The organism is Actinocorallia populi, from assembly GCF_002995495.1.
Classification (GTDB): domain Bacteria; phylum Actinomycetota; class Actinomycetes; order Streptosporangiales; family Streptosporangiaceae; genus Actinocorallia; species Actinocorallia populi.
The window spans coordinates 1-57671 of record NZ_PVZV01000008.1 but is presented as its reverse complement, the minus strand read 5'-3'; the positions used below and the strand labels follow the sequence as shown (position 1 = coordinate 57671).

General features: G+C 71.0%; 46 protein-coding genes and 2 pseudogenes (1 of these 48 running past the window's edge). 22 read left to right on the top strand and 26 right to left on the bottom strand.

What is annotated here, in order from left to right; genetic code table 11:
- Both C2865_RS29660 and C2865_RS29655 read right to left on the bottom strand, forming a co-directional pair.
- A protein-coding gene (locus tag C2865_RS29660) for a SpoIIE family protein phosphatase (RefSeq protein WP_106401923.1) crosses the window boundary here: on the bottom strand, positions 1-955 show its 5' end (the start). 1133 nt of this gene lie to the left of the window's left edge; only the first 955 of its 2088 coding nucleotides appear in the window; its start codon is at positions 953-955; its stop codon lies beyond the left edge, outside the window.
- Between the two features lie 306 nt (positions 956-1261).
- Positions 1262-1834, bottom strand: coding sequence for an HhH-GPD-type base excision DNA repair protein (locus tag C2865_RS29655; protein WP_106401922.1), 573 nt, complete (start codon positions 1832-1834; stop codon positions 1262-1264).
- Positions 1835-1908: 74 nt separating this feature from the next.
- Between C2865_RS29655 and C2865_RS29650 the strand changes: the two genes are divergently transcribed.
- From C2865_RS29650 to C2865_RS29610, 9 genes are all read left to right on the top strand, one after another.
- A complete protein-coding gene (locus tag C2865_RS29650; protein ID WP_198653709.1) occupies positions 1909-2604 on the top strand; it encodes a molybdopterin-dependent oxidoreductase in 696 nt (231 codons plus the stop codon).
- Positions 2588-3256 (top strand): cytochrome b/b6 domain-containing protein, encoded by a 669-nt coding sequence (locus C2865_RS29645; RefSeq protein WP_106401920.1) that lies wholly within the window; start codon positions 2588-2590, stop codon positions 3254-3256. Before C2865_RS29650 ends, C2865_RS29645 begins: the two co-directional genes overlap by 17 nt.
- 34 nt (positions 3257-3290) lie before the next feature.
- Positions 3291-4793: a hypothetical protein gene (locus C2865_RS29640; RefSeq protein ID WP_332873397.1), complete on the top strand. Its 1503-nt coding sequence runs from the start codon at positions 3291-3293 to the stop codon at positions 4791-4793.
- Between the two features lie 100 nt (positions 4794-4893).
- Positions 4894-5943: a TY-Chap domain-containing protein gene (locus tag C2865_RS29635; RefSeq protein WP_106401919.1), complete on the top strand. Its 1050-nt coding sequence runs from the start codon at positions 4894-4896 to the stop codon at positions 5941-5943.
- Between the two features lie 5 nt (positions 5944-5948).
- Entirely contained in the window at positions 5949-7412 is a 1464-nt protein-coding gene (locus C2865_RS29630; protein WP_157963949.1) for a TY-Chap domain-containing protein, read from the top strand.
- Positions 7413-7778, top strand: a complete 366-nt coding sequence (locus C2865_RS29625; protein ID WP_106401917.1) for a hypothetical protein — start codon at positions 7413-7415, stop codon at positions 7776-7778. It begins immediately after the preceding gene.
- A 68-nt stretch (positions 7779-7846) separates the two neighbouring features.
- Complete coding sequence (locus C2865_RS29620; RefSeq protein ID WP_408608338.1) at positions 7847-8590, top strand: LamB/YcsF family protein; 744 nt, start codon at positions 7847-7849, stop codon at positions 8588-8590.
- On the top strand, positions 8587-9330 hold the full coding sequence (gene pxpB / locus C2865_RS29615) for a 5-oxoprolinase subunit PxpB (RefSeq protein ID WP_106401916.1): 744 nt from the start codon (positions 8587-8589) through the stop codon (positions 9328-9330). Before C2865_RS29620 ends, pxpB begins: the two co-directional genes overlap by 4 nt.
- Before the next feature lie 115 nt (positions 9331-9445).
- On the top strand, positions 9446-10489 hold the full coding sequence (locus C2865_RS29610) for a DNA glycosylase AlkZ-like family protein (RefSeq protein WP_106401915.1): 1044 nt from the start codon (positions 9446-9448) through the stop codon (positions 10487-10489).
- Between the two features lie 101 nt (positions 10490-10590).
- On the opposite strand, the gene C2865_RS29605 is transcribed toward C2865_RS29610, so the two are convergent.
- From C2865_RS29605 to C2865_RS29590, 4 genes are all read right to left on the bottom strand, one after another.
- Positions 10591-11439, bottom strand: coding sequence for a 5-oxoprolinase subunit C family protein (locus C2865_RS29605; protein ID WP_106401914.1), 849 nt, complete (start codon positions 11437-11439; stop codon positions 10591-10593).
- A 7-nt stretch (positions 11440-11446) separates the two neighbouring features.
- Entirely contained in the window at positions 11447-13690 is a 2244-nt protein-coding gene (locus C2865_RS29600) for an AAA family ATPase (protein ID WP_332873395.1), read from the bottom strand.
- Positions 13691-14038: 348 nt separating this feature from the next.
- Positions 14039-14755 (bottom strand): ribonuclease HII, encoded by a 717-nt coding sequence (locus C2865_RS29595; protein ID WP_106401912.1) that lies wholly within the window; start codon positions 14753-14755, stop codon positions 14039-14041.
- 9 nt (positions 14756-14764) lie between these two features.
- Positions 14765-15949 (bottom strand): TerD family protein, encoded by a 1185-nt coding sequence (locus C2865_RS29590; protein ID WP_106401911.1) that lies wholly within the window; start codon positions 15947-15949, stop codon positions 14765-14767.
- A gap of 281 nt (positions 15950-16230) precedes the next feature.
- On the opposite strand from C2865_RS29590, the gene C2865_RS29585 reads away from it, so the two are divergent.
- The gene (locus tag C2865_RS29585; protein WP_106401910.1) at positions 16231-17097 is read left to right on the top strand and encodes an oxygenase MpaB family protein; all 867 of its coding nucleotides are present in this window, start codon (positions 16231-16233) and stop codon (positions 17095-17097) included.
- 29 nt (positions 17098-17126) lie between these two features.
- On the opposite strand, the gene C2865_RS29580 is transcribed toward C2865_RS29585, so the two are convergent.
- The 8 genes from C2865_RS29580 to nrdR form a co-directional block, all read right to left on the bottom strand.
- Positions 17127-18677, bottom strand: coding sequence for a glycoside hydrolase family 13 protein (locus tag C2865_RS29580; RefSeq protein WP_106401909.1), 1551 nt, complete (start codon positions 18675-18677; stop codon positions 17127-17129).
- A 45-nt stretch (positions 18678-18722) separates the two neighbouring features.
- Complete coding sequence (locus C2865_RS29575; RefSeq protein ID WP_106401908.1) at positions 18723-19685, bottom strand: carbohydrate ABC transporter permease; 963 nt, start codon at positions 19683-19685, stop codon at positions 18723-18725.
- 10 nt (positions 19686-19695) lie between these two features.
- On the bottom strand, positions 19696-20601 hold the full coding sequence (locus C2865_RS29570) for a carbohydrate ABC transporter permease (protein ID WP_106401907.1): 906 nt from the start codon (positions 20599-20601) through the stop codon (positions 19696-19698).
- Between the two features lie 58 nt (positions 20602-20659).
- Positions 20660-22048 carry an ABC transporter substrate-binding protein gene (locus C2865_RS29565; protein WP_106401906.1) on the bottom strand — a complete coding sequence of 463 codons (1389 nt, stop codon included), beginning with the start codon at positions 22046-22048 and terminating at the stop codon, positions 20660-20662.
- A gap of 208 nt (positions 22049-22256) precedes the next feature.
- Positions 22257-23303: a LacI family DNA-binding transcriptional regulator gene (locus tag C2865_RS29560; RefSeq protein WP_106401905.1), complete on the bottom strand. Its 1047-nt coding sequence runs from the start codon at positions 23301-23303 to the stop codon at positions 22257-22259.
- Between the two features lie 149 nt (positions 23304-23452).
- Positions 23453-24364 carry a helix-turn-helix domain-containing protein gene (locus tag C2865_RS29555; RefSeq protein ID WP_106401904.1) on the bottom strand — a complete coding sequence of 304 codons (912 nt, stop codon included), beginning with the start codon at positions 24362-24364 and terminating at the stop codon, positions 23453-23455.
- Between the two features lie 133 nt (positions 24365-24497).
- Positions 24498-27329, bottom strand: coding sequence for a vitamin B12-dependent ribonucleotide reductase (locus C2865_RS29550; RefSeq protein WP_106401903.1), 2832 nt, complete (start codon positions 27327-27329; stop codon positions 24498-24500).
- Between the two features lie 138 nt (positions 27330-27467).
- Positions 27468-27923 carry a transcriptional regulator NrdR gene (nrdR, locus tag C2865_RS29545; protein ID WP_106401902.1) on the bottom strand — a complete coding sequence of 152 codons (456 nt, stop codon included), beginning with the start codon at positions 27921-27923 and terminating at the stop codon, positions 27468-27470.
- Positions 27924-28319: 396 nt separating this feature from the next.
- On the opposite strand from nrdR, the gene lexA reads away from it, so the two are divergent.
- A complete protein-coding gene (gene lexA, locus C2865_RS29540) occupies positions 28320-29000 on the top strand; it encodes a transcriptional repressor LexA (RefSeq protein WP_106401901.1) in 681 nt (226 codons plus the stop codon).
- 64 nt (positions 29001-29064) lie between these two features.
- Here the strand turns inward: lexA and C2865_RS29535 are convergent, their stop codons facing one another.
- The 3 genes from C2865_RS29535 to C2865_RS29525 form a co-directional block, all read right to left on the bottom strand.
- Positions 29065-29772 carry a nucleotidyltransferase family protein gene (locus C2865_RS29535; protein WP_232835868.1) on the bottom strand — a complete coding sequence of 236 codons (708 nt, stop codon included), beginning with the start codon at positions 29770-29772 and terminating at the stop codon, positions 29065-29067.
- A gap of 109 nt (positions 29773-29881) precedes the next feature.
- Positions 29882-30724 (bottom strand): SRPBCC family protein, encoded by an 843-nt coding sequence (locus C2865_RS29530; RefSeq protein ID WP_106401900.1) that lies wholly within the window; start codon positions 30722-30724, stop codon positions 29882-29884.
- The gene (locus C2865_RS29525; RefSeq protein WP_106401899.1) at positions 30717-31280 is read right to left on the bottom strand and encodes a transcriptional regulator; all 564 of its coding nucleotides are present in this window, start codon (positions 31278-31280) and stop codon (positions 30717-30719) included. The genes C2865_RS29530 and C2865_RS29525 overlap by 8 nt, the downstream gene beginning before the upstream one ends.
- A 38-nt stretch (positions 31281-31318) precedes the next feature.
- Between C2865_RS29525 and C2865_RS41910 the strand changes: the two are divergent.
- Positions 31319-31549: pseudogene (locus tag C2865_RS41910) on the top strand (hypothetical protein); the annotation flags it as partial.
- Here C2865_RS41910 and leuS read toward each other — a convergent pair.
- A pseudogene (leuS, locus tag C2865_RS29520) lies at positions 31498-33834 on the bottom strand (leucine--tRNA ligase); the annotation flags it as partial. The pseudogenes C2865_RS41910 and leuS overlap by 52 nt on opposite strands.
- A 264-nt stretch (positions 33835-34098) precedes the next feature.
- Between leuS and C2865_RS29515 the strand changes: the two are divergent.
- Positions 34099-35643, top strand: a complete 1545-nt coding sequence (locus tag C2865_RS29515) for a long-chain-fatty-acid--CoA ligase (protein ID WP_106401897.1) — start codon at positions 34099-34101, stop codon at positions 35641-35643.
- 48 nt (positions 35644-35691) lie between these two features.
- Here the strand turns inward: C2865_RS29515 and C2865_RS29510 are convergent, their stop codons facing one another.
- Both C2865_RS29510 and C2865_RS29505 read right to left on the bottom strand, forming a co-directional pair.
- Positions 35692-37245: a GMC family oxidoreductase gene (locus C2865_RS29510; protein ID WP_198653707.1), complete on the bottom strand. Its 1554-nt coding sequence runs from the start codon at positions 37243-37245 to the stop codon at positions 35692-35694.
- 78 nt (positions 37246-37323) lie between these two features.
- Positions 37324-38685: an aspartate aminotransferase family protein gene (locus tag C2865_RS29505; protein ID WP_106401895.1), complete on the bottom strand. Its 1362-nt coding sequence runs from the start codon at positions 38683-38685 to the stop codon at positions 37324-37326.
- A 168-nt stretch (positions 38686-38853) separates the two neighbouring features.
- Between C2865_RS29505 and C2865_RS29500 the strand changes: the two genes are divergently transcribed.
- Both C2865_RS29500 and C2865_RS29495 read left to right on the top strand, forming a co-directional pair.
- Entirely contained in the window at positions 38854-39714 is an 861-nt protein-coding gene (locus C2865_RS29500) for an alpha/beta fold hydrolase (protein WP_106401894.1), read from the top strand.
- Positions 39715-39790: 76 nt separating this feature from the next.
- Positions 39791-41041, top strand: coding sequence for a cytochrome P450 (locus C2865_RS29495; protein WP_106401893.1), 1251 nt, complete (start codon positions 39791-39793; stop codon positions 41039-41041).
- Positions 41042-41320: 279 nt separating this feature from the next.
- On the opposite strand, the gene C2865_RS29490 is transcribed toward C2865_RS29495, so the two are convergent.
- From C2865_RS29490 to C2865_RS29475, 4 genes are all read right to left on the bottom strand, one after another.
- A complete protein-coding gene (locus tag C2865_RS29490; RefSeq protein WP_106401892.1) occupies positions 41321-42166 on the bottom strand; it encodes a hypothetical protein in 846 nt (281 codons plus the stop codon).
- A gap of 486 nt (positions 42167-42652) precedes the next feature.
- Positions 42653-43915 (bottom strand): class I SAM-dependent methyltransferase, encoded by a 1263-nt coding sequence (locus tag C2865_RS29485; RefSeq protein WP_106401891.1) that lies wholly within the window; start codon positions 43913-43915, stop codon positions 42653-42655.
- On the bottom strand, positions 43912-45243 hold the full coding sequence (locus C2865_RS29480; RefSeq protein ID WP_106401890.1) for an FAD-binding oxidoreductase: 1332 nt from the start codon (positions 45241-45243) through the stop codon (positions 43912-43914). The genes C2865_RS29485 and C2865_RS29480 overlap by 4 nt, the downstream gene beginning before the upstream one ends.
- Before the next feature lie 162 nt (positions 45244-45405).
- Entirely contained in the window at positions 45406-46203 is a 798-nt protein-coding gene (locus C2865_RS29475; RefSeq protein ID WP_232835867.1) for a polysaccharide deacetylase family protein, read from the bottom strand.
- Positions 46204-46328: 125 nt separating this feature from the next.
- Here C2865_RS29475 and C2865_RS29470 point away from each other — a divergent pair, with 125 nt between their 5' ends.
- The 3 genes from C2865_RS29470 to C2865_RS29460 all read left to right on the top strand — a co-directional run bounded on the left by C2865_RS29470 (position 46329) and on the right by C2865_RS29460 (position 50380).
- Complete coding sequence (locus tag C2865_RS29470; RefSeq protein ID WP_106401889.1) at positions 46329-46673, top strand: hypothetical protein; 345 nt, start codon at positions 46329-46331, stop codon at positions 46671-46673.
- A 112-nt stretch (positions 46674-46785) separates the two neighbouring features.
- Positions 46786-47883, top strand: a complete 1098-nt coding sequence (locus C2865_RS29465; protein ID WP_106401888.1) for a DUF4192 domain-containing protein — start codon at positions 46786-46788, stop codon at positions 47881-47883.
- A 31-nt stretch (positions 47884-47914) separates the two neighbouring features.
- Positions 47915-50380, top strand: coding sequence for a penicillin acylase family protein (locus tag C2865_RS29460; RefSeq protein WP_106401887.1), 2466 nt, complete (start codon positions 47915-47917; stop codon positions 50378-50380).
- Between the two features lie 306 nt (positions 50381-50686).
- Here the strand turns inward: C2865_RS29460 and C2865_RS29455 are convergent, their stop codons facing one another.
- Together C2865_RS29455 and C2865_RS29450 are read right to left on the bottom strand one after the other, a co-directional pair.
- On the bottom strand, positions 50687-52738 hold the full coding sequence (locus C2865_RS29455) for an ATP-dependent DNA helicase (RefSeq protein ID WP_408608337.1): 2052 nt from the start codon (positions 52736-52738) through the stop codon (positions 50687-50689).
- A 435-nt stretch (positions 52739-53173) separates the two neighbouring features.
- On the bottom strand, positions 53174-54385 hold the full coding sequence (locus tag C2865_RS29450) for a pyridoxal phosphate-dependent aminotransferase (protein ID WP_106401885.1): 1212 nt from the start codon (positions 54383-54385) through the stop codon (positions 53174-53176).
- A 115-nt stretch (positions 54386-54500) separates the two neighbouring features.
- Here C2865_RS29450 and C2865_RS29445 point away from each other — a divergent pair, with 115 nt between their 5' ends.
- From C2865_RS29445 to C2865_RS29430, 4 genes are all read left to right on the top strand, one after another.
- Positions 54501-55130, top strand: coding sequence for a TetR/AcrR family transcriptional regulator (locus C2865_RS29445; protein WP_106401884.1), 630 nt, complete (start codon positions 54501-54503; stop codon positions 55128-55130).
- A gap of 13 nt (positions 55131-55143) precedes the next feature.
- Positions 55144-56142: an AurF N-oxygenase family protein gene (locus C2865_RS29440; protein WP_106401883.1), complete on the top strand. Its 999-nt coding sequence runs from the start codon at positions 55144-55146 to the stop codon at positions 56140-56142.
- A gap of 115 nt (positions 56143-56257) precedes the next feature.
- Positions 56258-57085 (top strand): SDR family NAD(P)-dependent oxidoreductase, encoded by an 828-nt coding sequence (locus C2865_RS29435; protein ID WP_106401882.1) that lies wholly within the window; start codon positions 56258-56260, stop codon positions 57083-57085.
- A 25-nt stretch (positions 57086-57110) separates the two neighbouring features.
- Positions 57111-57563: a 2-thiouracil desulfurase family protein gene (locus tag C2865_RS29430; RefSeq protein ID WP_106401881.1), complete on the top strand. Its 453-nt coding sequence runs from the start codon at positions 57111-57113 to the stop codon at positions 57561-57563.
- Positions 57564-57671 lie beyond the last annotated feature (108 nt).

Here is a 57671-nt window from a genome sequence, read left to right as displayed (position 1 = left end):
CGATCGCCGAGCGGCCCACCTCGGTGATCACCGAGACCACCTGGCTGACGGTCAGCGCCTCGGCCAGCATCGAGGTGGCCTGCTGCAGCCGCGCGGTGCGCAGCGCCGCCGCCGACAGCTGCTCGGTCAGCCGGCCGCGCATCTCGTCGGCCTCGCGCTGGCCGGTGACGTCGGTGTTGGCGCCGACCCACTCCACCACGCGCTCGCCGCGCTTGATGGGCACCGCCCGCACCTCGTACTGCCGGTAGGCGCCGGTCCTGGTGCGCACCCGGTAGCCGCTCTGGAAGGTGCGCTCGTCCTCCAGGCACTCCCGCCAGGAGGCCTCGACGCGCTGGCGGTCCTCCTCGTGGACCACCGCCAGCCAGCCGCCCTCGCGGTACTCCTCCAGGCTCTGGCCGGTGATCGCGCGCCACTCGGGCGCGTCGTCCACGGCGTCGCCGGACGGGGTGGCCACCCACACCACCTGGGAGCTGGCCTCCACCAGGGAGCGGTAGCGCTCCTCCTTGCGGCGGATCTGCTCCTCGTCCAGGCGCCGCTCGGTGACGTCGACGGCGATCAGGGCCACGCCCATCACCTTGCCGTCGGGCCCGTGCGAGGGGAACCAGCTCGTCGCCCAGCACCGCGTCACCGCGGGCTCGGCGTCGCCCTCGCGCGCGGGGAATCTGAGGTCCTTGTCGATGACGGCCCGGTCGGTGGAGACGACCTCGCTCAGGTAGCCGGCCACCTCCACGGCGGCCTCCTCGGCCAGCAGCTCCCGGGGCGTGCGGTCGACCAGCTCGTCGACGGGTCTGCCGAGCAGTCCCGCCAGGGTGTCGTTGACCCGGCGGCAGCGCTGGCCGGTGTCGAAGAAGGCGAAGCCCATCGGGGCTTCCTTGATCAGGGTCGCGAACAGCGCGGAATCCGAGGCGGCCAGGCCCGAGACACGTGGGCCGGGCACGGAAGTATCAGTGCTCATCGCCGCCACCTCCGGCGCCCCTCAGGCCTTACTGCGAGGCTCATGGTCATCACTATGGGTGAATGGGAGCAGGCTAGTGCTCCCGCCTCCATCACAACAGCGGTCGGAGTCAGGTCTCATCATCCCGGGGTCACCACGGTTTCCACAACCGTCTGCCCCCTTCGGCTCAGCCTGTAAGGAACACCCTATGCGTCCCCTTCTTCAGGCGTCCACGGTGCGAGCCGTCCCGAGATCCTAAGGGCTCGGCCCTCGCCGTGGCCCCTAACTCGCCGGTATCCCTTCCGGTCCCGTCGTTCCCGCCGCCGCTCACCCCGCGGCGGCCGCCTTGGCCGACCTCTTGTACTCGCGCACCCTGACCAGCGAGTCGGGCCCCGTGATGTCGGCGACCGAACGGTGCGAACCCTCTTCCCCGTAGGGCCCCGCGGCCTCCCGCCAGCCCTCGGGCGCCACCCCCAGCTGCTTGCCCAGCAGCGCCAGGAAGATCTGTGCCTTCTGTTTGCCGAATCCGGGCAGCGCGTTGAGCCTCCGCAGCAGCGTCCGGCCGTCCGGCACGTCCTTCCAGACCCGCTCGGCGTCGCCCTCGTGATGCTCCACGAGGTAAAGGCACAGCTGCTGGACCCGCTTGGCCATCGATCCCGGGTAGCGGTGGACCGCGGGCTTCTCCGACAGGAGTGCGGCGAACGCCTCCGGGTCGTACGCGGCGATCTCGTGCGCGTCCAGGTCCGGCCTCCCCATCCGCCGGGCGATGGTGAGCGGCCCGGCGAACGCCCGCTCCATCGGGACCTGCTGGTCCAGCAGCATGCCCACGAGGGCGGCGAGCGGGCTGCGGGCCAGCAGCGCGTCGGCCTCGGCGTCCTGGGCGAGTCTCAGTTCCGGCATGCGAACCATTATGGATCCCTTACGTGGGAGCGGACCCCATGGCCGCAGGGGTGTCCGCCTGCTGGAATGCGGGGGTGGACGAAAGAGACGGCGGAGGCTCCCCGGTCGGGCGCCGCATCGTGCTGGGAATGCTGGGGCTCGGCGCCTTCGGGGTCGCGGCGGGCGCGCGGTTGCAGCAGGGCGTGAACGAGGCGCTCGAGCCGATCAGCGGCTTCGTGCCGGGGGGAGGCGGGTTCCGTTACTACTCGGTGGTCTCCTCCGTGCGGGCGAAGACGGCCCAGAGCTACCGGCTGGAGGTCTCCGGGCGGGTCTCGCGGCCCCGCGCGTTCACCATGGCCGATCTGGCGGCGCTGCCGCAGACCTCGCTGACCCTGGACTTCCAGTGCGTGACCGGCTGGCGGGTGCCGGACGTGCCGTGGAGCGGGGTGGCGCTGCCCGACCTGCTGGACGCCTGCGGCGCAGCCCCGGACGCCAAGGCGCTGACGTTCACGTCCTTCGACGGGGTCTACACCGAGTCGCTGACCATGGAGCAGGCGCGGCGCCGGGACGTCCTGGTCGCGACGTCCATGTACGGCAAGCCGGTCACGCACGACCACGGCGGACCCGTCCGGCTCTACGTGGCGCCCATGTACGCCTACAAGTCGCTGAAGTGGCTGGGCGGCATCGAGGTCGTGGACGAGGTGGAGCCCGGCTACTGGGAGCTGCGCGGGTACGACGTGGACGCCTGGGTGGGCCGGTCGAACGGGCGGGACGATGCGCCGACTGCCTAGGTTCGGGGCGCCGGAGCGCACCGTCCACCACGCCACCGCCCTGCTGATGATCGTCTGCCTGCTCACCGCGGTGTGCCTCTACCTCCCCGCCGTCTCCACGCTCGTCGGGCGGCGGCACCTGCTGAGGACGATCCACCTGTGGGCGGGTTTCGCGCTGCCCGTCCCCGTCCTCCTCGGCTGGTTCTCGCGCGGCTTCCGGCAGGACCTGCGGCGCCTCGACCGCTTCACCCCCGTCGACCGGCAGTGGCTGCGCCGCCGCGACCGCCGCGCCGTCCGGGACGGGACCGGCGTGCTGCCGGTCGGCAAGTTCAACGCGGGGCAGAAGATCAACGCCGCCTTCGTCGCGGGATCGATCCTGGTGATGACGGCGACCGGGGCGATGCTGGCCTTCCCCGGCCCCTGGCCGGTCCCCCTGCGCACTGGAGCGACCTTCGTCCACGACTGGCTGTTCCTGGCGGTCGCCGTGATGACCTGCGGCCACCTCTGGTACGCGCTGCGCGACCGGGAGGCGCTGATCGGCATGGCCACCGGCTCGGTGCCGCAGTGGTGGGCGCGGGCGCACCACTCCGGATGGGCCGCGGAGGAGGCCCGCCGGGCGGGCGGCGCGGAACCTCTCCCGAACGAACGGCCTTCCGGGCGGGTTCGTCCCTAAGGATCCCTGGTCCGTGCGGGTAAGGTGGCTGAACGTGAGTCCGCGCCCCGCCGAGGAGATCTCCGGGATCTTCGACGACATGCTCCTGCACGCAAGGGAACTGCTGGCCGTCCGCAGTCCCCTGGACGCCGAGATGATCGTCAGCGAGATCCTCGGCTCCTGGTACGGGCACAGAGCCGCCAGCCGCGACGTCGAGGAACTCGTCGGCGAGGCCCTGCTGGAGTACGCCGCGCGGCGGGGCACCCCCGCCTCGCTGGCGCTGCTGGCGGGCGTGGCCGGCCTGGGCACGCCGCGGCAGGCGGCGATGGCCGAACGCGACGCGCTCCGGCTCATCGACGAGGGCGTCGCGCGCCCGCCGTGGGCCGACAGGGTCGGGCAGGTGCGGCCCGAGGAGTGCTACGTCTCCCGCGACGTCTACGGCGACCAGGACTCCGTCATCTGCACCTACACCTACGCCGGCAGCGAGCGCCACGCCCTGGTGGTCGTGGTCGACAACAACCTCGGCGGGCGCTGGGACGTGCCCTGCGAGAGCGGCCTCGTGCGGGACGCCTGGGTCACCTCCAAGGTCGACCGGCTGCTCGAGCACTGCCGGAACGAGGCCGCGGGCGAGCTGACGGAGTTCACCGCCCTGGACGCCGCGGAGGCCAGGGCGGTGCTGGAGCCGGCGCTCGCGCTGACCGCCTCGCTGGCCGACGCCCCCGTCAGCGACACCTTCGCCGCCTACCACGCGTTCCTGCGCTCGCGGATACGCGCGCTGCCGCCCGGCGGGCGCAGGCCGCCCGCGCCGGTCTACAGCGCCGACCGGCGGGCCACGCTCGCCGCCCGCTTCCTGGCCTCCCGCGAGGCCGAGGAGCTGTCGGACCTGTCGGCCGCGGGCAAGTGCGTGGACCGCGTCATCGACTACGGCTGCGCCCGCGACTTCGGCCGGCCTCTGCGGGTCAGCCCGGTCAAGTGCGAGATGTTCCTCCTGGACTGGCTGCCCCGCAAGATCTTCCTCACCCCGCCCGAGCAGGAGGCCATGCCGCACGTGCTGGCCGCCTGGGTGCGCTGGGCCGGGCGCCGCACCGGCCTGCCCGAGACGGGGGTCCGCGCCACCCTGGACGCCCTGTGGGACGCCACCCACAAGTTCGGTGAGGCCTACCGCGATCCGGTCACCTTCGGTCTGGACCGCTCCCTGGTGGAGAAACTCCTGCCCGACGGCGACCTGGAGGCATTGCCGCGCCGGGCGTTCGCGCTGCCGTTCCTGACCGGGTCGCTGGCCTCGCTCGACCCGGCCGACCCCGCCGACCGGCGGGAGCTGCTGGCCTTCGAGCACCCGGGCGCCACCGAGGCGGAGCTGGACGGCTACGAGCTGCTGGCGGTGCGGTTGTGGCGCGGCGATCCCCCCGACCTGTGGGAGACCGCGCAGCACCTGCTCGACCAGGGCGCCGAACGCCACCTGCTGGTGCACCGGCTGATGCTCCTCGTCGTCGAGCACGACGAGGACCGCCGTTCTCTGTGCGGAGCTCTCCGAGACCTGCGCGTCGACGGGCTTTAGACTGTGTCCTCCGTCCACCCCGTTTGCGCCGGGACGGACGGACCGAGATCATGCGCAGCAGGACCGGGGAACTCCCCGCGACGGGAAGTGGAGTTTCGCCTTGGAGTGGTCGGAGTTCGCCCAGCGGTTCGCCCTCGAGCTCGCGAACCTCGACCGCGACACCATCCTCATCGTCCGGGAGCGCGACGAGAGCCGGCACTACGTCCAGGCCATGCGCGAGCCCGACCGGCTGTACGCCGAGGCGGTGAGCAACAACTTCCTGGAGGGTCCGCTGCTGCTCGGCCCCTCCGACGAGGAGGTCCTCACCGAGGCGGGGTGGCGCCCGCCGACCCCCGACTGGACGCCCGCCAACTGGTGGACCGAGCTGCCGCCCGACACCGGGCCCCCGGGGTTCGCGGTCCTCGCCGACATGATGGTGACCGCGCTGCGCGACGTCCAGGGCGTCCGGCGGCCGCTGGACCTGGTGTACGAGTCCTTCCACCGGCAGGGGGCCGGGCTGATCGAGCTGACCGGGTTCGGCCTCGAGCCCGCCGACCCGCAGCGGATCGCCGACCGCAGGCCCAGCCCGATCGCCGCGCCGGTGAACGGCGCGCCGCCGCCCGCCCACCCCTCGCTGGAGGACAGGCTCGCCGACGCGCGGCTGCGCGGCGACCACCTGGCCTACTTCGACCTCCTGCTCGGCGCCGAGCTGCTGCTGCCTGCGGGCGGTCCGGGCGCCGAGGCCGCGGCGTCCGCGGAGTTCCAGACCGCGCAGCGCGACGGCGTCACCCACGTGCTGGCCTTCACCTCGGTGCAGGCGCAGGGCGCCGCCGGATACGCCGGGCTGCACCGCAGGACGACGTTCGCCGCGCTGGCCAGGTCCTGGCCCGACCCGTCCTGGCACCTGACCATCAACCTCGACCTGCCCAGCGAGATCCAGCTGGACGCGGCGATGATCCTGCGGCTGGACACGATGCACCGCGCGTCGCCGGAGACCACGCTGGTGGAGCCGGTCCCCGCCCCGCCGCCCGCTCCCGCCGTCCCCGCCCCCGCCCCCGCCGGCCAGGCGATCAGGCTGCCGCACGGCGCCCAGCTGTGGTCCGATCTCGGCCTGCTCGCGGTGTTCGACGCCGTGAGCGGCGGGTGGACGCCGGCCGGCCGGACAGCCTGACCGCCATGGACTGGGCGGAATTCACCGAGCGGCTGGCCCGCGAGCTGGCCGGCCTCCACCCGCAGATGGTGCTGGTGGTGCACCGCGCCGTGCAGGGAAGCCATTACGTGCAGGCGTTCCGGACCGGCGACAGCGTGCACGCCGAGGCGGTCAGCAGCGAGGTGCTCGTGGCCGACCTGCGCTTCGAGCCCCGCGCCGAGGAGCGGCTGGCCGAGCTGGGCTGGGAGCGGCCCGAGGCGTACGGGAACTGGACGTTCGACCTGCCGTTCGCCTCGCCCCCCGCGGCGTTCCGGCGGCTGGCCTCGATCATGGTGATCGCGCTGCGGGACGTCCAGGGCGCGGAGCGGCCGTCCGACCTGGCCTACGAGGCGTTCCGGGACACCGTCTTCCTCGACCTGGTCGAGCTGGGCCTGGCGCAGTCCGACCCGCTGCGGCCCACCGAGAAGCACCTCTCCCCGTTCCTGGAGCCGGCGCCGGCGCCCTCTCCGCCGCCCGAGCCGCCGCCTCCCGCGACGCAGACGCAGCCGCCGGTGTTCTCGCCGGAGGCGCCGCCCGCGCCGCCCGCACAGCCGGAGCCCGCGGGCGGCGTGCCGCTCCCGCCGCGGCCCGAGCCTTCCGTGGTGCCCGAGTCCGTGGTCTCCCACGCCCCCGTCCCGCCCGCCCCCGCCGTCCCGGCCTCCCGGCCCGAGCCCGCGCGGCCCCGGCCGAACAAGACGGCGATCCGGCTCGCCGAGGCCAAGGCCAACAGCGACAAGGAGGGCTATCTGGCGGTCCTGCTCGACGCCGAGCTGTACGCGGCGGGCACCGTCGTCTACGAGGACGGCGTCTACGTGCGGGCGTTCACCGCGCCGCCGCCCGAACCGCACCAGGCGACGGACCTGCGGACGCTCGCGGAGCAGTGGCCGCAGCCGCACTGGCAGCTGGCCATCGACGACGGACATCCGGACGCCGGCTACCTCGACCCCTTCACCATCGCCAGGGTCGGCCGCGCCCCGGCGCGGCCCGTCATGCAGAAGGTGTTGCCGCATCCGCTGGTCGTGCACTACGTCGAGGGGGGATACGACCGCGTGGCCGGGTACGTCCACCGGGTGTGCGACGTCCTCCAGCTCGTCACGCCCAAGCAGATGTACGCCGCGCTCGGCCTCGGCCACCGCGGCTCCTCCTTCTCCCCCGACGACGACTCCGTGCACGTGCTGCGCTGGCACGCCCCGTTCACCGAGCTGCTGCGCCCGCCGTACGGCGGGACGGACGAGGCGGCGCTGGCCGCGATGCCCGGCGGCTGGGTGGTCGAGCACCCGCCGTTCGACGGCACCGGGTTCGCGCCCGGCACCGGCCTGGCGATCCCCGAGTTCAAGGTCGACAGCCAGCGGCTGCCGCACGGCGCGGAGATCTACCGCTTCGACAGGTCGGGGCGGTGCGCGCTGGTCGCGCTGTTCGACGCCGACGGCACCCGATGGGTGGCGGTGTAGATGAGAGACGGCTACTACGCCCGCTGGCAGGGCGAGGAGTTCCCGTGCGGCCCTGCCCACGAGGAGGTCCGGTTGTACTCCGCCGACCCCCGGATGGGGTTCGTCGCGGCAGCGCCGGGCAGGTTCGTGAAGGTCGTCCCGGCCGCCGAGGTCGAGGAGCTCTGCTATGTGGTGACCCGCTGCCGCTGGCGGGACGAGCCGTTCGTCATCCTCGGCGAGCACGAGGGCTGGCTGCGGGTGGAGTACACCGGCGGGCGGGCCCCGGTCGCCGAGGCGATGGGGCTCGAGCACTTCGACCGGGGCGTCTACCAGGCGTGGGCGCCGGTCACCGAGGTGGGCGACGTCCGCGAGGAGGTGTACCGGTGACCGACCGGCTGGTCGCCGGGCCCGCCATGGAGCAGGGGAGGAGACCCACCGTCATGGACCTGCGCGGCATGGACCTGAACGCCGATCTCGGTGAGGGCTTCGGCGTCTGGCGGCTCGGCGACGACACCGCGCTCATGTCGGTGGTGACCAGCGCCAACATCGCCTGCGGCTTCCACGCCGGGGACCCGCTGATCATGCGGTTGACCTGCCGCACCGCGGTGGCGCACGGGGTGTCGATCGGCGCCCAGGTCTCCTACCGCGACCTGGCCGGGTTCGGGCGCCGGGCGATGGACGTGCCGTTCGACGAACTGGCGGCGGAGGTCCTCTACCAGCTGTCCGCCCTCGACGGCATCGCGCGCAGCTGCGGCGGCCGGGTCTCCTACGTCAAGCCGCACGGCGCGCTCTACAACCGGATCGTCCACGACCGGGGGCAGGCCGCCGCGGTGGCCGAGGCGGTGTTGTCGTTCGACCCCTCGCTGCCGGTGCTGACCCTGCCGGGCTCGGTGCTCGCCGAGGTCAACGACGAGCTCCAGGTCGTCGCCGAGTGCTACGCCGACCGCGCCTACACCCCCGAGGGCACGCTGGTGCCGCGGCGCTCGCCGGTCTCGGTGGTCACCGACCCCCGCGAGGTCGCCGAGCGGGCGGTCCGGATGGCGGTGGACGGCGAGGTGGAGGCGATCGACGGCACCGTCGTGCCGGTCGCGGCGCGGTCGATCTGCGTGCACGGCGACACCCCGGGCGCGGTCGAGCTGGCCAGGTCGGTCCGCGGGGCGCTGAACGACGCGGGCGTCGAGATCATCCCGTTCGCATGAGGGAGATCCGCCGGGCCGGCGACCGCGGGCTGCTGGTGGAGACCTCCGCGCCGCACGCGCTGCGCGCGGCGATCCTGGCCGCGGACCTGCCCGGCGTGACCGACGTGGTGCCGGGCGAGGCGACGGTGCTGGTCGTCGTCTCCGGCTCCGCCAGGGAGGCGGCCCCCGGATCGCCGGGTGCAGGCCGGCCGGCCCCCGCTTCGCCGCGGTCATCTGATCTGCCGGTCCGGGGAGCAGCCCCCGGATCCCCGAGCGCAGAACGGCCGATCCCCGCTTCGCCGCGGCCGGCCGGTCCGCTGCTGGACCTCCTCGAGCGGCGGCTGCGCTCGCTGGAGGCGGGCGCGGAGTCTCGGTACGGGCGGGAGGTGGAGATCCCGGTCGTCTACGACGGGGCCGACCTCGCGGAGGTCGCCGAGCTGACGGGGCTGTCCGCGGCCGAGGTCGCCGCCCGGCACAGCGCCGCCGAGTACACCGTGGCCTACCTCGGCTTCTCCCCCGGCTTCGGCTACCTGACCGGGCTCGACCCGGTGCTGCGGGTGCCGCGCCGCGCCGTCCCCCGCACGTCCGTCCCGGCGGGATCGGTGGCGGTGGCCGGGCCGTACACCGCGGTGTACCCCTCGCCCTCGCCCGGGGGCTGGCGGCTCCTGGGCCGCACCGGCCTGGCGTTGTGGGACGTGCGCCGCGACCCGCCCTCGTTGCTGGCCCCCGGCGACAGGGTCCGGTTCGTCCCTGCCCGTTGACGGTCCCCGGCCGGGTCCGGAAGGCCTCGCGTCGTTCGTCCGGCCTGGAGAGGCCCCGCCCGTTCGCGCGATGACGCCGCCGGGAAATGTCGGTGTCCGGGCTTAGCATCACGGCATGCAGAACCTCACCTGGCCGCAGGTGTTCGCCTGGCGGATGCGCCGGCAGTTCCTGACCGTGCCCGAGGAGCACGGTGATCCGGTCGCGGTCACCCGGCGGCTGGCCGGGGTGCAGGCGCAGGTGGCCTCCGCCGCCGTGCAGGCGCTGGCGGTGCGCGGCGCGGTCCTGTCCGGGGACGTGGCGGAGAACGGTCTGATCCGGACGTGGGCTATGCGCGGCACCCTGCATCTGCTGCCCCGCGAGGACGCCCCCGCCTACCTCGCGTTGTGCGCGACCGTGCGCAACTGGGAGAAGCCGAGCTGGACGAAGGCCTTCGGCGCCACCCCCGCCGACCTGGAGGCGATCGCCGAGGCGGCCCGCGAGGCGCTCGACGGGGTGGCGCTCACCCGCGAGGAGCTCACCGAGGCGGTCGTGGCGCGCACCGGCTCAGAGCACCTGCGCCAGGCTCTCGGCTCCGGCTGGGGCCCCCTGCTCAAACCGCTCGCCTGGTGGGGCGTGCTGCGCCACGGCCCCTCCCGCGGCGGCAAGGCCACCTTCACCTCGCCCGGTTTCGGGGAGTTCCCCGCACCGGAGGAGGCCGCACGGGTGGTGCTGCGCGCCTACCTGGGCGCGCACGGGCCCGCCACCCCGCCCATGTTCGACAACTGGCTCATGCGCAGGGCGAGCCGCAAGTCCGACGTCAAGCGCTGGTTCGCCGCCCTGGACGGCGAGCTGTCGGCGGTGAGCGTGGAGGGCGAGGAGATGTACGCCCTCACCTGTGAGCTGGACGCGCTGCTGGACACGGCGCCCTCCTCCGCCGTCCGCCTCCTCGGCCCCTTCGACCAGTACGTCCTGGGCGCGGGCACCGACGCGGTCCACCTGATCCCGCCCGACCGCAGGTCCGAGGTCAGCCGCGCCGCGGGCTGGATCGCCCCGGTCGTCCTGCACCGGGGCCGCGTCGCGGGCACCTGGGATCCGCAGACCGCCGAGACCTCCCTGTGGGAGGAGGTGCCGGCCGACCTCCTCGCCCGGGAACTGGAGCGCTGGAAGCACCTCGCCTGACCCGGATCCGCGACGTGGAGGCCGCCTCCCGTGGCGGCGGGCCGTCCGCGGCGAAGCGGGGCCTCCTGATCCGTGCTCAGGGATCGCACCCGGCAAGCGGGTCAGGCGAGGCGGAAGCGGACGTGGTCGCCGGGGCGGAGCTGGGCGGCCAGGGGGAGGTCGGGCGTGGTGACGACGGCCAGGACGGGGTAGCCGCCGGTGGTGGGGTGGTCGGTGAGGAAGAGGATGGGCAGGCCGTTCGGGGGGATCTGCAGGGCACCGGTGACCATGCCCTCGCTGGGCAGCTCGCCTTCGCGGGTGCGGGGGAGGACGGGCCCGGCGAGGCGGACGCCGACGCGGTTGCTCTGGGAGGTGACCTCGTAGGGGGAGCCCGTCAGCAGGGCGAGGGCGCCGGGGGCGAACCAGTCGTCGCGCGGGCCGGGGACGACGTGCAGGACGGGGTCGGCGGGCGGGCCGGGGACGGGTGCCACGTCCACCTCGGGGAACTCCCCGGCGGCCTCGCCGACCGGGAGGCGGTCGCCGGCGGCCAGCGGGGCGGGGCCGAGACCCGAGAGGAGGTCGGTGGCGCGGCTGCCCAGGACGGGTTCGACGGCGATGCCGCCCCGGACGGCCAGGTAGGTGCGCAGGCCGCGGGCCGGGACGCCGACGTCGACGGTCGCGCCCGCCGGGACGAAGCACGGCGCATTCACCGGGCTCGGCCGCCCGTCCAGCGTCCAGGGCGCGGGCGCGCCGGTCAGCGCGACCCACGACGGGCGGGCGAAGCGCAGGCGGGCGCCGCCGAGGGTCAGCTCCAGCGCGGCCGCGCCCTCGGGGTTGCCGACCAGCCGGTTGGCCAGGGTGAGGGCGGCGGCGTCGGCGGCGCCGGACACCGGCACGCCCAGCTCCGCCAGGCCGGGGCGGCCCAGGTCCTGGACGGTCGCCAGCGGGCCGGGCCGCAGCACCTCGATCATGTTCCGGTCACCCCGTCCCGTCGATGTGGATGTCAGGTTGCGTCAGCGTGACGAGGTCGGCGGTGGTGGGGTCGGCCAGGGCGGAGACCCGCACGTCCCTGGCCGTGCAGGCGCGCTCGTACACCGTCCGGGCGAACCGGGCGTTGCCCAGCTCGTCGATGGCGCCCCGGCCGCAGGCCCGCTGGAAGAGCAGCGCCAGGTCGTCCAGCGCGGCGTCGTCCCACCGGTCGCCGTGCTCGGCGGCGATCGTGACGGCGATCCGCAGCAGTTCGTCGGGCCCGTAGGAGGGGAAGAGGATCCGGGTGTCGAAGCGGGAGGCGAGCCCCGGGTTGGCGGCCAGCAGCCGGTCCATGTCGGCGGTGTACCCGGCGAGGATGACCACCAGCCGCTCCCGGTCGTCCTCGGCCCGCTTGAGCAGGGTCTGGATCGCCTCCTGGCCGAAGGCGTCGCCGCCGGAGTAGCCGGTGCCCACCAGGCCGTACGCCTCGTCGACGAACAGCACGCCGCCGAGCGCGGAGTCGATGACCTTGTTGGTCTTGATGGCGGTGGCGCCCAGGTGCTCGCCGACCAGGTCGACCCGGGAGACCTCGACGACGTCGGGGCGGGCCAGCAGGCCCAGCGCGGCGAAGATCCGGCCGAGCACCCGGGCCACCGTGGTCTTGCCGGTGCCGGGCGGGCCGGTGAAGACGAAGTGCCGCATCGGCGGCTGGGCGGGCAGGCCCTGGGCGGCGCGCAGCCGCCGCACCTGCAGCTGCGCGGTGATCTCGCGGACCTGCTTCTTGACCGGGGCCAGGCCGATCATCGTCTCGAGGGAGGCCAGCGCCTCCTCCAGCGTGGGGGTCTCCGCGTAGCCGCGGTAGCGGGCGGTGAGCTCCTCGTAGGCGGCCCGCATGTCGGCGGCGCCGATCGTCACCAGCTCGGCCGCCGACGGGTGCGCGTTCTGCGAGACCACCCGCAGGTCGCGCGCCCGCGCGGCGCTCTCGGCCAGCGAGCGCACGAACCGCCCGTTGCCGAGCTGGTCGACGATGCCGCGCCGCTGGATCTCGGCGAAGCAGGTCTCCAGGTAGGCGCGGGCGTCGTCGGACAGGACGTCGCCGCGCGCCTCCACGTTGGCGCGGCAGATCTCCAGCAGCTCCGGCGGCCGGTAGCCCGGGAAGAGCACGCGGGTGCCGAAACGGGAGGCGAGCCCGGGGTTGGAGTCAAGGAACTCCTCCATCTCGGCCTCGTACCCGGCCAGGATGATCACCAGCCGGTCCCGGTCGTCCTCGGCCCGTTTCAGCAGCGCCTGCACCGCCTCGTTGCCGAACCGGTCGGGCTGGCCGTCGCCGGAGTTGACCAGCGAGTACGCCTCGTCGACGAACAGCACGCCGCCGAGCGCGGAGTCCACCACCTGGTTGGTCTTGATCGCGGTGGCGCCGAGGTACTCCCCCACCAGGTCGGCCCGGTGCACCTCGACGACCCGGGCGGAGGGCAGCAGCCCGAACGCGTAGAAGATCTTGGCCAGGGTGCGGGCGACCGTGGTCTTGCCGGTACCGGCCGGTCCGGCGAAGACCAGGTGCCGCAGCGGCTTCTCGATCGGCACCCCCGCCTCGGCGCGCAGGTGTGCCGCCTCGATGGAGGCGGCGATCGAGCGGACCTGCTGCTTGACCGGGGCGAGCCCGATCATGTCCTCCAGTTCGGCCAGCGCGGCGGCCGCCGTCGGCGGGGGTTCGGGTTCCGGCTCGGGCTCGGGGCCCGGTTCGGCCGCGGGCCGCGGCGCCTGCCGGGCGGCGGGTGCGGCCGGGACGGGGACGGGCTCGGCGGCCGGGGGCCCGGCGGGCTGGACCGCCTCCTCCACCCAGCCGGAGTCGTAGGAGTCGGCGGCGGTCATCCGCCGCGCCTGGTCCCACCGGTAGGCCAGGACGAGCAGCGCCGCCGCCCAGGCGGGCGCGACGTGCAGCCGCGGGGCGGGCTGGGCCAGGACCGCCGTCGCCAGCCCGGCCAGGCCCAGCGCCCACAGGGCGCTGCGCCAGGGGACGTACCCGCGCAGGCGCAGGCAGGCCAGGGCGGCGCTCGGGCCGAGCAGGGCCAGGAAGGCCGCGTGGTGGGCCGGGTCGGGGAACAGCCGGGCGAGCGGGACCACCGCGGCGAGCCAGCAGGCCACGACCGCGAGAACGGCGATCCCCGCCGGGGAGCGGAACGTCAGATCGACCACCACCAGCAGCAGGAGGGCGGCGGCCAGCGCGTGCCCCACCGGCAGCCCGGCCACCACCGCGCCGGTGAGGGTGAGCGCCAGCAGGAAGAGCCCGGTCAGCCGCCTTATTCCAGAATGAATCTGAAAATATCCCGCTCGAGTGCGCTCGAAAAGCTCCCGCGCCGCGAAGGTAGGCGGCCGGTTCCTCGGGCGTCCCGACGCTTCCATCTTGAAGGAAAAGACTGACCGGTGAAGGGCCCCGCGTCCAGAGCCCGCCCCGAATCCGCCGAAAATACGTGCGCCCGACGGCTTCCTGCCAGTGATTGAACGCACGCCGACGCGCCCCGGACGAAAATCCCGGGCCGGAAACCTCGCATCAGGCTCGGCCGGGGCCGTGCTGCAACGCCCGCCGCGCGGCCCCGAGCCTCACATCAGGCTCAGCTGGCCCTCTCCGGCACGCGGGTCGCGGTGTTTGCGCAGGTGCCGCCAGCGCGGCAGGTCGTCCAGGTAGGACCAGGAGAGGCGGTGGTGCTCGGTGGGTCCGAGCCTTTCCAGTGCCTCCTGGTGCCGGGGCGAGGGGTAACCGGCGCATTCGTCGAACCCGTAGGCGTCGCAGCCCGGCAGGCCGGCCATGCGGCGGTCCCGGTGCACCTTCGCCAGGACGGACGCCGCCGCTACCGAGACGCAGGTCCGGTCGGCCTTGATCTCGGTGCGCACCCGCCAGGGGGCGCCGAGGAAGTCGTGCTTGCCGTCCAGGATGACCGCGTCCGGCCGTTCCGGGAGGGCCTCCAGGGCGCGCACCGCCGCCAGCCGCAGCGCCCCGGTCATGCCCAGCTCGTCGATCTCCGCCGCGCTCGCCTCCCCGATCGCGTGGGAGTGCAGCCAGCCGGGCAGCAGTTCGGCGAACGCCTCCCGGTGGGCGGCGCTCAGCAGCTTGGAGTCGGTGAGGCGGACCGGCCGGCGCGGGCGCCGCAGCACGGGCGGCTCGCTGAAGTCGGCGACCGCCGCGCACACCGTGACCGGCCCGGCCCAGGCGCCCCGGCCGACCTCGTCCACCCCGGCGATCCGGACGGCGCCGGCCGCCCGCAACGTCTCCTCGATCGCATAACCCGCGCAGGCGTCGGGCTCCGGAACGGCAACCATGGATGCAGGCTACTTGCCGCGGCCGACCGTCCAGCGAAAACCCCAGCCGTAGGCCTCGTCCGCGAGCTGCTTGCCGCCCTTGCGCCCCTCGTCGGCGAAGTAGCGGCCCTCGCGGGTGACGACCAGCTCGCCGTCGACGTTGTCGATCCGCGCGATCACCGCCGTCCGGGCGCGGGGGCGGTCGCACTCGTCGAGGAACATCTCGATCGGCGCGCCCCCCTGCGGGTGGAGGGTCGCGGTGGCGTTCAGCCCGGCGAAGCTCTCGGCGCCCTCGTAGATCACGGCCAGCACCAGCAGCCGCCGGAACTCGGGGCCGTGGTCGAGGTTGATGGTGAGGTTCTCGCCCTCGGTCCGCGCCCCGGTGCGGTCGTCGGCGTCCAGCAGCACGTACGGCGGCTCGCCGAACGCGCCGAAGCTCCTGGCCAGCGGGTCGATCATGCCCTTCCGGCCGTCCCGCAGCTCCCACATGCAGCACAGGTCGAGGTCGAGCCGGCGGGTGAGGCCCAGGGAGGGGAACCTGCCCTTGCGCGGCGCGGCGGCGCTCTGGGCCGTCCAGTTGAGGTTGACCCGCATCGCCCCGGACGTCGCGCCGCGCTTGGTCAGCGACACCGAGGGCTCGCGCTTCGTCAGCGTGATCTTCTGCAGGCTCACGGGAGGCGGCGGCGGGGGCTGCGGCGCCTCCTCCACGGTGATGCCGAAGTCGGTGGCCAGCCCGGCCAGCCCGGTGTCGTAGCCCTGGCCGACGGCGCGGAACTTCCACGCGTCCTGCCGCCGGTAGAGCTCGCCGAGCACGAAGGCGGTCTCGGTGGTGGCGTCGGACGGGTCGAAGCGGGCGATCTCGGTGCCGCTCCCGGCGTCCAGCACCCGGATGTGCAGGCCCCGGTACCGGCCGAAGGGCCCGCCGTCCGCCGAGGCGACCACGGCGATCGTGTCGATCCCGGCCTCGACCCGGGCGAGGTCGACGAGCAGGGCGTCCACCCACCCTCCGCCGGGCACCTGCCGCTTGCCCTCGTGCCGGACGGCTCCGGACGGGTGCGCGGGCTGGTTGTAGAAGACCATGTCGCCGTCGCCGCGGACCCGTCCGCCGGCGAGCAGGAGGGCGGTGGCGTCGGCGTCGGGACCGGACTCCCAGCTCAGCTCCACCCGTACCGAGGACGCGGGGACGGGGGCGTTGGCTCCTTTGGGAAGCTGCATCGCGGGCTCCAGTGGCGAGGGCGGGATCACGGAGAGCGGAAAGAGAGCAGGGGGCGCGGACACCCACGCCCCCTCTGTCGAGCCCGGAACCGAAGCGCGCCATGCACGATCCCGCGCCTTCGATGTGCATCGTACGCGCTCTTCTTCCGGTACTTCCGTAACGACACCCCGCCCCGGAGCGATCTCTGTGATGCGGGACATGTTGAAAGTAACTGATTACTTATGCCACCTTGGACGAGATCCTACGGCGCACCCACCCCGCGCATGAAGTGAGGCCCCCCATGACGAGCGCAGTGGCTCCCCCGCCCCCCGAGCGGCACAAGACCTTCCAGGACGAACCCGTCCCCAGGGTGGCCCGGGACACCCTGAACTGGTTCGCGCTCTCCCTTGCCATGTCCAACGTGCTCATGCAGCTCTCCAACATCAAGGTCGGCTACGGCGTCGCCGAGAGCAAGGTGGAGACCGGCCGGCTCGACAAGCACCCGATCAAACGGGGCCGCACCACCCTCACCTTCCTGGCCGTGGCCAGCAACGGCACCGCGGCCGAGCGGGAGTACCTGCGCCAGGAGGTCAACCGCTCCCACCGCCAGGTCCACTCCGAGCCCGGCGCGGCGGTCAAGTACAACGCCTTCTCGCCCGACCTGCAGCTGTGGGTGGCCGCCTGCCTCTACCGGGGAGCCGTGGACCTCGCCAAGGCGCTGGACCTCCCGCTGGGCCGCGACGACTGGGCCGCCTTCTACCGGCACTCCGCCCGGTTCGCCACGACCCTCCAGGTCTCCCCCGACATGTGGCCGGCCGACCTCGAGGCATTCGACGCCTACTGGAACGAAGAGGTCAAGAAGCTCGAGGTCGACGACTACACCCGCGAGTTCCTGCACGACCTCGCCACCCTGGGCTTCCTGCCCTCCCCCGTGCAGCGGCTCTTCGGCCCCTTCATGCTCTTCCTGACCGCGGGCTTCCTCCCCCAGGAGTTCCGCGACCTGCTGGGCCTGAAGTGGAACCGCCGCTCCCAGTTCCTCCTCGATCGCTACGTCCGCCTCGCCGCCGCCGTCAACCGCGTCATGCCCGCCGCGGCCCGCGAGTTCCCCTTCAACCTCTACCTGTGGGACTTCCGCCGCCGCATGCGCCAGGGCCGTCCGGTCGTCTGACGGCCCGTCCGGAACGGCGGCGGCCCGCGTCAGCGCAGCCAGACCGCGGTGTCCGGAGGCAGCAGTCCGTCGCCGTCGAGGGGTCCGCTGGCCAGGAGCACCTCGCCGGCGACCGGCACCGGCGCCGCGCCGAGGTTGACGACGCAGCGCAGGCCCGAGTCGCGGGCGAAGGCGAGCACGCCCTCCTCGGACGGCAACCATGTCAGCGAGCCGTCGCCCAGTTCGGCGCGGCGGACGCGCAGCGCCTCGCGGTAGAGCTCCAGCATCGACGCCGGGTCGGCGAGCTGGGCCTCGACGGTCAGCTCCTTCCATCCGGCGGGCTGCGGCAGCCACGGCTCTGCGTCACCGAAACCGAACGGCGGCTCGACGCCCGACCACGGCAGCGGCACCCGGCAGCCGTCGCGGCCGCGGTCGGTGCGGCCGGAACGTTCCCAGATCGGGTCCTGCCGCATCTCGTCGGGCAGGTCCTCGACCTCGGGCAGGCCCAGCTCCTCGCCCTGGTAGATGTAGACGCCGCCCGGCAGCGCCAGCGACAGCAGCGCCGCCGCGCGGGCCCGCCGCACGCCCAGCACCGGGTCGGTGGGGGCCAGGTGCTTGCGGTCGGCGTGGTCGAACGAGGTGTCCCGCCTGCCGTACCGGGTGACCGGACGGGTCACGTCGTGGTTGCCCAGCACCCACGTCGCGGGCGCGCCCATCGGACCGAGCGTGGCGAAGGTGTCGTCGATGACGCCGCGCAGCACCCCGGCGTCCCAGGGCGCGCCGAGGAACGGGAAGTTGAAGACGGTGTGCATCTCGTCGGGCCGCAGGTACCGGGCGAGCCGTTCCTGGTCGGGCAGCCACACCTCGCCGACCAGCACCCGGCCGGGGTAGGTGTCGGCCAGCGCCCGCCAGCCCCGGTAGATCTCGTGGACGGCGTCGCGGTCGGTGTAGGGGTCCAGGCCGTCCGGCTCGGCGTCCGGGTCCTTGACCAGGACCGCGGCCGAGTCGACGCGGATGCCGTCCACGCCGCGGTCGAACCAGAAGCGCAGCACGTCCAGGAACTCCTGGACGACCTCGGGGTGCGTCCAGTTGAAGTCGGGCTGCTCGGGCGCGAACAGGTGCAGGTACCACTCGCCGTCCGGGACCCGGGTCCAGGCGGGACCGCCGAAGATCGACTTCCAGTCGTTGGGCGGGGCGTCGCCGCGGCCGGGCCGGAACCAGAAGCGCTCGCGCTCGGGCGAGCCCGGTCCCGCGGCCAGCGCGGCGCGGAACCACTCGCTCCGGTCGGAGGTGTGGTTGGGCACCACGTCCACGATGATCCGGATTCCGAGGCCGTGCGCCTCGCCGATGAACGCCTCGGCCTCGGCGAGGGTGCCGAACCAGGGGTGGACGCCCCGGTAGTCGGCGACGTCGTAGCCGCCGTCCGCCATCGGCGAGGGGTACCACGGGTTGAGCCAGATCGCGTCGATCCCCAGCTCGGCCAGGTAGGCGAGGCGAGCGCGCAGCCCGGCCAGGTCGCCGGTCCCGTCGCCGTTCCCGTCCGCGAAGCTGCGGAGGTAGACCTGGTAGATAGCGGCTCCCCGCCACCATGTTTCGGACATGCTGCAGCGCTCCTTGAAGTCGAGTGAGAGAAGTGGCCGGGCCGGTCAGCCCTTGAGGCCTCCGGCGGTGAGGCCGACCATGATGTGCCGCTGGAAGATGAAGAAGACGATGATCGTCGGAAGGGACGCGATCACCAGCGCGGCGACGAGGACGTTCTGCGGGGTGTTCGCCGACAGGGAGGTGATGCCGACGCTGATGGTCATCTTGTCCTGCTCCTGGAGCACCAGGAGCGGCCACACGAAGTCGCGCCACACGTTGACCACGGTGAAGATCGACACCACGCCCAGGATCGGGCGCGAGACCGGCAGGATGACCGACCACAGGATGCGCAGCGCCGAGGCTCCGTCGAGTTGCGCGGCCTCCAGCAGGTCGGCCGGCACCGAGTCGAAGAACCGTTTGAGCAGGAAGATGTTGAACCCGTTGGCCACCGCGGGGAGCCAGATGGCCCACGGGGTGTTCAGCAGGTCCAGGTTGACGATCGGCACGTCCTTGACCGTCAGGTACATCGGCAGCAGCAGGACGGTCGGCGGGATCATCAGCGTGGCCAGCATCATCAGCAGGATCACGTTGCCGAAGAACGGGCGCAGCTTCGACAGCGCGTAGGCGGCCGCGACGTCGAAGGCCAGCGCGAACGCCCAGGCCCCGAACGCGTAGAAGAGGGTGTTGCCGAGGAACCTGTCGAGGTTCATCAGGTTCCACGCCTCCACGTAGTTCTCCAGCGTGAACCGGGGAGGCGTGTAGGTGGGCGGGATCTGGGCGAACTCCTCGCCCGTCTTCATGGCCCCCGTCACCATCCAGTAGAAGGGGAACACGAAGACGGCGGTGAACAGCATCACGATGAACGTCAGGACGGCCCAGTAGGCGCGTCGGCCCCAGCGGGTGTTGAGCTGGTAGGGCGACAGGACGGTCCGGTGCGTCGAGGGGAACGGCCTGCGCGCGCGCCTGCCGGGCGCGGGGCCCTTCTGCGGCGCCTTCTCCGGCGGGCGGGTGGCGGTGGGATGCGGCATCGTGGCGTTCCTACGTGTTGTCGCGCGAGACGCGCAGGTAGACGGCGGAGAAGACCATGAGGACGATCATGAGCATCAGTCCGAGGGCGCTGCCGCCGCCGAAGTTCCCGAAGTTGAAGGCGTACTGGTACATGAGGTAGACGACGGTGACCGTCGCGTCCTCCGGGCCGCCTCCGGTGAGCAGGTACGGCTCGATGAAGACCTGCATCGTCGCGATGACCTGCAGAAGCAGCATGACCAGCAGGATCAGCCGGGTCTGCGGGATGGTGACGTGCCGGATCCGGCGGAACACGCCGGCGCCGTCCAGCTCGGCGGCCTCGTACAGCTCGCTCGGGACGGTCTGCAGCGCGGCCAGGTAGATCAGCGTGCCGCTGCCCAGGTTCATCCAGGTCGACACGATGACCAGCGAGATCAGCGCGGTGTCGGTCGAGTCCAGCCAGCTCAGCCCGGGCAGATGCACCAGGCCGAGGACCTGGTTGAACAGGCCGGGTCCCGGGTCGTAGAACCATTTGAACAGCAGCACCGAGACCGCCGGCGGCAGCATCACCGGAAGGTAGACCACGAATCTGAGGTAGCCGCGGGCGTGGCGCAGCTCGTTCAGTACCAGGGCGGTCATGAACGGGATCACATAGCCGACGAGCAGTGCCAGCAGGGTGAAGACCCCGGTGTTCACCCAGGCGGACTTGAACGCCGGATCCTGGAACACCGACTTGAAGTTCTCGAGTCCCACCCAGACGGGCGGGTCGACGAAGTTGTTCTCCTGGAAGGAGAGCACGACCTCGCGGAACATCGGGTACCAGGAGAACAACGCGAAACAGATCAGCGCACCGCTCAGGAACCCGTAGGCGGTGATGTTCCGTCGCGCGATGATCCCGAACCGCCGGCCCTTCGCCGCGCGGGTCTGGGGAACTGCCATCGAAATCCTCACGGTCGGAGGCCCGGAGGCGTCCCATGGAACGCCTCCGGGCGGGGGTTCACTTGGTGCGCAGCAGCAGGGCGTTGACCTTCTTCTCGGCGTCACCGAGAAGCTCGTCGATGTCGGCGTCCTCGCGGGTGAGCACCGCCGACATCGCGGTGTCGAGGATCGCGTAGATCTCCTGCGCGTGCGGGGGCTCGACCTTCGGCCGGATGTTCGGCGAGCCGGTCTCGTACGGCGCGAAGTTCTCGACGGGCACCGTCGCGAACTCCTTGCGCAGCTCCCGCTCCTTGCGGCCGCTGGCGTTGTCGCCCCACAGGATGTTCTCCGGGACGCCGACCGGACGGCCGCCGGCCTTCGACCGCTCGTGGTTGAACTGGCCCTCGCCGGGGGTGAGCTCGTGGAACTCCAGCCACAACATGGCGGCCTTGATCTGGTCCGGGGTGGACTTGGGGTTGATCATGTAGCCGTCGCCGCCGAGGAGCGACGCCCGCGCCTCCGGCAGCGTGGTGGCGCCGATGTCCTCGATCTCGGCGCCGAAGTTGTTGAACACCTCGACCGCGACGTCGGGGGCGGCGACCATCATGCCGAGCTTGCCCGAGCCCATCATGCGCATGAGGTCCTCCCAGCGGTGGAGCTGCTTGGTCCCCATGGAGTCGTCGGTCCAGCGCATGTCCTTGAGGGTCTGCAGGACGGCGCGGCCCTCCGCGCCGTTGAACGCGGCCTTGGTCCCGTCGGGGGTCAGGATGTCGCCGCCGCGGCCGTAGAGCTCGGAGGTGAAGTGCCAGCCGCCGGTGTTCCCGGCGCTGTACTCGCCGTATCCGACGTAGCCCTCGCCGAGCGCGGAGATCTTCTTGGCTGCCTCGCGCACCTCGGCCCAGGTCGTGGGCGGGGCGTCGGGGTCCAGGCCGGCCTGGGTGAAGAGCCTGCGGTTGTAGACCATTCCCGTGGTGTACGCCTTGCGCGGCAGGCCGTAGACCCGGTCGCCGTCCTTGAACGCCTCCAGGAACAGGGGGTTGACGTCCTTGACGCTCTTCATGCCGCTCACGTAAGGGGTGATGTCGGCGGCCTGCCGGTTCTTGATGATCTTCTGCGTGTCCGTGTAGTAGACGTAGAAGACGTTCTCCATCTGCCCGCCCGCCAGCTTGGCCTGGAACGTCTCGGGCACGATGCAGGGGAACGCGTCCTTGCTGACGATCGTGATGTTCGGGTACTTCGCCTGGAACGCCTGAACGTCGGCGTCCCAGTCCGCGCGCTGCCCCTTGGCCGTCTTGGGCGGCTGGCAGCCGACGGTGATGGACACCTTGACGTTCGGGTCCAGCGGTCCCGCGCTCTCCATCGCCGGGCCGGGCCCGGCGTCGTCCTTCTCGCTGGACTTGGCACCACACGCGGCGGCGGTCAGGGCGAGCGCCGCGGACAGCAGCACCGCCATGGGGCGGACTCTCATCGGTTCCTCCTGGGGGGCGACTGCGAGGAACATACAGAGACTTACATCTCATGGCAATAGATGAACAGATCTACGCAAATTTGCGACACTAGATCGCCAGAACGCGCCTCCTCGACAAAACCCCTGGCAGAAGCAGAAAGCCGCCGGCCCTGACGGGCCGACGGCTTTCGCAAGAATCAGACTCAACGCCGAAAAACATGTGTCACGATTACGTAACAGGCAAGGCGCGGACGGGCGCGGTGGAACCGCGCACCACCAGCTCGGGCTCGTAGAGGAGTTCCTCCCCCGCCACGGCGCGGCGTTCCATCCGGTTGACGAGCATCGTGACGGCGGCCCGCCCCATGGCCTCGATCGGCTGCCTGACCGTCGTCAGCGGCGGATGCGTGCAGTTGATGAACGCCGAGTCGTCGAACCCGACGACCGACAGGTCCTCCGGCACCGACAGCCCCGCCCGCCGGACCGCGCGGATCGCGCCCAGCGCCAGCACATCGCTCGCGCAGATCACCCCGGTGAACCCGTTCGCGATGATCCGGGACATCACCGAACGGCCGCCCTCGATCGAGAACATCGCGTACTCCACCGCGTTCTCGTGGATCTCCAGGCCCGTGCTCGCCGCGATCTCCCGGAAGGCGGCGAGCTTGCGCCGGGAGGGGACGTGGTCCCGCGGCCCCAGCAGCAGCGCGATGCGCTCGTGCCCCAGGGAGACCAGATGGTTGAAGGCCTGCTCCACCGCCACGGCGTCGTCGGTGGACACCCTGGGGAAGTCCAGGTCGGGAACCGCCGCGTTCACCAGGACGACCGGCAGCCCCAGCTCCATCAGCCGGAAATAGTGCTCGTGCGGCGAGTCGGTCTCGGCGTAGTGGCCGCCCGCGAAGACCATGCCCGACACGTGCTGGTCGACGAGCATGTCGACGTAGTCGGCCTCGGACAGCCCGCCGGCCGTCCGGGTGCACAGCACGGGCGTGAAGCCCTGCTGGGCGAGCGCGCCGCCGATCACCTCGGCCAGCGCCGGGAAGATCGGGTTGCCCAGTTCGGGCAGCACCAGGCCGACGAGCCGGGCCCGCTCCCCCCTCAGCTGGGTGGGGCGCTCGTAGCCCAGCACGTCGAGCGCGGTGAGCACCGCCGCCCTGGTGCTGTCCGAGACGCCCGGCCTGCCGTTCAGCACCCGGCTCACGGTGGCCTCGCTGACCCCGACCTTCTTGGCGACCTCGGCCAGGCGCCGTGTCCTGGCGGAGTCCCCCGTCGAATGACCCATCGTGCAAGTGTACGTCTGTTTTCTGAAAATAAACGACAGAAACCTCCGGCCGCGACGCAACCGCCGACGCGTGCGCCGGGGCCGTCCTCAGCCGGCCCCGGGCCGAAGGGGAGCCGCTCTCTCCCCGGCTCCCCTTCGGCCCTTGGGCGCTACCGGGACCGCAGCGCCGCGATCAGCCACGCGAAGGCCGGGACGGCCGCGGGAGCCGGGGTCTCGCCGTTGACGACCGCCAGCAGGTGCCAGTAGCGCTCGACCCTGGCGTCGGTGAACGTCTCCAGCTGCTCCAGCATCCGGGCGCGGTGCTCCGCCGGAGTGTCCGGGGCGACGATGCGGTCCAGGACCTCCCGTCCCGCCGCCGAGGCGGGGTCGACGCCCTCGGCCAGCGCCCGCCCGGCGTGCTCGAGGACCAGCCGGTGGTCGGGTCCGGGGACGGCCTCCCCGGCCGCGTCGCCGTCGCCCGCCACCGCCATGGAGCGGACCTTCCGCCGGAAGTCCTCGTCGGTGACGAGCTCCCCCAGCTCGATCCAGGCGTCGACCTGCTCGGGCGCCGGGTCGTCCGGCAGCTCCGCGGGCAGCCGCCGCATGCTCCGGACGATCCCCATGGCGGGCGCGTCGGGGTCGATCCCCTCGGCCACCTCGGCCAGGAAGTCGTCGATCAGCTGCTGCCGCTCCCGCGCGGACAGCCTCGCCAGCTTGTGCATCAGTACCGTCTCCTCGATCGTGCTCTCACGCGCGGCCACCGTGCTGAGCACGGCCCGGCGCAGGCGCAGCACCCGGATCTCCACGTCCAGCGCCGCGACATGCGTCCTGGCCACCTCGGCCACCGTCGTGCCGCGCGCCAGCACGGCACGGACGGCGTCGAGGCCCAGCCCCAGTTCCCGCAACGTCCTGACGAGCTCGAGCCGGGCCACCGCCTCCACGTCGTAGAGCCGGTAACCGCCCGCCGACCGCCCGGCCGGCGGCACCACCCCCAGGTCCGACCAGAACCTGATGGTGCGTGCCGCGAGCCCCGTCCTGCGGGCGAGCTGCCCGATGGTGAACAACTCCTCGCTCGTGCCCATGCACCGACCCTCCACCTTCCATCCGCTGGAAGGTCAACCGGAATATCCGCACCGGCCGCCCGTCCGCGGCCCCGACACGCCGGAAGGGGAGACGGCCCCGGGCCGTCCCCCCTTCCGGGTCGATCACATCAGGTCAGCTGCAGCCGCTGGTGGAACCGCAGCCTTCGCAGACGTAGCAGCTGCCGGCAGGGCGCATGCCGGTGCCGCAGGTCATGCACATCGGCGCGTCGGCGGTGCGGCGGCCGTGGCTCTCGGTGGCGTCGACGCGGGACGGCGCCGCGGTGACCACCGGGAGGGACTCGGCCGGGCGCTCGATCTCGGCGGACTGGGCCAGGGCCTTGACCGTCTCGGCCTCCTCGGTGTGCAGGGAGGCGGGGTCCTCGCCGGCGGCCTGAAGGGTGCGCTCCTCGGCGGAGAAGATGCCCAGGGCCGCCCGGGACTCGTACGGCAGGTGGTCCAGGGCCAGGCGGCGGAAGATGTAGTCCATGAAGGACGTCGCCATGCGGATGTCGGGGTCGTCGGTCATCCCGGCGGGCTCGAAGCGCATGTTGGTGAACTTCTCGACCCACGTCTCCAGCGGCACGCCGTACTGGAGGCTGATGGAGATGGCCATCGAGAACGCGTCCATGACACCGGCGAGGGTCGAACCCTGCTTGCCGAGCTTGAGGAAGACCTCGCCCAGGCCGTTGTCGGGGTAGGACGACGCCGTCATGTAGCCCTCGGCGCCCGCGACGGAGAAGCGGGTGACGGTGGCCGGACGCTTCTTGGGCAGGCGGCGGCGCACCGGGGGGACCGGTCCGGCGGAGGGGGCGGGCACGGCGGCCGGGGCCTCCTTGACCTCCTCCTTCTTCTTCTTGGCCACCGACAGCGGCTGGCCGACCTTGCAGTTGTCGCGGTAGATGGCCAGCGCCTTCAGGCCCATCTTCCAGCCCTCGAAGTAGACCTTCTCGATGTCCTCGATGGTCGCGCTCTCGGGCATGTTCACGGTCTTGGAGATCGCGCCGGACAGGAACGGCTGGGTCGCCGCCATCATCCGCACGTGGCCCATCGGGCTGATGGAGCGCTCGCCCATCGCGCAGTCGAACACCTCGTAGTGCTCGCGCCTGAGGCCCGGGGCGTCCACGATGTGGCCGTGCTCGGCGATGTACTCCACGATCGCCTCGACCTGCTCGGGCTGGTAGCCCAGCTTGCGCAGGGCGCGCGGCACCGTGTGGTTGACGATCTCCATGGAGCCGCCGCCGACCAGCTTCTTGAACTTCTTCAGCGCCAGGTCGGGCTCGATGCCGGTGGTGTCGCAGTCCATCATCAGGCCGATGGTGCCGGTCGGCGCGAGCAGCGACGCCTGGGCGTTGCGGTAGCCGTTCTTCTCGCCGAGCCTGAGGCACTCCGCCCACTCGCGGGTGGCCTCGATGTGGAGGGCCTTGTCCATCTCCTCCAGCGTGCGGATGGTGTCGTTGGCCGCGGCGTGCTTGCGCATGACGCGCTTGTGCGCCTCGGCGTTGCGGGCGTACCCGTCGTAGGTGCCCACGGCGGCGGCCAGCTCGGCCGAGCGGCGGTAGGCCGAGCCCGTCATCAGCGAGGTGATGGCCGCGGCGATGGCCCGGCCGCCCTCGGAGTCGTAGGCGTGGCCGGTCGCCATGAGCAGCGCGCCCAGGTTGGCGTAGCCGATGCCCAGCTGGCGGAACGCGCGGGTGGTCTCGCCGATCTTCTCGGTCGGGAAGTCGGCGAAGGTGATGGAGATGTCCATCGCGGTGATGATCAGCTCGACCAGCCTGACGAACGACGCCACGTCGAACGTGTTGTCCTCGCCCAGGAACTTCAGCAGGTTGATGCTGGCCAGGTTGCACGAGGAGTTGTCCAGGTGCAGGTACTCCGAGCAGGGGTTGGACGCGGTGATGCGGCCGGACTCCGGCGCGGTGTGCCAGTCGTTGATGGTGTCGTCGTACTGGACGCCGGGGTCGGCGCACTCCCAGGCGGCCTGCGCCATGAGGCGGAAGAGGTCCTTGGCGCGGATGGTCTCGATGACCTCGCCGTTCAGCCGGGCGCGCAGCCCGAACTCGCCGTCGGTCTCCACCGCGCGCATGAACTCGTCGGAGACCCGCACGCTGTTGTTGGCGTTCTGGTACTGGACGGAGACGATGTCCTTGCCGCCGAGGTCCATGTCGAACCCGGCGTCGCGCAGGGCCCGGATCTTGTCCTCTTCGCGGGCCTTGGTCTGGATGAACTCGGCGATGTCGGGGTGGTCGACGTCCAGGACGACCATCTTGGCGGCACGGCGGGTGGCGCCGCCGGACTTGATGGTGCCGGCCGACGCGTCGGCGCCGCGCATGAAGGAGACGGGGCCGCTGGCGGTGCCGCCGGAGGAGAGAAGCTCCTTGGACGAGCGGATGCGCGAGAGGTTGACGCCGGAGCCGGAGCCGCCCTTGAAGATGACCCCTTCCTCCTTGTACCACTCCAGGATCGACTCCATCTGGTCGTCCACGGAGAGGATGAAACAGGCGCTGACCTGCTGGGGCGACTTGGTGCCGACGTTGAACCAGACCGGCGAGTTGAAGCTGAAGACCTGGTGGGTCAGGGCGTACTTGAGCTCGTGCTCGAAGATCTCGGCGTCCTCGTCGGACGCGAAGTAGCCGTGCTCGCGGCCGGTGTCGGTGTAGACCTGCACGACCCGGTCGACGAGCTGCTTGAGGCTCCACTCGCGCTGCGGGGTGCCGACCGCGCCGCGGAAGTACTTCGTGGTGACGATGTTGGCGGCGTTGACCGACCAGAAGGCGGGGAACTCCACACCGCGCTGCTCGAAGTTGATCGAGCCGTCCCGCCAGTTCGTCATGACGACGTCCCGGCGCTCCCAGTCGATCTCGTCATAGGGGTGCACTCCGGGCTTGGTGAAGATGCGCTGCATCTTCAGGCCCTTGCGCACCGCGGCCTTGCCACGACGAGCCGGTCCGCTGACCGTCTCGGTCATGTCTCCCCCTCACTGGGCCCTCCTCGTCGGGGCCCGTTGTTCACACATGACTGATCGCACCCGGCTCCGGTAAGCCGCCCGGAGGGGTGTGTTTTCAACTGTGCGCCCGCGGTGTCTACAGCGGATTCGCCGGCTTCCTCATTCCGGCGAGTCCCGGCCACGCAGGGCGTTGATCTCTTTCTCGAAGTCGTCGATCGACTCGAAGCCCCGGTAGACCGAGGCGAAGCGCAGGTAGGCGACCTCGTCGAGCTCCCGCAGGGGCCCGAGGATCGCCAGGCCGATCCCGTGGGACTGGATCTCGGCGGCACCGGTGGCCCGGATGGCCTCCTCGACCTTCTGCCCCAGCAGGGCGAGCGCGTCCTCGTCGACCGGGCGGCCCTGGCAGGCCCTGCGCACCCCGGCGATGATCTTCTCCCGCATGAACGGCTCGGTCACCCCGCTGCGCTTGGCCACCATCTGGAGCACGGTCTCCTGGGTGGTGAACCGCTTGCCGCACTCGGGACAGGAGCGGCGGCGCCGGATGGCGGCGCCGTCCTCGGTGGACCGGCTGTCGATCACCCGGCTGTCGGGGTGACGGCAGAATGGACAGTGCACGTCCCTGCTCCTTCCCATGGACCGGGGTCAACTATTCGCCAGGAGACCACAACTTATGGAGAGTTACATCCGTGTAACTACTAGATGTTGTGGTCCAAACCTAAGCCCCCGGCACCCCCTTCGCAAGCCGGAACGCCCGTCCCCGCGGTAGAGCCTGGTCACACGGACCCCTGCGGCGTGTCGCGGCGCGGCGCGGAAACACCCATTTCTTGAAGCATTCCTCGAATCCCCTTTCGATAGAACGGATGTACGATAAACCGAGCGGTTCGCGCGGATCGGCCGCACCAATCTCGAACAATTGTTTGATCATTGTCCGGGAACGCGCTAACGTGCTGTCGCGCGAGCCGTCCCGGCGAGGGCAGACGAAGAGCACACGAGACAGGAGGCGAAGGCGCCATGGGCAAGGTCTCTCAGACGCCTGAGGAACCCCTGGACGAGACCGGCCTCACCCAGCGCCAGCGCATGGTGCTCGAAGTGATCCGGGACTCCGTCCAGCGGCGCGGCTACCCGCCGTCGATGCGCGAGATCGGCGAGGCGGTCGGGCTGACCAGCACCTCCAGCGTCTCGCACCAGCTGCGCACCCTGCAGCGCAAGGGCTTCCTGCGCCGTGACCCCAACCGCCCCCGCGCGGTGGAGGTGCGCGTGCCCGGCGGCCGCCCGGTGCGCGCCACCGACCCGGCCTCCTCCTACGAGGAGGGCCCCGTCCCGGCGTACGTGCCGCTGGTGGGCCGGATCGCGGCCGGCGGGCCGATCCTGGCCGAGGAGTCCATCGAGGACGTCTTCACGCTGCCCAAGCAGCTCATCGGCGAGGGCGAGCACTACCTCCTGCAGGTGCAGGGCGACTCGATGATCGACGCGGCCATCACCGACGGCGACTGGGTCGTGGTGCGCCAGCAGCCCGACGCCGACAACGGCGACATCGTGGCCGCGATGATCGACGGCGAGGCCACGGTCAAGACCTTCAAGCGCCAGGACGGGCACGTCTGGCTGCTGCCGCAGAACCCGTCCTACGACCCCATCCCCGGTGACTCCTCCAGCGTCCTGGGCAAGGTCGTCGCGGTCCTGCGCAAGATCTGACGGCGCCGACGCCGAAGCCGCCCCCGCGTGATGCGGGGGCGGCCTCCGTCGTGCCGCCCGCCGTTCAGGCGGCCCAGCCGAGGGCACGCAGGTCGCGGTTGGCCTCCTTGAGGTCCTTGGCGGTGTCGATGCCGCGCCAGTAACCGTCGATCTCGTAGGCGCCGAGCCTTCCCCCGGCGGCGAGGCGGGGGAAGGTCGCGGTCTCGTGGTCGCCGAGGTCGGGCAGCAGCCCGCGCATGCCCGGCTCGAAGAGGTAGATCCCGGCGTTGATCCAGTGCGGCAGCACCGGCGCCTCGTCGAAACCGGTGATGCGCCCGTCCGCGGCAATGTCGACGATGCCGTAGGGCGACTTCAGCGCGGTCACGCCCAGGGTCGCCAGCGCCCCGGAGTCGGCGTGCTGGCGCACCAGGTCCGCCAGCGGGAAACGGGTGAGGATGTCGCCGTTGAGCCCCAGCCAGGGCTCGTCGGCGAAGGGCAGCGAGCGGGCCGCGTGCTTCAGCCCGCCGCCCCGGCCCAGCGGCCGCTCCTCCACCGCCAGGCTCACGCGCAGCGGGAAGGTCCGGCCCAGCACGTGGCGCCGCATCATCTCGGCGAGGTACCCGCAGGAGACCACCACGTGCTCGACGCCCTCGGCCGCCAGCCACTCGACCTGGTGCTCGAGGATCGGCCTTCCGCCGACGTCGACGAGCGCCTTGGGGACGCGGTCGGTGTACGGCCGCAGCCGGGTGGCGTTGCCGCCGGCCAGGATCACGGCCTGCCGCACGTGGGTCACGGTGGAACCTCCTTCGTCTGGACGGTTCCACCCTGCCGGACGGACGTTACACCTGAATGACCAGGATCTGACTGTTTGTTACGTTTCGCTGAGAACTGTCGAAGAATCGTCAGGCGGTCACCCAGATGGACCGCCAGTCGGGGAACTCCAGGTACCGGCGCAGCTCCGCCAAGCCCGAGACCGAACCGCACCATCCGGCGAACACCTGGTCGCCGTCGTCGAATCCGCTCTGGACGAACGTCAGCCTGGTGCCCCCGCCGGAGTCGGCCAGCTCCCAGGTGGTGACGCCCATGTCCGCGCCCCAGTCGACGCCCATCCTCCGGCCGGGCTCCAGGTCCACGATCCGGGCGCCGCCGTGGTCGTCCTCCAGGCCGCCCATGGCGTAGCGGCCGCCCACGAACGGCTCGATGCCGATCGGGTACCCGAACCACTCGGTGGCCTTCTCCCCGTCGGTCAGCGCGTCGTAGACACGCTCCCTTGGGGCGGCGATCTCGACCTCGGCCCGCAGGTCGCCGTCGGTGAAGTCGCACCAGCCGGTGACGGGACGGCCTTCCACCAGGTCGACGAGGTTGGCCGAGGCCAGGTACCAGAACGTGAAGAGCACGTTCTTGACGCCTTCCTCCCGCTCCGCCAGGCCGGGGTCGATGCCCTCCTGCGCGATCGTGATCAGGGTGCCCCCGCCGTCCTGCTCCGCCAGGGCGAACTCCGTGGTCCGCTCCACGCCGTCGAGCGTCCAGGCGAACCGGAGCGTCAGGTCGTCGACGTGCAGGAGCCGCTGCCGCGGCACGTCGCCCCGGGGGGTGTAACGACCCCAGAACTCGTACCTCTCGGGCAGCTCGACCCGGGCGTGCTCGGCCAGCCATCCGCGCAGCGTCGCGGCGTCGGTGAGCGCGTGGTGGACCTCCTTGGGGGACGCGGTGGTCCGGGCGACGATCTTCATCGACTCAGTCATCTTCTTCCTCCGCTTTCGGGTAGCAGGCCACCGCGAGCTTGAAGGCGTCGCCTTCGGCCCCGCCGTAGCGCGCGAACAGGCCTTGCAGGGTGTCCCGCAACTCGTCCAGGAACTCCTGCCGCCGCTCCGGCGCGATCCGGATCTGACCGGAGACGCCGAAGGAGGGGAGCTCGGACACGGCGGGGTCGAGCTTGGCGACGTCCTCCTGCACCTCTTCCATGAGGTCGAGCAGGTAGCCGAGGCTCATCGCGTCCCTCGCCTCGCGCAGCCCGCCGATCCGGCCCACCAGCCGGGGGGACAGCCAGTACGACCGGGCGGTCGCCTGGTAGACGCCCTCGTGGACGGCGCGGACCCTGCGTTCGGCCACCCGGGCGACCAGCCCCGCCTCCTCCAGCAGCTTCACGTGGTAGTACACGCGCTGCTTGGACTGGCCGAGGTGCTGCGCGACCTCCCCGCAGGTGCGGGGCTCGGCCAGCAGCCGCAGCACCTCGATGCGCTGCGGCTTGAACAGGGTCTCGGCCTGCTCGATCTGCTCCAGGTACAGGATGTCTCTCATCGCAAAGCCAAGTTTTTATGTAAAAATAGATTTTGTCAATGGGGCCGGAAGAAGGGCCGCCCCGTGCGGGACGGCCCTTCGGCGAGCGTCAGACGACGATGTTGACGATCTTCGGGGCGCGGACGATGACCCGGCGGACGGTGCCGTCGCCGATCGCGGCCTGCACCTTCTCCGAGGCCAGGGCCAGCTTCTCCAGCTCGGCCTCGGAGATCTCCGGCGGGACCTCCAGCCGGTCGCGGACCTTGCCGGTGACCTGCACGACGCACGTCACCGTCTCCTGGACCAGCAGCGCCGGGTCGGCGACCGGCCACGGCACGCGGGCGATGGAGCCGCTGTGGCCCAGCTTCTCCCAGCCTTCCTCGGTGATGAACGGAGCGATGATCGACAGCAGCAGCGCCAGGGTCTCGGCCGCCTCGCGGACGGCCGGGTCGGCGGCGCCGGGACCGGAGTCGATGGCCTTGCGTGCCGCCGACGTCAGCTCCATCATGCGGGCGACCGCCACATTGAACCGGTACGCCTCGACCAGCCGGGTGACCTCGTCGATCGTGCGGTGGGTGACGCGGCGCAGCTCCACGTCGCCGCCGGAGAAGTCGACGCCGGGCTCGCTGGCGACCTCCGACATCACCCGGTAGGCGCGGGCCAGGAACTTCTGGGAGGCCGCGGGCGAGACGTCCGCCCAGTCGATGTCCTCCTCCGGCGGGCCGCCGAACAGCATGGTCAGCCGGACCGCGTCCACGCCGAAGTCGTCGATCTGCTGTCCCAGGTCCACCCCGTTGCCCAGGGACTTGGACATCGCCTTGCCCTGGTTGATGACCTGGCCCTGGTTCAGCAGCCGGGTGAAGGGCTCGGTGAAGTCCACCATGCCCATGTCATAGAGCACCTTGGTGAAGAACCGGCAGTACAGCAGGTGCATGACCGCGTGCTCGATGCCGCCGATGTACTGGTCGGCCGGCATCCACTGCTTCACCTTCGCCGGGTCGAACGGGCCCTCGGCGTAGCCCGGCGAGGTGTAGCGCAGGAAGTACCAGGACGAGTCGACGAAGGTGTCCATGGTGTCGGTGTCGCGCTTGGCCGCGCCGCCGCACTTCGGACAGGGAACGTTGACCCAGCTCTCGGCGGCGGCCAGCGGCGAGACCCCCTTGGGCGCCAGATCGGCGCCGCGCAGGTCGTCCGGCAGCCTGACGGGCAGGTCCGCGTCCGGGACGGGCACCTCGCCGCAGTCCGGGCAGTGGATGATCGGAATCGGCGTGCCCCAGAAGCGCTGGCGGGACAGCAGCCAGTCGCGCAGCCGGAAGTTGACCGTGCCGCGGCCCAGCCCCTTCTCCTCCAGAACGCCGATGATCCTGGAGATGGCCTCGGCCTTGCCCAGCCCGTCCAGCGGACCGGAGCCGACCAGTCTGCCCTCACCCGGGGTGGCGACGCCGGTGACAGCCGGGTCCTCGGCCCCGGTCTCCAGGACGACCTTGACCGGCAGGTCGAAGGCCTTGGCGAAGTCCAGGTCGCGCTGGTCGTGCGCGGGCACCGCCATGATCGCGCCGTGCCCGTAGTCGGCCAGCACGTAGTCGGCGGCCCAGACCGGCAGGCGCTCGCCGTTGACCGGATTGACCGCGTGCACGCCCAGGAAGACGCCGGTCTTCTCCTTCTCCGTGGACAGCCGGTCGATGTCGCTCAGCTTGGCGACCTCGGCCTGGTACGCCTTCAGCGCCGGGCGCTGCTCATCGCTGACGATCTCCTCGGCCAGCGGGGCGTCCGCGGCCACGACGAAGAACGTCGCGCCGTACAGCGTGTCGGGCCGGGTGGTGTAGACGGTGACGGGCCTATGGCCCTCGATCTCGAAGGTGACGTCGGCGCCCTCGGAGCGGCCGATCCAGTTGCGCTGCATCGTCAGCACCCGGTCGGACCAGCCGCCCTCGATCTGCTTCATGTCGTCCAGCAGCCGCTGCGCGTAGTCAGTGATCTTGAAGTACCACTGGGTCAGCTCGCGCCGCACGACGTCGGCGCCGCAGCGCTCGCATTTGCCGTTGACGACCTGCTCGTTGGCCAGCACCGTCTGGTCGTTGGGGCACCAGTTGACCAGACCGCCTTTGCGGTAGGCCAGACCGCGCTCGAAGAACCGGGTGAACAGCCACTGGTTCCACTTGTAGTACTCGGGGTCGCTGGTGTGCAGCCGCCGGGACCAGTCGAAGGAGATGCCGTAACGCCGGAAGGAGTTGGCCTGCGTCTCGATGTTGGCGTACGTCCACTCCGCGGGGTGGGCGTTGCGCTTGATCGCGGCGTTCTCCGCGGGCAGGCCGAAGGAGTCCCAGCCGATCGGGTGCAGCACGTTGTAGCCCCGGTGGAACCAGTACCGCGCGATCACATCGCCGATGGCGAAGACCTCGCCGTGGCCCATGTGCAGGTCGCCCGACGGATAGGGGAACATGTCGACCACGTAGCGCCGCTCGCGCGGATCCGCCGGGTCGTCGCTGGCGGCGAAGGTGCCGAGCTCCGCCCAGCGGGCCTGCCACTTCTCCTGGACGGCACGGGGGTCGTACTGCTGCTCTTCGTCGCTCACTGGGGTTCCCTTTTCCGGTTCCTGCTTCAAGTCAAATGAAGAAGCCCCTCACGCAGGGAGGGGCGGCCACGCTGGTTCTTCGTCGTCAGCGCGGCGGGCTGAGAAGCAGCCTCGATCGCATACCTTAAGAATAGCGCAACGGCAACCCGGCCAAGGTGGGTTGAGACATACGCCTCATTTGCCTCTGGACGCCACCCCCCGGTTCCCGGTTGGATGGGTTACCCGCACGTAAAGTATGCGACCGAGTCCCGGGAGAGAGACACCATGCTCAACCTGTCCGTGCTGATCGAAGACGCCGCGCGAGAGACCCCTGACCGGGACGCCCTGGTCTTCGGCGAGATGCGGCTGTCGTACTCCTTCGTCAACACGGTCGCCAACCAGGTCGCCAACCTGCTGGTCTCCTGGGGCATCCAGCCGGGCGACAAGGTCGCGATCTCCTGCCCGAACCTGCCCTACTTCCCGATGGTCTACTTCGGGATCCTCAAGGCCGGCGCGGTCGTCGTCCCGCTGAACGTCCTCCTCAAGCCCCGCGAGGTCGCCTACCACCTCGGCGACTCCGACGCCAGGGCGCTCTTCTGCTTCGAGGGCACCCCCGAGCTGCCGATCGGCGAGGCCGGGTACGCCGGCTACCAGCAGGCCGACGGCTGCGAGCGCTTCGTGGTCCTGCCGGCGAACCCGGCCGCCACCGAGACCCCCTTCGACGGCGCGGAGCTGTTCTGGGCGGCGCTGAACGGGCAGCCCGGCACCTTCGAGTCGGTCGCCACCGAGCCGACCGACACCGCCGTGGTGCTCTACACCTCCGGCACCACCGGGCAGCCCAAGGGCGCCGAGCTCTCGCACGGCAACATGATGATGAACGCGATGGTCTCCGACGGCCTGTTCTCCCGGACCCTGCACGACACCTTCATGGTGACGCTGCCGCTGTTCCACATCTTCGGCCAGACCTGCGTGATGAACACCGGCATCTACCGCCGCGCCACGCTCGCGCTGGTGCCGCGGTTCGAGGTCAAGGCGGCCGTCGAGCTGATGGTCAAGGAGAAGGTCAACATGTTCGCCGGCGTGCCGACCATGTGGTGGGCGCTGCTGATGGACGACACCTCCGAGGACGACGTCAAGGAGATCACCGCCAACCTGCGGGTGGCCGTCTCCGGTGGCGCCGCGCTGCCGCTGGAGATCCTCAAGGGCGTCAAGAACAAGTTCGGGGTGGACGTCCTGGAGGGCTACGGCCTGTCGGAGACCTCCCCGGTGGCGTCGTTCAACCGCCCTGACCGGCCCACCAAGCCCGGCTCGATCGGCCTGCCGATCTGGGGCGTCGAGATGAAGCTGATCGACGACGAGTGGAACACCGTCGAGGGCGAGGGCCCCGGTGAGATCGCCATCCGCGGCCACAACATCATGAAGGGCTACTACAAGCGGCCCGAGGCCACCGCCGAGGCGATCAAGGACGGCTGGTTCCGCACCGGCGACCTGGCCCGCCGCGACGACGAGGGCTACTACTTCATCGTCGACCGCTCCAAGGACATGATCATCCGCGGCGGCTACAACGTCTACCCGCGCGAGGTCGAAGAGGTCCTCATGACCCACCCGGCCGTCTCGCTGGCCGCGGTCGTGGGCGTCCCGCACGACAGCCACGGCGAGGAGATCAAGGCGTACGTCATCCGCAAGCCCGGCGCCGAGGTCACCGAGGCGGAGCTGGTCGCCTGGGGCAAGGAGCAGTTCGCCAACTACAAGTACCCGCGGATCGTGGAGTTCCGCGACGAGCTGCCGATGACCGCCAGCGGCAAGATCCTCAAGCGCGAGCTGCGCTAGGACCCGTGAGGAAGGGCCCCTCCCGGCGGGAGGGGCCCTTTCCCCTGTTCAGCCCCTGATGAGGTCGGCGGCCTTCTCGGCGATCATGACGGCGGGGGCGTGGGTGTGGCCGCGGATGATCCGCGGCATGACCGAGGCGTCGGCGACGCGCAGGCCGCGCACGCCGCGCACGCGCAGCTCGGGATCGACGACCGAGGTCTCCTCGATGCCCATGCGGCAGGTACCGACCGGGTGGTAGAGGGTCTCGCAGTTCTCCCTGACGTGCTTCTCCAGCAGTTCGTCGTCGGCGGCGCCGGGGTAGGGCGGGTAGTTCTCCGCGGCGTACGGGCGGAGCGCCTCGGTGTCCAGCAGCCTCTCGGCCTCGCGGATGCCGTGGACCAGGCGCTTGAGGTCGCTCTCCCCGGTCAGGTAGGCGGCGTCGATCAGGGGAGGGTCGGCCGGGTCGGCCGAGGCCAGGCGCAGGGAGCCGACGCTGTCGGGCTGCAGCAGGATGACGCCGATGGTGATGCCCTCGTCCTTGGCGGCGTCCCTGTCCAGGCCGTGCCGGATGAACGGGACGGGCGCGAAGATCAGCTCCAGGTCCGCCGCGGGCAGCGCCGGATCGCTGCGCAGGAACGCCACGGCCTCGCCCACGTTCGTGGTGAACGGGCCTTTGCGCAGGGTGAGGTACTTCACCAGGTTCGCCGCGGTCTCGGCGCCGGACAGCGTGACCTTCTTCGGGCACCTGCGGAAGACACCGATGGACAGGTGGTCCTGGAGCCCCTGCCCGACGGCCGGGAGCGGATGGGCCACGCCGATGCCGTGCTCGGCCAGGTGCTCGGGATCCCCGATGCCCGAGAGCATCAGCAGGTGCGGGGAACCGACGGTCCCGGCGCAGAGGACGACCTCCCTGACCGCGCGGAGCTCCTGGCCGCCGTGGACGACGCCGGCGGCCCTGCCGTCCTCGACGAGGATGCGGGAGACCTGCACGTCGGTGATGACGGTGAGGTTCGGCCGGTGCAGGACGGGTTTGAGGAAGGCGTCGTAGGTGCTCCAGCGGCGGCCCTTCTTCTGCGTGACGGGCGTCTGGGCGTACCCCTCGTTCGACGGGCCGTTCAGCTCGTCCAGCCTGCGGTATCCCGACTCGTCGCAGGCCTTCAGGAACGCCTTGGTGGTGACGTTCGGGTCGCGCAGCTCCTCGATGTGCAGCGGGCCCTCGGTGCCGTAGACGCCGCCCGCGTTGGATCCGACGCGGCGTTCGGCCTTCCGGAAGTACGGGAGGACCTCGTCGTACGACCAGCCCGGGACCTCCCAGCCGTCGTAGTCCTCCCTGGTGCCGCGCACCCACATCATCGCGTTGATGCTGGAGGAGCCGCCCAGGACGCGTCCGCGCGGCCAGTACAGCTCGCGTCCGGCCAGCGCCTCCTGCCCGACGGTGGAGAAGTCCCAGTCCGCCTCGGTCCGGAAGAGCTTGGGGAAGGCCGCCGGGACCTGGAACTCCCTCCTGTCGTCCTGCCCTCCGGCCTCGATCAGGGCGACGGTGACGCCGGGGTCCTCCGACAGCCGTGCGGCCAGGGCGCAGCCCGCCGAACCGGCTCCGACGATCACGTAGTCGTACTGCACAGTGCTCCTCCGGGGCATGGCGCGGGATCTTCCCCGGACTATCCCGCCTTCCCGGAGGAGCTGTCCAGCATCCGGACGTCAGATCTTCGCCCACGCCTCGGTGAGGACCGAACGCAGCTTCTGCTCGATCTCCTCGAAGTGCTCGGGGCCGCAGATCAGCGGCGGGCTGAGCTGGATGACGGGGTCGCCGCGGTCGTCGGCGCGGCAGTACAGGCCGGAGTCGTAGAGCGCCTTGGACAGGAACCCGCGCAGCAGCCGCTCTGACTCCTCGGCGTCGAAGGTCTCCTTGGTGGCCTTGTCCTTGACGAGCTCGATGCCGTAGAAGTAGCCGTCGCCCCGCACGTCGCCGACAATCGGCAGGTCGAGCAGCTTCTCCAGGGTGGCGCGGAAGACGCTCTCGTTGCGCCGGACGTTGCCCAGCAGGTCCTCGCGCTCGAACAGGTCGAGGTTGGCCAGGGCGACCGCCGACGAGACGGGGTGCCCGCCGAAGGTGTAGCCGTGGGCGAACATCGTCTCGCCCGTCTTGAAGGGCTCGAACAGCCGGTCGCTGACGAGCATCGCGCCGAGCGGCGAGTAGCCGGAGGTCAGGCCCTTGGCGGTGGTGATGATGTCGGGCTGGTAGCCGTACTTCTGCGCGCCGAACATGGTGCCCAGGCGCCCGTAGGCGCAGATGACCTCGTCGGAGACCAGCAGCACGTCGTACCTGTCGCAGATCTCGCGGACCCGCTGGAAGTAGCCGGGCGGCGGCGGGAAGCAGCCGCCCGCGTTCTGGACGGGCTCGACGAAGAACGCCGCGACGGTGTCGGGGCCCTCGAAGAGGATGGCCTCCTCGATGCGGTCGGCGGCCCAGCGGCCGAAGGCCTCGGCGTCGTCGGAGTGCACGGGGGCCCGGTAGTGGTTGGTGTTGGGCACCCGGAAGGTGGAGGGCACCAGCGGTTCGTAGGGCGCCTTGAACGCCGGCACGCCGGTGATCGACAGCGCGCCCTGGGTGGTGCCGTGGTAGGCGGTGGCCCGGCTCAGCACCTTGTGCTTGCCCGGTTTGCCGGTGAGCTTGAAGTAGTGCTTGGCCAGCTTCCACGCCGACTCGACGGCCTCGCCGCCGCCGGTGGTGAAGAAGACGCGGTTCAGGTCGCCGGGGGCCGCGGCGGCCAGCCGCTCGCCCAGCTCGATGGCCTTGGGGTGGGCGTAGGACCACAGCGGGAAGAAGGCCAGTTCGGAGGCCTGCTCGGCGCCGGCCCTGGCGAGCTCGGCGCGGCCGTGCCCCGCCTGCACCACGAACAGGCCGGAGAGGCCGTCGAAGTACTTCCTGCCCTTGTCGTCGTAGATGTAGGCGCCGTCACCCCGGACGATCACCGGCACCTCGCCGCCGTTCTCGTAGGTCGAGTGGCGGGTGAAGTGCAGCCACAGGTGATCCCTGGCCGCTGCCTGTGGGTCGTTCATCACAGCTACCCCAATACGATCAGGACGACTTATTTCGCGGTCTTAACCCGCTCGAAACACTGAAACACGCAGAATCTCTGCTTTCACCAACGATATCCGAAGGCTCTCGCGGGTGCGAGACCCCGCCGGGGCACTCCGGCCCCGCCCCGCGGAGGTAGCGTCACCGCCATGAGCGAGATCACCACGATCCAGGCGAACGGGCTGGAGTTCGGCTGCCTGACGGCCGGCCCCTCCAGCGGGCCGCTGGCCCTGCTGCTCCACGGCTTCCCCGACACCCCGCACAGCTGGCGGCACCTGAGCGCCGCCCTGGCCGGGCGCGGCTACCGGGTGGCCGCCCCCTACATGCGCGGGTACGCGCCCACCTCCCTGCCCGCGGACGGCGCCTACCAGACCGGCGCGCTGGCCGCGGACGCCAACGCGCTGCACGAGGCCCTGGGCGGAGACGGGTCGGCCGTCCTCATCGGGCACGACTGGGGGGCGGCCGCCGCGTACGGGGCCCTGGCCGCCGAGCCCGGACGCTGGCGGCGGGCGGTGACGATGGCCCTGCCGCCGATCAACGCGCTGCTGGAGGGCTTCTTCTCCTACGAGCAGCTCAAGCGGTCGTTCTACATCTTCCTCTTCCAGACGCCGCTGGCGGAGACGGCACTGGACGAGGGGTTCCTGACGGGACTGTGGCGGGACTGGTCGCCGGGGCACGAAGAGGACCTCTCCCCCGTCATGGCGGCGCTGGGAACGCCCGAGAACAGGGCGGCGGCCATCGGCTACTACCGGGCGATGCTCGACGCGACGCACCACCTGCCGCGCTACGCCGCCGAGCAGGAGGCCGCCGGCTCGGTCGGCACCGTCCCGCTCCTCTATCTGCACGGGGCCGACGACGGGTGCCTGGGCGCGGACGTGGTCGGCCTGGACGGCGGGCTGCTGAAACACCTGCCGCCCGGTTCAAAGGCGCAGGTCATCGCGGACGCCGGACACTTCCTGCAGGTGGAGCGGCCGGCCGAGGTCAACGCGGCGGTGCTCGACTGGCTGTGATCCAGGTTACATACAGCGTACGTCAGATCTTTGGCATGATGACGTAACCGAATGTTGTTCTAGTGAGGATCGGGACATGCTCGAAGTCGACGAGATCAACCTGACCGACTGGTCGTTCTGGCAGCGGCCGTTCGCCGAACGGAACGAGGCATTCCGGCGGCTGCGCGAGCACCCCACGCTGGTCACGTTCGAAGAGCCGAAGATCGAGATCATGCCGCAGGGCCCCGGCTACAAGGCCGTGGTCACCCACGCCGACCTCGTCGAGGCCTCGCGGCGCCCCCAGGACTTCTGCTCCGGCAAGGGCTCGATCAGCATCCCCGACATGCCGGGCGACGTCCACGAGTACTTCGGCTCCATGATCGTCATGGACGACCCGCGGCACGCCAAGATCCGGCGCATCGTCTCCCGCGCCTTCTCCCCGCGGGTGATGATGCAGCGGTTCGAGGACCAGATCCACACCGTCGCCGAGGAGATCATCGCCGACCTCAAGGCCGGCAAGGGCACCGGCGACTTCGTCCTCGACGTCGCCGCCCGGCTCCCGCTGCAGATCATCTGCAAGATGATGGCCATCCCGGAGTCCGCGTACGGGACCGTCTTCGACGCCTCCAACGTCATCCTGGCCGGCAACGACCCCGAGTACCTGCCGACGGGCGACCCCATGGGCATGCTCACCAAGCTCATGGAGGCCGGCGAGTCCCTGCAGAACCTGGTGCAGGAACTGGCCCGCGAGCGCAGGGGCGGCGACGGCGACGACCTGGTCTCCCAGCTCATCAACGCCAACATCGACGGCGAGTCGCTGACCGACCAGGAGATGGGCTCCTTCTTCATCCTGCTGGCCGTCGCGGGCAACGAGACCACCCGCAACGCCATCGCGCACGGGCTGCACCTGTTCACCGCCTTCCCCGAGCAGCGGGCCCTCCTGCTGAGCGACTACGACGGCCGCGTCTCCGGCGCGATCGAGGAGATCGTGCGGTTCGTCTCCCCGGTGATCTGGATGCGCCGCACCGCCACCCGCGACACCACGCTGAACGGGCACGAGATCAAGGAGGGCGAGAAGCTCGTCCTCTACTACAACTCGGCGAACCGCGACGAGTCGGTCTTCACCGACCCCGACAGGTTCGACATCACCCGTTCCCCGAACCCGCACGTCGGCTTCGGCGGCCCCGGCCCGCACTTCTGCCTGGGCGCCCACCTGGCCCGCCAGGAGGTCAACGTGATGTTCCAGCGCCTGTTCACCGAGTTCCCCGAGATCAAGGCCGGCACCCCCGACCGGCTCTTCTCCAACTTCATCAACGGCATCAAGCACCTGCCCTACACCCTCTCCTGACCGGGCCGTCCCCACCGCCCGCCGTCTCCGCCCACCACCATCACCACCCGCCGTCTCCGCCCACCGCCCGCCACCGGGCGGGCCCGCTGGGGTCGGCGCTGGAAAGCCGCCCTGGGCGCCTTCGACCTCGCCTTCGACGGCCGCCTCACCCGCGACCATCACTGAACAGCGACAACAACCTGTCCCGCCATTCGCTCAACAGACCCCCGCCGCCCGCCGCCGGCTCGGCCGACGGCGGGCGGTGGGGCGGTGGGCGGTGCCTTCTCCGCTCCGGCCGACTCACAGGCCGAGGTCGGTGAGGGCCCTCTCGCGCCAGAGCGGGGAGGGCCGGGAACCGGGGGCGGTGACGGTGAGGTGGGCGGGACGGCCCGGGAAGCCGGGATCGAGGCGGAGGGACAGGCGGGTGCGGGCCCTGCCGTGCGGGCAGCGGGCCAGGGCCGCGCCCAGGTCGGCCGCGGTCACCGCGAGGCCGGCGGGGAACTCGCGGAAGGCCGGGATCGGGGGGCGGGCCAGCGCCGCCCAGTGCTCGCGCAGCAGGCGCTGGGCGAGGGCGAGCAGGACCTCCGTCCAGCCGGATCGTTGCCGAGAGGTGATACGCCGGACCCTGAGCTCGGGGAGGCCGAAGATCCGCAGGCCCCTGGTGCACAGGGTCCAGGAGCGGCGCGGCGCCGGGTCGGGCAGGCCCGCGACCGAGAGCCATTCGGCGGCCGCGAAACCCTCCGGCACGTCGAAGGGGTCGGGCGGCCGGGCCCAGGGCTCGAGGTCGGCGGTGGCGGCGTCGACGAGGACCCCGCCGGTGCGCTCGGCCAGGTCGTAGGCGACGGACGCGGCGACGGTGAGGTGGTCGGGCGGCCAGGCCGCCGGCCCCGTGGCGGTGACCCGCAGATGCCTTCCGGCCTCGCGCAGCCGCCTGACGACCGGGTTGTCGTGCTCCAGACCGCACCGGGCGCACCGGGGGCACTCACCCGCCTGGACCAGCCAGGGCAGCGGCGGCTCCCGCCCGTCGACGACATCGACCAGCGCTAACGTCCCCGCCCCCGGCTCCGGCGGGATCCACAGCGGAGCCGCGACCAGATACACGGCGTGGACCACCTCGGGCACCGGCAGGATCAGCGTCTTCGTCATACCGGCAAGCTAGGTCCGCCCACCGACATTCCCCGCGTCCCCTCCCCGCCTCCTGTGGACAGTCCCCCGAGCAGCCGACGCACGCCTCCCCGAAGAACACCCAGCGCCCAACCGACCGCCACCGAGCACACGGTTTCTCGTGGAGCGATCGACCATGGGCGGCGTGCCGACGGGCGTACGACTTCCCAGAGAACAACCAGCGCACACAACGCACAGCCAGCCACAACCAGACCACCGAGCACACGGCTCCTCGTGAAGCGGTCGACACGCGACCGACCACAGGCGGCAAGCCGACAGGCGCACGACTTCCCAGCGGACAACCGGCACGCACAATGCGCAATCGGCCGCAACCAGACCGCCACCGGGCACACGGCTCTTCGTGGAGTGAGTGGTCGGCGCGCGGGGGTGTGCCGACGGGCGCACGCCTGCCGTGGGCAGGAGGGCGGGTGGCGGACCGTCGGCCGCCGCCCGCCCTCGTGTTCCGGGTCAGATGCCCCAGGCGGCGCGCAACGGCATCCCCGACTCCTTGGAGGCGGGGAGCTTCACGCCCAGGATCTGGTGCAGCTGCACCATGTTCTGCTCGAAGCCGAGCCGGCAGCCGGCCATGTAGAGCCGCCAGACCCGGGCCGTCTCCGAGCCGACCTCGGCGACCGCGTCGTCCCAGTGCGCGTCCAGGTTGCGGCACCAGTCGCGCAGGGTCATCGCGTAGTGCTCGCGGAGGTTCTCCTCGTGCCGGATCTCGAAACCCTGGTCGTTCATCTGGGTGAGGAGGAAGCCGGGGCCCTCCAGCTCCCCGTCGGGGAAGACGTACCGGTTGATGAAGCCGTCCGGGCGGATCGACTCCTGGGTGTTGTCGGGCCGGGTGATGCAGTGGTTGAGCAGCCGCCCGCCCGGCTTGAGCTTGCGGTGCAGGAACTGGAAGTAGCCGGGGATGTTCGCCTGCCCGATGTGCTCGGTCAGGCCGATCGAGCTGACCGCGTCGAACCCGGCCTCGGGCACGTCCCGGTAGTCCAGGTGGCGCACCTCGGCCAGCCCGCTCAGCCCTGCCTCGGCGATGGCCTTCTGCGCCCACTCGGCCTGCTGCTTGGACAGGGTCACGCCCAGTGCCCTGACCCCGTACTCGCGGGCGGCGTGCATGACCATGCCGCCCCAGCCGCAGCCGATGTCCAGCAGGCGCATGCCCGGCTCCAGGCCGAGTTTGCGCGCCACCAGGTCGAACTTGGCGCTCTGCGCCTCCTCGAGGGTGGTCTCCAGGGTGGGGTAGAGGGCGCACGTGTAGGCCATGGAGGGGCCCAGCACCCAGGCGTAGAAGGTGTTGGAGACGTCGTAGTGGTGGCTGATGGCCTTGGCGTCGCGTTTCTTGCTGTGCCGCCGCAGCCGTCCCGCCCCGCGCACCTCGACGGAGGGCGGGGGCATCCTGGTGGCGGCGGCGGCCCGCAGCAGCGGGTCGTCCGCGACGCTCGCGAGCACCTTCAGCCGGTCGGTGACGGTGAGCCCGCTCAGCGTGCGGGAGAGCCGGCTCAAGGTGGTGTACATGTCGCCGTACACCTCGATGTGCCCGGCCACGTAGGCGCGGGCCAGACCGAGGAGGCCGGGTGAGCGGACCAGGTAGGACACCGCGTAGGGCGACCTGATCTCGATCCGGACGTCGGCGTCGGAGCTGCCGGCGCGGCTGCCGTCGTAGGCCGCGAACTCGACCGGAACGGTCTCCCCGTGTGTCACTTTCTCGAAGACTTCAGCCAGGGTCATGTGCCCCTCACACACTTTTCGTAGAGATCATACAAACGGCGCTCGGGGTCGTATTCGTCCTTGAGCGCCTGATAGGTGGCACCGTCGTAGTGCCGCCAGAATTCATCGCGCGTATAGAAAGAGGTGGAATAGAGGGATTTGTGACCATCCAGCGCGTCCACCACACGTTCGATACGGCGGTTGTGGTGGTCGGGCAACTTTCCCGGCTGCTGGGGGACGGTCCCCCAGAAGCCGACGTTGACATAGCTGCGGCCGGGTTCCAACGGGTACAGCGGCCACTTCTCCCTCGCCTTGAGCGGGCAGAGCCAGACCGGGCTCATGCCGATCTCCTCGTGGAAGAACTCCAGGAACTCCGGCAGCCGCTCGGTGGGGACCTCGATGTCCTGGATGACGTCCTCCCGCGGCGGCCTGCCCGTCCAGCGGTCGATCCGCGCGGTGAGGTGGGTGCGCTTGTCCAGCGCGACGAGCCTGCGGTAGACGTCGGAGCGCTTGCGGGAGTCCGGCCACATCCGGCGCACCCAGGGGCGCTGCAGCCCGAAGGCGCCCGAGCACCAGAACCAGTCGGTGTCCCAGCGCCACAGGTAGTCGTGCACGGTCAGGAAGTCGATCGAACGCTCCTGGACGGAGCGGAAGTAGATCCGCTGCCCGGTGTAGTCCGACAGGTAGGGCGCGCTGTCGGTGAACGTGCCCACCGTCAGGTAGACCTCGTCCGGCCCGAACACCGTGCCGTCCAGGAAGTCGGCGTCCTCGATCTCCAGGATGGCCCGCGACGCCTCGGCGGCGTCGGAGAACCGCAGGTGTCTCAGCTTCACGAACGGCTTCACCGGGATGAGGTCGATCGTGAGCTTCAGCGCGTACCCGAGCGTTCCGTAGGAGTTGGGGAAGCCGTAGAAGAGGTCGGCGTGCTCGTTGTCGCGGCGGGCGGTGACGATCCGGCCGTCCCCGGTGAGGACGTCCATCTCCCGGACGGCCTCGTGCGGCAGGCCCAGCCGGAACGACGTCGACTCGATGCCCAGGCCCGTGACGGCCCCGCCCAGGGTGATGGTCTTCAGCTGCGGGACCACCGTCGGCATCATGCCGTGGCGCAGCGTCTCGGCCACCAGGTCCTCGTAGGTGGTCATCCCCTGGACGACGGCGGTGTCGCCGCGCACCTCCAGCACCCTGTCGAACCCGCCCACGTCCAGGCCCGGCGCGGCCGGGGCGTCCCGGAAACGGAACAGGTTCGAGGTCGTCTTGGCCAGCCGCACCGGAGAGCCCGGCGGGATCGCGGAATAGGACGCGCGCAGCGCGGCGACCGCCTCGTCATGTGAGGATCCGACTATGAGCATGGGTGCCTCCCCCTCCGATCTTCACATCCGCCGGTGAGCGCAAACCTGTCTCCCCAGAAAAGATCTACGCTCATTTGGCGCCTCTCGCCACCGGCAATTAATGCCAGACTCCGTTCTATTACGGGCAGGACATAAGGACAATACGCCCGGTGGCGACGGTGTTCAGGTGGTGGAGCGCTCCCGGTACTGCCGGCCGGACTCGACGGGGGTCCCGGCCAGCAGTTCGCTGACCGTCACGAACCGGTAGCCGCGTTCGGCCAGCCCCGCCAGGATCTCCGGCACCGCCTCGATGCTGCTCAGGTGGATGTCGTGCAGCAGGACGATGTCGCCCGGCCCGGTCTGTTCGAGCACCCTGCGCCTGACCTGGACGGAGTCGCGGTCCTTCCAGTCGAGCGGGTCCACCGCCCACATGATCTCGGCCAGGCCCAGCTCCCGCGCCACCGCGGCGACGCGCTCGTTGGTCGCGCCGTAGGGGGGGCGCATCAGGGTCGTGTCGCGGCCGGTGTGCGTCTTGATGGCCGCCTGGGTCCTGCCGAGTTCCGCGCGGACCCCGTCCGGGGAGAGCGCGGCGAGGCTGGTGTGGCTCCAGCTGTGGTTGCCGATCTCGTGGCCCTCCATCAGCTCCCTGCGCAGGATGTCCGGGTTCTCCTCGACCATCCGGCCCACCACGAAGAAGGTGGCCTTCACCCCGTACCGGGCCAGGATGCGCAGCAGCAGCTCGGTCTCCTTCGCCGGACCGTCGTCGAAGGTGAGCGCCACGCACTTGAGCACCGCGCAGTTCGTCCTGGTGTACTCCGGCCGCAGCCCGCGGCGGACGTCCGGATCCGGCTCCTTCAACGACACCGGCAACGGTGCCGACGACGCGGTCTCGGCCGCGTGCATCGGCTTGACGTTCCCCGCTGAACCGCCGCAGGCCACCAGAGTCCCGATAAGCCCGGCCATCAGCACGATCCGCCGCATCGCTCCCCCCGAACCCTCGGAAACGATAGGGACATGCCCTGGCATACACCCTTGGGAACCAGATGCCGGATATCTTCGTTATCGTTTTCCCTCCCCTTTTCCCCCACAGGATGGTCGGAATCAGGATGAAGTTCTGGGACCGTTTCGGACTTCGCCGCCACCGCGGGGCGTCGATCCAGCGATTCGACCGGGAAGCGACGAACTCCGACCTCAAGGCGCTCATCGCCTTCGCCAAGGACCGGCAGGGTGTGGAGTTCTACGTCGAACCCGAGACCTTCGCCACCGACACCACCGCGGTCGCGATCGCCCACGACGGCGAGTGGATCCGGCGCCGGGTCGGCGCGCCCGCGGTCATCGCCAAGGTGGCGCGGGATCTGAAACTGCCGGTCTACGACGTACAAATCACTGGATATCCCAAACGAATGCGCGAATGGAACGAACGTAACAAACACCAGCGCGGGTCGCTCTGAGCCGGCCGTCCGCAGGCAGAACGCGCCCGACGGCGAGCCGCCCGCGGCCGAGCACGCCGCACTGTCCACAGGGACTCCTGCGAGCCCTCGTGATCCGTGAAAACGTCGGGCCATGAACGATTCACGGCTCGGTGGTCCGCGGCGGGGCTCCTCCCCGCTGGTCATCCGCGACGCGGCGGACCTGGTCTCGGCGGTGCCCTACATGCTGGGCTTCCACCCGTCCGACAGCCTGGTGGCGATCGGCTGCGGCGGTCCGCGCGGCTCCTGCGCGCTGCGGTACGACCTGTCCCTTCCACCCCCGGCCGCCCTGCATCTGGCCGAGGTGCTGGCCTTCCACGACTTCAAGACCGCGATGCTCGTCGGCTACGGACCACGGGAACAGGTGGCTCCATCGGTCGAGCTGGCCGTCCGGGCGCTGCGGGGCGCCGGGATCCCCGTGCACGAGACGGTGCGCGTCCACGAGGGGCGCTTCTGGCCGGACTCGTTCGACGAAGGCGAGGGCAGCCCGCTCACCGCCACCCCGCTGGCGGCGCAGGCCGTGCTCGACGGGCTGGTCGCGCTGCCCGGACGGGAGTGCCTCGCGGCGACCATCGCCCCGCTGCCCGATCCCGTACGGGCGCTGGCCCTGCGCGAGACCGCCGGAATCGGCGGGGAGGTGGCGGTGGCCGAGGGCCTCGCGCTGGTGCGCACGCTCGCCGCGGAGCTGGAACGGGGTGATCCGCCGCCCTCGGTGCCGCGGATCGCCCGCCTCACCGTGGCCCTGGGTGCGATCCGGGTGCGGGACGAGGCCTGGGTGCGCATCGACCCCGGCGCGATCCCGGAGCACCTGGAGTTCTGGCGCCACGTCCTGCGGCGCACCGCGCCCCCGCTCCTGGCGGCGCCCGCCTCCCTGTTCGCCTACTGCGCCCTCCTGTCCGGTGAGGGCGGGCTCGCCAACCTCGCCCTCGACCTGGCCCTGGAAGCCGACCCGGCCTACTCCATGGCCCTGCTGCTCCGCCAGGCCATCGTCTCCGGCATGCACCCCTCGTCGATCACGATCGGCCTGACGCCCCGAGAGCTCGCCGACTCCTACCGAGACCCTCCCGAACTGCGCGCCGGCCTCTCCGAGGAGCACCCGCCTCCGGCCGCGGCCCGGCGGCGTCCGGGCTCGACCAGGACCGGACAAGCGGAAGAAACGGGAGGTAGAGAGGCAAATACGGACTTTGCGTGACCTGGGTCATAGAGTGCTCGGCGTGAATGTCATGCGTCGATGGCCCCGGCCGCTCCGCTGGGGCGCCCGGGTCCTTGCCCTCCTGCTCGTGCTCGCCCTCGTGGCCTCCCTCTGGGTGGTGTGGACCGTCCGCCGGTCCTTCCCCGACTACGGCGGGGAGGTCCGGCTGGCGGGGCTGAGCGCCCCGGTCACCGTCCACCGGGACGCACACGGAGTGCCGCAGATCTACGCCGACACCCCCGAGGACCTCTTCAAGGCGCAGGGCTACGTCACGGCGCAGGACAGGTTCTGGGAGATGGACTTCCGGCGCCACGTCACGTCCGGCCGGCTGTCGGAGCTGTTCGGCGAGACCACCCTGGAGACCGACAAGGTGGTGCGGACCCTGGGCTGGCGGCGTGTCGCCGAGCAGGAGCTCACCCTTCTGGAGCCGGAGACCGTCCGGCTGCTGGACGCCTACGCCGCGGGTGTGAACGCCTGGCTCGACGAGCACCCCGACACCTCCGACCAGTCCCTGGAGTACGCCGTCCTGGGGATCCAGCGCAGCGGCTACCGGCCCGAGCGCTGGAGCCCCGCCGACTCGGTGGCCTGGCTCAAGGCGATGGCCTGGGACCTGCGCTCCAACATGGACGACGAGCTCGGCCGCGCCCTGGCCGGCACCGCGCTCCCCGCCGAGCGGGTCGACCGGCTCTACCCCGCCTATGACGACGAGCGCATGCCCGTCATCGTGGGAGACACCGAGAAATCCGGCGACCGGCCCTCCGGCACGCCGGTGCAGGCACCCGCCCGCGCGCTGAGCAGCGTGCTGGAGACGATCCAGGCGATGCCGGAGATGCTCGGCAACGGCGCCCCGGAGATCGGCTCCAACTCCTGGGTCGTCTCCGGTTCGCGCACCGCCACCGGCAAGCCGCTGCTGGCCAACGACCCGCACCTGGCCCCGCAGATGCCGTCGGTCTGGTACCAGGCCGGACTGCACTGCCGGAAGGTCACCGCCGAGTGCCCCTACGACGTCACCGGATTCACCTTCTCCGGGCTGCCCGGCGTCGTCATCGGGCACAACCACCGCGTCGCCTGGGGCTTCACCAACCTCGGCCCCGACGTCACCGACCTGTACGTGGAGCGGATCGACGGGCAGAACGCCGAGTACAAGGGCGAGAAGGAGCCGCTGCAGGTCCGTGAGGAGACCATCAAGGTCGCCGGTGGCCAGGACGTCCGGCTCCCGGTCCGCGCCACCCGGCACGGCCCGATCATCTCCGACGTGCTGGAGGACTCCGCGAAGCTCGCCTCCGGCCCCACCGAGGCGATCGCGATGCGCTGGACGGCGCTGGACCCGGGCCGCACCGCCGACGCCGTCTTCCAGATGAACCGCGCGACGGACTGGACGTCCTTCCGCGAGGCCGCCGCCTCGTTCGAGGTGCCCGCGCAGAACCTCGTCTACGCGGACGTCGACGGCAACATCGGCTACCAGGCCCCCGGCCGCATCCCGGTCCGGAGCAAGGGCGACGGCACCCGGCCCGTGCCCGGCTGGGACGGCGAGCACGAATGGACGGGCTTCCTGCCCTACGAGGAGCTCCCGTCGATCCAGAACCCGGAGAAGGGCTACATCGTCACCGCCAACAACGCGGTCGTCGGCTCCTCCTACGAGCACCTGCTCACCAAGGACTGGTCATACGGCTACCGCGCGGCCCGCATCGACGAGCTGCTGAAGGCCGACGGCAAGATCGACGTGACCGGCATGGCGGACGTCCAGCTGGACTCCCGCAACGGCTTCGCCCCCGTTCTCGTCCCGCACCTGCAGCGGGTGGGCGCCGGCCTCAAGGGCGTCGACCTGCTGGACGGCTGGGACTTCACCCAGCCCGTCGACTCGGCCGCCGCCGCGTTCTACAACGCCGCCTGGCGCCACCTGGTCCTGCTCACCTTCAACGACGACCTCCCCGAAGGCGCCCGCCCCGACGGCGGCGACCGCTGGTTCGAGGTCGTCCGCTCCCTCCTGGAGGACCCCGCCGACCCCTACTGGGACGACATCACCACGCCGGACGAAGAGGACCGCGACACCATCCTCAAGTCCGCCCTCCGCAAGGCCGCCGACGAGCTCACCGACCTGCTGGGCGACGCCCCCTCACAGTGGCGCTGGGGCGACCTGCACACCCTCACCGTCACCAACCAGACCTTCGGCACCTCGGGCATCGCCCCCGTCGAACGCCTCTTCAACCGCGGCCCCCTGCACCTGTCCGGCGGCCAGTCCATCGTCAACGCCACCGGCTGGAACGCCCAGGAGGGCTACGGCGTCGACTGGGTCCCCTCCATGCGCATGGTCGTCGACCTCGCCGACTTCGACGCCTCCCGCTACATCAACCTCACCGGCGCCAGCGGCCACGCCTTCACCGACCACTACTGGGACCAGACCTCCCTGTGGGCCGAAGGCAAGACCATCCCCTGGCGCTCCACCCCCGCCGCCATCGAGAAGCACGCCCGCCACACCCTCACCCTGAACCCCTGACCCCCGGCGCCCCCGCCCCAGGCGGGGGCGCCCCAGAAAGCACAAAACGGCACCAGCCGTCCCCTGCTCTGCCGACCTCTCCATCGGCCGCCCTGCTACCTCGATGACCGTCCCGTCACCCCTGAGCGCAACGGCGCCAACCGTCCCATCGCTCCGTCGATCGTCCCGCCGTCCCCAGCGCGGCGGGACCGACCTCTGCTCGGGGCTGCGGGGTGGCGGAGGTAGGACCGGGCGATGGGTCCGGCGGGTGGGTGTGGCGGGGTGGTCGGCGGCTCGCCGACGGGGGCCGGGGTGGAACGGGCGGGGTCAGGAGGCGGTGAGGCGGGTGAGGGCGGCTCGGACGACGGACGGGTCGGTGGTGGTCCAGAACGGGGGGAGGGAGGACAGGAGGAAGGAGCCGTAGGTTTTGGTGGACAGGCGGGAGTCGAGGATGGCGACGACGCCCTTGTCGGTGGTGCTGCGCAGGAGGCGGCCGGCGCCCTGGGCGAGGAGGAGGGCGGCGTGGGAGGCGGGGACCTGCATGAAGCCGTTGCCGCCGCGGGCGTCCACGGCGCGCTTACGGGACGAGGAGACGGGGTCGTCGGGGCGGGGGAAGGGGATGCGGTCCATGACGACGAGGGACAGGGACGGGCCGGGAACGTCGACGCCCTGCCAGAGGGACAGGGTGCCGAAGAGGCAGGTCTCGGGTGACTCGGCGAACTGCTTGACCAGCTGGGACGTGGAGTCCTCGCCCTGGCAGAGGACCGGGAAGTCGGTCTCGAGCTCCTCGGCGGCCTGCTTGGCGGCGCGCATCGAGGAGAACAGGCCCAGCGTGCGGCCGCCGGCCGCCTGGATGAGCTCGGCCAGCTCCGCCAGGTACTCCTTGGGCAGCCCGTCGCGGGTGGGGGAGGGCAGATGCCGGGCGATGTACAGGATGCCGCTGCGCGGGTAGTCGAAGGGCGAGCCGACGTCGAGACCCGTCCAGATCAGGGGCTTCTCGTCGTCGGCGGAGGCGCCGCCGTCCTCGGCTGCGGGGACCTGCGGCTCGGGGGCGCCGAGCGGGGGCAGGCCCCACTGGCGGGCGAGCGGCTCGAACGAGCCGCCGAGGGTGAGGGTGGCGGAGGTGAGGACCGTGGTCCGCGTCTTGAACAGGGCCTCGCGCAGCAGTCCGCCGACGGCGATGGGCGCGACGTGAAGGGCGGGCGGCCATTTGCCCTCGAAGGACTTCGACACCCAGACGACGTCCCAGCGATCGGGGATCGGCGCCTCGAACGATGCGAGCATGCGCGCCGCCGTGGTGTGCAGGTCCTCCAGGGAGGTCTTGGCGGCGCGGCGGCCCGCCGAGATCGCCGGGTCGGCCTCCTTCGGCTCGGGGCCGAGCTCGCGCAGGCACTCCTGCGCGTTGTCCCGGATCGCCAGGAGGGTGTTGCCCAGGTGCGAGGGGAGCACGTCCAGCCGGGCGGCGCCCTGCTCCTCCAGCGCGACCCGCAGGTCCTCGCCGAGTTCCTTGAGCCGGTCGGCGGAGCGGTCGGCGATGAGCTTGCCCACCCGCCGCGCCGCCGTCTCCACGGCGTTCGCCGACAGTTCTCCCGAGGCCACCGAGGTGACCCGGTCGACGAGGTCGTGCGCCTCGTCGATGACGACGGCGTCGTGTTCGGGCAGCACCTGGAAGTCCTCGAGCGCGTCGATGGCGAGCATCGCGTGGTTGGTCACCACCAGGTCGGCCTCGGCGGCCTGGGCCCTGGCCTGCTCGGAGAAGCAGGTCTGGGCCTGCGGGCAGCGCTGCCCGCCCAGGCATTCCTTGGCCGTGACCGACACCTGCCGCCACGCCTGCTCCGGGACGCCCGGCACCAGCTCGTCCCGGTCGCCGGTCTGCGTCGTGTCGGCCCATTCGTGCAGCCGCTGCACATGGCGGCCGAGCGCGGAGACCTGCGAGGTGTCGAACAGACCGTCCTCGGGGTCGTCCGGCGCGCCCACCGACAACCGGTTGAGGCACAGGTAGTTGCGCCGTCCCTTGAGGATCGCGTAGTGCAGTTCCCTGCCGAGCAGCGGCTCGAGCGCCGCCGCGAGCCGGGGGAGGTCACGGTCGACGAGCTGCTGCTGCAGCGCGATCGTCGCGGTGGAGACCACGACCGTGGCCCCCTTGTACACGGCATGGCGCACCGCCGGCACCAGGTAGGCCAGCGACTTGCCGGTGCCCGTCCCCGCCTGGACGGCCAGGTGCTCCGCGCGCCGCAGCGCCTGGTCGACGGCCTCGGCCATCTTCGTCTGCCCGGGTCTCTCCCTCCCCCCTACCGCCTCCACCGCCGCGTCCATCAGCTCACTGAGCGGCGGCAGATCCTTCTTGGCGATACGCGGTTGCGGTGCGGGAGAAGACACCCGGCAACCGTACCGGCTCCCACCCACAGAACACTCCGTCATCCACAGCCCCGCCGCCCCCTACTCCCGCCACCAGGCCACGACAGGTTCCCGAACACCCGACACCCCGGCCTCACCTACCGGCACCGCCCCTGCCACCAAACGCGATAGAGCTCCGGCCGGGCGACGGACGGGTCCCTCACCACAACGACGCAGCAGCGTCCCGCCGCCGCCCGCCCAGTCCTCCGCGGCAGTGCGGGCTGGGCACCCGCGGACCCCATCCGATCGGGCTCGTGGGACAGCCCCACCGGTCTCCCCGCGCCATCAGACGCGACAAGGCTCCGGACGGGCAACGGACAGACCCCTCAAGACGCCGACGTTCGATTGCGCGAGGCTTTCCGCACGTCTTCCGGACGCGGCGGGGCTCCGGGCGTACGGGCGACGCGGGGGCCGGCCTCAGACTCGGCGGGTCTCCAGGAAGGTGGCGAGACGGGTGATGGCGTCTTCGAGGACTTCCGCGTGGGGGAGGGTGACGAGGCGGAAGTGGTCGGGACGGGGCCAGTTGAAGCCGGTGCCGTGGACGATGAGGAGTTTCTGCTCTTCCAGGAGGTCGAGGCAGAAGCGCATGTCGTCGGTGATCGGGTGGACGAGCGGGTCGAGGCGGGGGAAGACGTACAGGGCGCCCTTGGGGCGGACGCAGCTCACCCCGGGGATGTCGTTCAGCAGTTTGACGGCGCGGTCGCGCTGCTCCAGGAGGCGTCCGCCGGGGAGGACGAGGTCACGGATGCTCTGGCGGCCGCCCAGCGCCGCCTGGATGGCGTGCTGGGCCGGGGCGTTCGGGCACAACCGCATGTTGGCGATGATCTCGATGCCCTCGATGTAGGCCTGGGCCTCCAGCTTCGGTCCGGACAGCACCACCCAGCCGGAGCGGAACCCGGCCACCCGGTAGGACTTCGACAACCCGCCGAAGGTCAGGCAGAACAGGTCGGGGGCGAGCGCGGCGATCGAGGTGTGCACGGCGCCGTCGTAGAGGATCCGGTCGTAGATCTCGTCCGAGAAGACGATCAGGCCGTGCCGCCGCGCCAGCTCCGCGATGCGCTCCAGCGTCTGGGCCGAGTAGACCGCGCCGGTCGGGTTGTTGGGATTGATGATCACCAGTGCCCGCGTCCGCGGGGTGATCTTGTCCTCCATGTCCTGGAGGGACGGCTGCCACCCGTCCTCCTCGTCGCACAGGTAGTGCACCGGGGTGCCTCCGCTGAGCGACACCGCGGCGGTCCACAGCGGGTAGTCCGGGGCGGGGATCAGCACCTCGTCGCCGTTGTCCAGCAGCGCCTGCATCGTCATGACGATGAGCTCGGAGACCCCGTTGCCCAGGAAGACGTCCTCCACGTCCAGACCGCGGAAGCCCTGCTCCTCGTAGTGCTGCACCACGGCCCGCCGCGCCGACAGCAGCCCCTTGGAGTCGCTGTAGCCGTGCGCCTGGGAGAGGTTGCGGACCACGTCCTGGAGGATCTCCGGCGGCGCCTCGAAACCGAACGGCGCCGGGTTGCCGATGTTGAGCTTGAGCACCCGGTGCCCGGCCTCTTCGAGCTGCTGGGCCCGTTTGAGCACCGGCCCCCGGATCTCGTAGCAGACATTCGCCAGTTTGTCGGACTGTTTCCCCCGCATGACACAACAGTAGTCGTGGCCCGTTCCAGATGTCGCACGGGTTTCCGGGTCCTGTGACCCGCGCAACATACAAGCAGGCTTGATTGCTTGTATGTGATCGACGTACCGTCCAGGCATGTCCACGAGCAGGCGCCGCCACCGCGGACCCGGCGGCCGCACCCAGGCCGAGCGCCGGTCCGCCACCCAGGCCCGGCTGATGGAGGCCACCGCCCAGACCCTCGCCGACCTCGGCTGGGCGGGCCTGTCCACCACCGAGGTCTCCCGGCGCGCCGGGGTCAGCCGGGGAGCCCAGCAGCACCACTACCCGACCAAGATGGAACTGGTCGCCGCAGCCCTGGAGCACCTCCTGAACAGGCTGCGCGACGAGTACCACGACGCCTACGCCCGCCTGCCCGACGAGCAGCGCAACGTCGCCGGAGCACTCGAGCTGTTCTGGAACACGCTCCAGCAGCCGCCGGCGATGGCCCTCCTGGAGCTCGCGCTGGCCGGGCGCACCGACGAAACGCTGCGCGAGATCAGCAACCAGCTCAACAACCGGGTCGTGGAGATCATCAAGGAGGTCTTCCACGAGCTCTTCCCCGAGAGCCTCCCCGAGGAGGCCGTCGACACGCTGATCCGCGCGCTGTTCGCCCTGCTGGTCGGCCTCTCCCTGCAGCACTCCCTGGACGGCGACGCCGACGGCCACCAGCGCGCCGTCCTGGACATGATCAAGACTTTCGCCCAGGACCTCATCCCCCCGGTCTGAAGGAGCAGGAACCATGGCCAAACCCCCCGCCGAGCTCGCCGAAGAAGTCCGCGAGACGGTCAAGGACCGCAAGTCCTACCTGGGCGTCATCGACCGCCTGAACAAGGCCAGCGTGGACAAGCACTGGGAGGCCTACGCGGACATCCCGTGGGACGACCCCGACTACCGGATCGACCAGGACGACCCGCGCTGGATCCTGCCCGCCGACGACCGGCTCGGCTCCACCGCCTGGTACCGGGCCCAGCCCGTCGAGGTCCAGGCCCGGATCGGGTTGTGGCGGGTGGCCACCGCGATGAAGATCGGCCTGCAGTTCGAGAACCTGCTCAAGCGCGGCCTGCTCAACTACGCCTACCGGCTGCCGAACGGCCGCCCGGAGTTCCGGTACGTCTACCACGAGACGACCGAGGAATGTCACCACGGGATGATGTTCCAGGAGTTCGTCAACCGCACCGGGATGCCGATCAAGGGCATGCCGCGGTCGCTCAGCCTGGTCGCCCAGCTCGCCCCGCTGATCCCGCTGGTCTCCACCGAGCTCTTCTTCGTCTTCGTGCTCGGCGGGGAGGACCCGATCGACTACGTGCAGCGCAAGTGGCTCAAGGAGGGGCGCACCAAGCACCCCCTCGAAGAGACCATCATGAAGATCCACATCGCCGAGGAGGCGCGGCACATCTCCTTCGCCCGGCACTTCCTCAAGCACCGGGCGCCGCGGCTGAACCGGGTGCGCCGCCTGGCCCTCGGCCTGTTCACCCCGATCGTGCTGGGGGTGATGGCGCGGATCATGCTCTCCCCGCCCGGCTCGATGATCCGGCACTTCGGCATCCCGCAGGACGTGGTGCGCGAGGCCTACCGCAACGAGGCGGCCCGGGTGGAGCTGCGCAACTGCGTCGCCAAGATCCGCGACCTGATGGGTGAACTGGGCCTGATCAACGGGGTCAACAGGCGGGTCTGGGCCGCCTTCGGCATCTGGGACGAGCCGAAGCAGGCGCGCAAGGCCGCCAAGACCGCAGCGTGAAGCATCTGAGGTGCGTTCTTCCGCCGGGAAGAACGCACCTCTGGCTGTAGTGCTGCCCCAAATCAGCGCCCTAGAATCTAGCGACTTGTCGGCTTGATCAAAATTGGGGCGTCTCATGAGCATCACGATCGTCACCGGAGGCGCTTCGGGAATCGGCCGCTCCCTCGCTGCGAGGCTCGCCGGACGCGGCGACACCGTGATCATCGCCGACATCGACGCCGCGGGAGCCGCCGAGACCGCCGACGACCTGAACGGCCGGTTCCACGGCAAGACCTTCGCCGCCGAGCTCGACGTCACCGACGCCGGCGCCGTCCACGACCTCTACCGGCGGACCGCCCGCGACCACGGCCGGCTCGACCTCGTCTTCAACAACGCCGGCATCGCCGTCGCCGGCCTGGTCGAGGAACTCACCCTCGCCCACTGGGACCGCGCCGTCGACATCAACCTCAAAGGCGTCATCCACGGCGTGGACGCCGCCTACCGGATCATGCTGGAGCAGGGGCACGGCCACATCGTCAACACCGCGTCCCTCGCGGGACTCTTCCCCATGCCGCTCGGCATCCCCTACACCGCGACCAAACACGCAGTCGTCGGCCTGGGCCTGGCCCTGCGCGCCGAAGCCGCCACTCGCGGCATCAAGGTCAGCACCGTCTGCCCCGGTTTCGTCGACACCAGCCTGCTCAAAACAGTCAACGCGGGGCTTCCCGAAACCGGTATGAGCAGCAAACCCGAGGCCTCCGACGAACCCGGCGCCGGCAACCTCTACTCCCCCGACGCCATGGCCGCCGACATCATGAAGGGCGTCGCCCGCAACCGCGCCCTCATCATCGCGCCCGCCACCGGCAGGCTCGCCTGGCGCGTCATGCGGATCAGCCCCAGGCTCGCCGTGCGGCTCGGCCGCTTCGCCGTCAAGGGCTACCGCAAAGAGCACGGCCTGGGCTGACCCGCCCCGCGGCTACCGTGGAGGCATGGAACGCGTACTGGTGAGCAGCTGCCTTCTGGGACGGCCCGTCCGCTACGACGGCCAGGCCAAGACCAGCTCGTCGGACATCCTCGCCCGCTGGCGCGCCGAAGGACGGGTGGTGCCGTTCTGCCCCGAACTCGCCGGCGGTCTCGGCGTACCGCGCCCACCCGCCGAACTCCGGAACGGGCAGGTCGTCACCGTACACGGTGACGACGTCACCGACGCCTTCGTCCAAGGCGCCGAACTCGCCCTCACCGCCGCACGGGAAGCCGAAGCGCGCGTCGCCGTCCTCAAAGAAGGCAGCCCTTCCTGCGGCAGCCGCCAGATCGCGGACGGCACCTTCAGCGGCAACAAGATCCCCGGATCCGGCATCACCACCGCCCTCCTCCGATCCCACGGCATCACCGTCTTCAACGAAGAACAATTCGAAGAGGCGGACGCGCTTCTCCGCGGCTGAACGAAGGGGGAAGGCAGGGGGAGAAAATACCCCTGGAAATGCGGAAAGGCCCCGGACAGAAGTCCGGGGCCTTTCCTGATGTTGATTGCGGCGGTGACCTACTCTCCC

What these genes read in the sequence shown, in the direction of transcription:
- C2865_RS29430 (WP_106401881.1), top strand. Translation starts at nt 57,111, where the DNA reads ATGGAACGCGTACTGGTGAGCAGCTGCCTTCTGGGACGGCCCGTCCGC.
- pxpB (WP_106401916.1), top strand. Translation starts at nt 8,587, where the DNA reads ATGAGGGAGATCCGCCGGGCCGGCGACCGCGGGCTGCTGGTGGAGACC.
- C2865_RS29575 (WP_106401908.1), bottom strand. Translation starts at nt 19,685, where the DNA reads ATGCCGCATCCCACCGCCACCCGCCCGCCGGAGAAGGCGCCGCAGAAG.
- C2865_RS29475 (WP_232835867.1), bottom strand. Translation starts at nt 46,203, where the DNA reads ATGCGGCGGATCGTGCTGATGGCCGGGCTTATCGGGACTCTGGTGGCC.
- C2865_RS29515 (WP_106401897.1), top strand. Translation starts at nt 34,099, where the DNA reads ATGCTCAACCTGTCCGTGCTGATCGAAGACGCCGCGCGAGAGACCCCT.
- C2865_RS29625 (WP_106401917.1), top strand. Translation starts at nt 7,413, where the DNA reads ATGAGAGACGGCTACTACGCCCGCTGGCAGGGCGAGGAGTTCCCGTGC.
- C2865_RS29490 (WP_106401892.1), bottom strand. Translation starts at nt 42,166, where the DNA reads ATGACGAAGACGCTGATCCTGCCGGTGCCCGAGGTGGTCCACGCCGTG.
- C2865_RS29525 (WP_106401899.1), bottom strand. Translation starts at nt 31,280, where the DNA reads ATGAGAGACATCCTGTACCTGGAGCAGATCGAGCAGGCCGAGACCCTG.
- C2865_RS29485 (WP_106401891.1), bottom strand. Translation starts at nt 43,915, where the DNA reads ATGACCCTGGCTGAAGTCTTCGAGAAAGTGACACACGGGGAGACCGTT.
- C2865_RS29590 (WP_106401911.1), bottom strand. Translation starts at nt 15,949, where the DNA reads ATGCAGCTTCCCAAAGGAGCCAACGCCCCCGTCCCCGCGTCCTCGGTA.
- C2865_RS29560 (WP_106401905.1), bottom strand. Translation starts at nt 23,303, where the DNA reads ATGGGTCATTCGACGGGGGACTCCGCCAGGACACGGCGCCTGGCCGAG.
- C2865_RS29435 (WP_106401882.1), top strand. Translation starts at nt 56,258, where the DNA reads ATGAGCATCACGATCGTCACCGGAGGCGCTTCGGGAATCGGCCGCTCC.
- C2865_RS29565 (WP_106401906.1), bottom strand. Translation starts at nt 22,048, where the DNA reads ATGAGAGTCCGCCCCATGGCGGTGCTGCTGTCCGCGGCGCTCGCCCTG.
- C2865_RS29495 (WP_106401893.1), top strand. Translation starts at nt 39,791, where the DNA reads ATGCTCGAAGTCGACGAGATCAACCTGACCGACTGGTCGTTCTGGCAG.
- C2865_RS29465 (WP_106401888.1), top strand. Translation starts at nt 46,786, where the DNA reads ATGAACGATTCACGGCTCGGTGGTCCGCGGCGGGGCTCCTCCCCGCTG.
- C2865_RS29595 (WP_106401912.1), bottom strand. Translation starts at nt 14,755, where the DNA reads ATGGTTGCCGTTCCGGAGCCCGACGCCTGCGCGGGTTATGCGATCGAG.
- C2865_RS29460 (WP_106401887.1), top strand. Translation starts at nt 47,915, where the DNA reads ATGCGTCGATGGCCCCGGCCGCTCCGCTGGGGCGCCCGGGTCCTTGCC.
- C2865_RS29480 (WP_106401890.1), bottom strand. Translation starts at nt 45,243, where the DNA reads ATGCTCATAGTCGGATCCTCACATGACGAGGCGGTCGCCGCGCTGCGC.
- C2865_RS29580 (WP_106401909.1), bottom strand. Translation starts at nt 18,677, where the DNA reads ATGTCCGAAACATGGTGGCGGGGAGCCGCTATCTACCAGGTCTACCTC.
- C2865_RS29450 (WP_106401885.1), bottom strand. Translation starts at nt 54,385, where the DNA reads ATGCGGGGGAAACAGTCCGACAAACTGGCGAATGTCTGCTACGAGATC.
- C2865_RS29585 (WP_106401910.1), top strand. Translation starts at nt 16,231, where the DNA reads ATGACGAGCGCAGTGGCTCCCCCGCCCCCCGAGCGGCACAAGACCTTC.
- C2865_RS29505 (WP_106401895.1), bottom strand. Translation starts at nt 38,685, where the DNA reads ATGAACGACCCACAGGCAGCGGCCAGGGATCACCTGTGGCTGCACTTC.
- C2865_RS29550 (WP_106401903.1), bottom strand. Translation starts at nt 27,329, where the DNA reads ATGACCGAGACGGTCAGCGGACCGGCTCGTCGTGGCAAGGCCGCGGTG.
- C2865_RS29630 (WP_157963949.1), top strand. Translation starts at nt 5,949, where the DNA reads ATGGACTGGGCGGAATTCACCGAGCGGCTGGCCCGCGAGCTGGCCGGC.
- C2865_RS29470 (WP_106401889.1), top strand. Translation starts at nt 46,329, where the DNA reads ATGAAGTTCTGGGACCGTTTCGGACTTCGCCGCCACCGCGGGGCGTCG.
- C2865_RS29530 (WP_106401900.1), bottom strand. Translation starts at nt 30,724, where the DNA reads ATGACTGAGTCGATGAAGATCGTCGCCCGGACCACCGCGTCCCCCAAG.
- C2865_RS29570 (WP_106401907.1), bottom strand. Translation starts at nt 20,601, where the DNA reads ATGGCAGTTCCCCAGACCCGCGCGGCGAAGGGCCGGCGGTTCGGGATC.
- C2865_RS29440 (WP_106401883.1), top strand. Translation starts at nt 55,144, where the DNA reads ATGGCCAAACCCCCCGCCGAGCTCGCCGAAGAAGTCCGCGAGACGGTC.
- C2865_RS29500 (WP_106401894.1), top strand. Translation starts at nt 38,854, where the DNA reads ATGAGCGAGATCACCACGATCCAGGCGAACGGGCTGGAGTTCGGCTGC.
- C2865_RS29555 (WP_106401904.1), bottom strand. Translation starts at nt 24,364, where the DNA reads ATGGGCACGAGCGAGGAGTTGTTCACCATCGGGCAGCTCGCCCGCAGG.
- C2865_RS29655 (WP_106401922.1), bottom strand. Translation starts at nt 1,834, where the DNA reads ATGCCGGAACTGAGACTCGCCCAGGACGCCGAGGCCGACGCGCTGCTG.
- C2865_RS29605 (WP_106401914.1), bottom strand. Translation starts at nt 11,439, where the DNA reads ATGATCGAGGTGCTGCGGCCCGGCCCGCTGGCGACCGTCCAGGACCTG.
- C2865_RS29620 (WP_408608338.1), top strand. Translation starts at nt 7,847, where the DNA reads ATGGACCTGAACGCCGATCTCGGTGAGGGCTTCGGCGTCTGGCGGCTC.
- C2865_RS29645 (WP_106401920.1), top strand. Translation starts at nt 2,588, where the DNA reads ATGCGCCGACTGCCTAGGTTCGGGGCGCCGGAGCGCACCGTCCACCAC.
- C2865_RS29610 (WP_106401915.1), top strand. Translation starts at nt 9,446, where the DNA reads ATGCAGAACCTCACCTGGCCGCAGGTGTTCGCCTGGCGGATGCGCCGG.
- C2865_RS29445 (WP_106401884.1), top strand. Translation starts at nt 54,501, where the DNA reads ATGTCCACGAGCAGGCGCCGCCACCGCGGACCCGGCGGCCGCACCCAG.
- lexA (WP_106401901.1), top strand. Translation starts at nt 28,320, where the DNA reads ATGGGCAAGGTCTCTCAGACGCCTGAGGAACCCCTGGACGAGACCGGC.